Consider the following 56243-nt stretch of genomic DNA (forward strand, 5'->3'; position numbering starts at 1 on the left):
CCCGGGCGTCCACGCAGAGCAGGCCGCCGGGTCGGGCGATCAGCGGGTTGAGGTCAGCCTCGGCCAGTTGCGGGAGGTCACAGGCCAGCCGGGAGAGCCCGGTGAGCACCCGGCGCAGGGCCGCCAGGTCCACCGGGGGCGTGCCGGGGCGCCCGGTCAGCAGCGGGGCGGAGCGCAGTTCGGTGACCATGGTGGTCAGGTCGCGCTCGGTGAGCGGGGCGAGCCGGGCCGAGCGGTCGTCCAGCAGGTCGGTGGCTGTCCCGCCCAGGCCGAGCATGACCAGCGGGCCGAAGACCTGGTCCTGGACGACGCCGGCGAGCAGTTCCAGGCCGGGGGCGGCCATCGGCTGCACCACGACGCCCGCCATCGACTCGCCGAAGCGCGCCTCGAACTCGCGGTACGCGGCCCGGACCTCGTCCGACCCGCCAAGCCCGGTACGGACGGCGTCGGCCGCGCTCTTGTGGAGCTGGTCGGGCCAGTACGCCTTGAGCACCGACTCGCCGTCATGGCCGAGTTGCCCGAGCGTGCGGGCGGCCAGCAGCACGTCGTGCTCTCCGCGCGCCCAGATCGAGGTGGTCAGCGGCAGGTCGTAGCAGTCCAGCAGATCAGCCGTCTCCTTCGGGTCGAGCCAGCCGCCCTCCGGGTGCTCCGCGAGGAACGCCTGCGCCAGGTGCCGGGCCACCGCGCTGTCGGAGGTGTCGGCCACGGCCACGGGCGGCGATGACGGCTCGGCCAGCCAGCGCGCCCGGTCCCGCGCGTGCGCGAGGGCGCGCGCGGCGGCCACCGGATCCGCGTAGGCGGGCAGCAGCCCGCCGCCCGCGCGGTTCAGGTAGCGCACGGTCACGTCCTGGTCGGGCAGCACCAGCACCACCGGTACCCGGCCCCGGCCTTCGACCGGGCCGTCCAGCAGCACCCGCAGGGGATCGAGGCCGGTGGCCGCGCTCAGGGCGGTCGGCACGATCGCGACGAGTACCGCGTCGACGGCACCGCCCTTCACCAGTTCCCGCACGCAGCGGCCCAGTTCGTCGGGATCGGCGGCCGCCGTGGTGTCGATCGGATTGCCCACCGCGGCGCCGTCCGGCAGCAGGTCGAGCAACGTGGCGGTCGTGGCGGCGGAAAGCTCCGGCAGGCTCAAACCGGCTTCGGCGCAGGCGTCGGCGGCCAGGATGCCGATCCCGCCGGCGTTGGAGACCACGGCGACCGCACCCCGGCTGCCGGGCAGCGGCTGGGCGTGCAGCAGCGCGGCCGCTTCCACGAGTTCGGCGACGCTGCGGGTGGCGGTGATGCCCGCCTGGCGGAAGAGCGCCTCACGGGTCACCGTCGGGGTGGCCGCCGCCGCGGTGTGCGAGGCGGCACCCCGCCGACCGGCGGCCGAGCGCCCTGCGTCGACGGTGAGCACCGGCAGGCTCCTGGCCACCCGGCGGGCGGTGCGGGAGAAGGCGCGTGGATTGCCGAAGGACTCCAGGTGCAGCAGCGCCAGGTCGGTGCGGCCGTCGCCCTCCCACCACTGCAGCAGGTCGTTGCCACTCACGTCGTACTTGTCGCCGAGCGAGACGAAGCTGGAGACCCCGATGCCGAGGCGAGCCAACTGCCCCAGCAGCGCGATGCCGACCCCGCCGGACTGCACCGCGACCCCGGCCGTTCCGGTCCGCGCGGCGGCCCCGCCGAATTCGGCGTCCAGCCGCACGGCCGGGTCCAGCTGGGCGATGCCCAGGCTGTTCGGTCCGACCAGCCGCATGCTGTGCCGGCGGCAGGAGTACATCAACTGCCGGGCCTGGTCGGCGTCCAGGCCCGCGGTGAGGACCACCAGCGCGCGGACCCCGGCGACCCCGCACTCCTCGGCCGCGCCGGGCACCGCGCCGGCGGGCACCGCCAGCACGGCGAGATCCGGGGTGCCCGGCAGGGTGGCGAGCGACGGATGGGCAGGCTCGCCCGCGATCTCCGAAGCGTAGGGGTTGACCGCCCACAGGTCCCCGGCAAAGCCGTTGCGGCGGATCTTCACCAGCACCGTCCGCCCGACCGACCCCATCCGGCGGGAGGCGCCGATCACCGCCACCGATCGCGGGCGCAGGAGTGCCGCCAGGCTGGCCACGTCGGCGCTGCGGCCACGCTCGTCGACGGCCTCCCGGTAGTGCTCCGCCTCGTCCTCCAGCGGCACCAGCACCCTGACCTCGCCCTGTTCGAAGCGGCGGTGGACCGGCAGTCCCAGGTCGGTGAAGAGGCGGTGCACCGCACGGTTGCCGGCCAGCGTGTCGGCCTCGAACGTCGTGATGCCGTGCTCGCGGGCCGCGTGGACCAGGTGCTCGACGAGCAGCGTCCCCACGCCCCGGTGCTGCCAGGCGTCCGCGACGGCCAGGGCGAGTTCGGCGGCCTCGGGGCGGTCCTGGGCCGGCTCGCAGTCCGCCTCCCCGACCAGTTCGCCGTCCACCCAGGCGCCCAGCGCCAGCAGCCCGGTCGGGTGCGCGGTGCCGCACAGCCGGTCGGCGGCCAGTTCCGGTGCGCGGCGGCTGGCGCCGAAGAAGCGCCACCGCCGGCTGCCTTCGGACATCCGCTCGCCGTGCAGGTCCAGCACGGCGGCGTGGTCAGCCGCGGACAACGGGCGGATCACCGCGGTGGTGCCGTCGGCCAGCAACGCCTCGACGGTTCGCGGCGGGTACTCGACGGTGGACATCTCGGCTCCCTCGCTCGGCCCCGCCTCCACACTCCCGCCGGGTCGGCCGGGCGGATAGGGCCGGGTGGTCCCCGCACGCCGTCCCGACCGGCCCTCGCGGCATCCGGCGGGCCGACCGACGATAGGAGGGAGCATCCGCGAGGAGTGGGCAGGTGAGGAGATGTTCATGAGCGACGAGGGGCGCGACCCCGCCGTGCCGGACCCCGCCCACCACGGCGACGTGGGCCGCCGGGTCGTCACCGGGGCCACCGGGTCGGCCCCCGAGCCGCGGACCCACGGCCGGCGCCGCGGACGTCCTCGGGACGCCCGAGAACAGCCGGACGGCGGTCGCGAGATCCGGGTGCGGGTCAGGCCGCAGGGCAGCACGGTGGGGCTGATCCTCCCGCCCGGTTCGCTGCCGTGAACGACCTGGACCGACCGGACGCCTGGCAGCTGGTTTTCGAGGGCTTCGAGGCGGCCGAGGAGGGTGTTCGCGAGGTGCTGTGTGCGGTGGGCAACGGCTACCTGGTCAGTCGGGCCGCCGCGCCCGAGTCGCGGGCAGACGGCGTGCACTATCCGGGCACCTTACCTGGCGGGCGTCTACGACCGGGCGGCCTCGGTGGCCGGCGGACGGACCGTCGAGAACGAGGACCTGGTCAACTGCCCCAACTGGCAGGCCTTCACCTTCCGCCCCGCCGGCGGCGCCTGTCGCCCAACCTCCGGCTGGGGGGACCCCTGTGCCGACCCGCCGGCCGAACAGCGGCTCGACCTCGACCTGCGCCGGGGCGTGCTGACCCGGCACGCGCTGGTCGTCGACCGGGACGGACGCAGGACCCGCCTGGTACAGCGCCGCATCGCCAGCCAGGCCCAGCCCCACCTGGTCGCGCTGGAGACCGAGCTGACGGCGGAGAACTGGTCCGGCCCGCTCGAGGTCCGCTCCGCCCTGGACGGCACCGTCGCCAACACCGGGGTGGCCCGCTACCAGGGGCTGACCAGTCGTCACCTCACCCCCGCGGGGCAGGGAGTGGCTGAGGACGGCACGCTGTGGCTGCAGGTCGTCACCGCGGGCTCGTCCCTGCACATCGCTCTCGCCGCCCGTACCCGGAAGACCCCGCCCGCGCTCCACCGCACCACCGAGCTGCGGGACGGCTGGGCCGCCGAACTGCTCATCCTGGACCTCACCGAGGGCCGCCCCGTCACCGTCGAGAAGACGGTGGCCGTGTACACCTCCCGCGACCCCGCCATCGACGCACCCCTGCCGGCCGCCCTGCGCCTGGCGGTCCAGGCGCCCGACTTCGAGCAGCTGCTGCACGACCACGGCCTGCGCTGGGCCGAGCTGTGGCGGCGCTGCCGGATCGAGGCCGACTTCGACGGCGGCCTCGCACTCCACCTGAACCTGTTCCACCTGCTGCAGACCTACTCGGAGCACTCGGTGGACCTGGACGTCGGCGTCCCGGCCCGCGGCCTGCACGGCGAGGGCTACCGCGGCCACGTCTTCTGGGACGAACTGTTCGTGCTGCGCCTGCTCAACCTGCGCTTCCCCGAACTGGCCCGCGCCGTGATCGGCTACCGCCACCGACGCCTGGACGCCGCCCGCCAGGCGGGCCTGCGCGGCGCGATGTACCCGTGGCAGAGCGCGAGCGACGGCCGGGAGGAGTCCCAGCAACTGCACCTCAACCCGCTCTCCGGCCGCTGGCTCCCGGACCACAGCCACCTGCAGCGGCATGTCGGCTCGGCCATCGCCTACAACATCTGGCAGCACTACCAGGCCACCGGCGACCTCGACTTCCTCGCCACCACCGGCGCCGAGATGCTGCTGGAGATCGCCCGTTTCTGGTCCGCCACCGCCGCTCACGACCCGGCCCGCCGGCGGTACTCGATCCGCGGCGTCCTCGGCCCGGACGAGTACCACGACGCCTACCCGTGGGCCGAGGGTCCGGGCCTGGACGACAACGCCTACACCAACGTGCTCGCCTCCTGGGTGCTGGCCCGTGCGCTGGACACCGTCGACCTGCTGCCCGACTACCGCCGGGACGAACTGCTGGAGCGCCTGGCCATCGACCGCACCGAACTGGACCGCTGGCAGGAGGTCGGCCGCCACCTCTACGTGCCGTTCCACGACGGCGTGATCAGCCAGTTCGACGGCTACGACCGTCTGGCCGAGCTGGACTGGACGGCGTACCGACACCGCTACCCCGACCTGCGGCGCCTCGACCGGATCCTGGAAGCCGAAGGCGACACCGTCAACACCTACAAGGCGTCCAAGCAGGCCGACGTCCTGATGCTCTGCTACCTCTTCTCCCCGCGCGAACTGCGCGACCTGCTGCGCCGCCTCGGCTACCCGGCCGGACACGAACTGCTGCGCCGCACCACCGACTACTACCTGCGCCGAACCGTCCACGGCTCGACCCTCAGCGCGGTCGTGCACGCCTGGGTCCTCACCCGCGCCGACCGCCGCAGGTCCTGGCGGTTCTTCCGCGACGCGCTCAGCGGCGACCTTCCCCCGGCCTCCGGCCGCGAGGTGCCCCAGGACCTCCAGCGCGGCACCACCGCCGAGGGCATCCACCTCGGCGCGATGGCCGGCGCCGTCGACCTCCTGCAGCGCTGCTACACCGGCCTGGAGATCCGCGAAGACACCCTCTGGCTGGACCCGCACCTGCCCTCCGCACTCGGCCACCTCGAACTCGACCTGCGCTACCGGGGCCACTGGGCCGTACGGATCACCGTCGACCGGCACACCGCCACCGTCAGCCCGCCCGACAGCCACCAGCCGCCGATCCGGGTCTCCGTGCGAGGTTCGACGACGGTGATCCGACCGGGTGAGAGCCACGGCTTCACGCTCTGACCGGTACTCGCGCCGGCCGCCCGCCGGACTGCGGCCGCACCGTTCAGCGTTCACCGTTCTCCGGTCGGCGGCTGCGTCCGGACCAGAGCGGTTCAACCCGCTCCCAGTCGGGCTCCCACGCCTGCTCGGCCCGCCGGTCGAGCATCCGGCGGCCCACCGCGTAGCCGGTCCACACGATCGTTCCAGCAGCGGTGAAGGCGCCCAGGCCGTACATGCCGGCGGTCGTCGCCAGCCGACTGTCGGGCTGCGGCGGGGCCGCGGGGTTGCCGGCATCGTCGACCGAGAGCGGTACGACGGCTCCCGACGCCGTACCGACGGCCAGCCGGATCACACCGGTGCGGTGGTCGCCCCGCGGGTAGTCCCAGGAGGCCCGCACGGGCGCGGTCGTCAGCACGGAGCTGCCGCTCGCCACGGCCAGCGTGGTGGCCGTCACCTGGTGGCGGTGCAGCGCCGTCCGGTGCGCCTGGGCCCGCATGCCGGCCAGCAGCGTCAGGGCGAGCAGTACACCCATGACGACGGACAGCGCCAGCGTCACCGCGAGGGCGAGCCCAAGTCGGCTGCGGGCCCGGTCGGCCGGGCGGCACAGCGGGTTGTGGTCCCGTCCGGCGGCGCGCCGCAGCTCACGCGTGAGGGCCGTGCCCGAGCCCCGGTCCGAGGGCGAGGCGGATGCGGCGGACATGGCGTGCCTCCTCGGTGCTGAGGGATTGTGCGGCCCGGTGCTCGGTCTGTCGCGCCGCGATCCGCGATCCCTGGGGCTTACCCGGCCCGGTCCCGGGCGACTACGCCTCCTCGCCGGCACGCAGCTCCTCGCCCACCTGGTGGGCCCAGCGCTGGATCGCCCGCGTGTTGCGGAAGTCGCCGCCCTGGTCGTGCTTCACCAGGGTCCGGGCGACGAGGCCGGGTGTCTCGGCGGTGATGCTGCCGCCGAAGGTCCGGTGCTCCTTCGCGTGCAGCCGTGCCATCTCCTCGGCGACCGCCGGCACCGGCGGGATCTCGTGCCGGTCGGCCGAGCTGTCCACCGGGCCGCTGCTGAACAGCCACACCGGCCGGTGCGTCAACGCCTCGGCGTTGCGGTGAGCGCAGCGCATGGCATCCCGGTTCCAGTGGCCCGCGTAGAGCGAACCCCCCAGGATCACCGCGTCGAACGCCTCCACATCGCGCACGTCGGACGCCGGGTGGACCGCGGCTTCGAAGCCGTCCTCCTGGAGCGTGCGGCCGATCTCCTCGGCGATACCGGCCGTGGCACCGTGCTTGCTGCCGTAGGCCACCAGGACTCGCTGCCTCCTCATGGCACACCTCCTGCGGTACGCCGTCCGGCCCGTGCGGCCGACCGGTACCCCCAGCCTGGCCGCACCGGCCGCCAGGGGGAAGGGCCGCTCGGCCCCATGCTGTGGGGTCCGAGCCGCCCCTTCCCGCCCGGGGACGGACGCCTGGCACGCCCGTGGCGGGAGCGTTCAGGAACCGCTTCCACCACGCTCGACCGTGAGGTCGAGGAAGTGGGCCGAGCAGGAGATGCACGGGTCGTGGTTGCGGATCGCCCGTTCGCACAGGGCGGTCAGCTCCGCGTCTCCGGGATCGCCCGCCCGCAGGCGGTCCCGCACGATCCGGCGCAGGTCCTCCTCGATCGCCCCCTGGTTCTGAGCGGTCGGCGGGACCAGGACGGCGTCGGTGACCGCACCGTCCGAGTCGAGGGTGTAGCGGTGGTACAGCAGGCCTCGCGGCGCTTCGGTGGCGCCGTATCCGGTGCCGGCTCGCGCGGGTACCTCCACGTACGGGCGCGGTGCGGGTTCATAGGCGTCGATGATGCGCAGGGCCTCGTCGACGGCGTAGAGCACCTCGACCGCGCGGACGACGATGCTGCGGAAGGGGTTGCGGCAGACGGTGCCCCGCCGGGGGTCGCCGAGTCCGGCGTCCTGGGCGGCTTGGAGGGCGATCGGGGAGAGCCAGCGGCCGCTGATCGCGTAGCGGGCGAGCGAGCCGGTCAGGTGGCGGCGCCCGTCCAACCGGGAGTGCAGCGCGGTGGAGTGGGACACCTGGCGCTCCACGACGTGGTCACTGAACGCGGGGAGTCCGAAGCTGCGGATGGGCAGCGCCCGGTCGGAGTCGGCGGGCAGGCCGGCGGTCTCCGGGGCGGGCATGACCGCCGGCGTGCCGGACTCGATGGCGTAGCTGCCGGGCTCGGCCAGCGCGAGCAGGTCGTGGTCGCAGTCGGCGTCAGGGAACTCGAAGCCGGCCACCCAGCGCACGGTCTGCTGTGCGTCGTCCCGGGCTCGGCGCAACTGCTCGGCCAACAGCCGCAGTTCGGCCACGCTCGGGATGCGGTGGAAGCCGCCGAGCCGGACGTTGACGGGGTGGATGGCCCGGCCGCCGAGCAGTTCCACGATCGCGTTGCCGGCCTGTTTGAGCCGCAGGCCGCGCTCGACGTCCGCGCGCCGGGTACGGGCCAGCTCGACGGCACCGGCGCAGCCGAGGAAGTCCGGCGCGTGGAGCAGGTGGACGTGCAGCGTCTGGCTCTCGATCCACTCGCCGCAGTACAGCAGCCTGCGCAGCGCGGCGAGTTGACCGTCCACGACGATGCCGCAGGCGTCCTCGACGGCCCGGCAGGCGCTCAGCTGGTAGGCGACCGGGCAGATCCCGCAGATCCGGGAGGTGAGGTCGGGCGGCTCGGTGTAGGAGCGTCCGCGCAGGAACGCCTCGAAGAAACGCGGGGGTTCGTAGATCGCCAGCCGGGCCTCGGTGACCTCACCGCCGTCCACGAGCAGGTGCAGTGCCGTCTCACCCTCGACCCGGGCGAGCGAGCCGACGTGCAGTACCCGGGAGCCGCGGTGGGTCACTGGTCGAGCTCCTTCCGGGAGGCGGCCTCGAACTCCGGGGCAGCGGTGTTGAAGGTGCGCAGCACCCGGACGATGTCGAGGGTGTCCATGCCGTCGCGGCGCAGCAGGGGGATGAAAGCGGGGAAGTTGGTGGAGTCGGACGGGCCGAAGCAGCCGTAGCAGCCGCGCCCGTACGCAGGGCAGAGCGCACCGCATCCGGCGTGGGTGACCGGGCCCAGGCACGGCGTGCCGTGGGCCACCGTGACGCAGGTGGTGCCGCGCTGCTTGCACTCGAAGCAGACGCTGTGGTTGGCCACGTCCGGTCTGCGCCCGGCCAGGTAGGCGGTGATGACCTCGACGAGCTGGCCCCGGTTGATCGGGCAGCCGCGCAGTTCGAAGTCGACGGCGACGTGCGCACTGATCGGTGTGGAGGTGGCGAGCGTGTCGATGTAGTCCGGTCGGGCGTAGACGACGGCCTGGAACTCGGCGACGTCCACGTAGTTGCGCAGCGCCTGGACGCCGCCGGCGGTCGCGCAGGCGCCGATGGTCACCAGCCTCTTGGAGACGGCGCGCACGTGCTGGATCCGCTCGACGTCCTGGGGTGTGGTCACCGAGCCCTCCACCAGCGAGAGGTCGAACGGGCCGCGATCGGTCGCGCTGGAGGCCTCCAGGAAGTGGGAGATCTCGATCCGCTCGGCGATGCCGAGGAGTTCGTCCTCGCAGTCGAGCAGCGTCAGCTGGCAGCCGTCGCAGGACGCGAACTTCCAGACAGCGAGCTTCGGGCGTTCACCGAAGGTCATCTCACAGCTCCCTCACCGTGAGCAGGGGGCGGGCCACCGTCCAGTCGACGACCGGCCCGTCGCGGCAGAGCAGCAGCGGGCCGAGCTGGCAGTGACCGCAGTGGCCGGTCGCACAGTGCATGTTGCGTTCCAGCGAAGCCCTGATCCGGTGCGGGACGACCCCGCGGTGCACCAACTCACCGGCGGTGGCCCGGATCATCGGTTCGGGTCCGCAGATGAACGCCGCGGCGCGCGGCGGGTCGAAGGCGGCGCGGTCGAGCAGGGTGGTCACGACGCCGACCTCGCCCCGCCAGCGCGCGTCGGGCCGGTCGACGGTGGTCAGCGCCGCCGGCCAGCCGCGGACCTCCTCGGCGTAGAGCAGTTCGCGGGGCCCGCGCGCGCCGATCAGGACGCTCAACCGCCCGTACCGCTCAGGTGCGGCGAGCACCTCGCGCACCAGCGGGCGCAGCGGCGCGAGCCCGATGCCGCCGGCCACCACGAGCAGGTCCAGTCCGGCCGCGGCGGCCGGCTCCCAGCCGGTGCCGAACGGGCCGCGCACTGCGACGGTCGCACCGGGGCGCAGCGCGTGCAGCGCGCCGGAGACCGCCCCGACCGCGCGCACGGTGTGGGTCAGCCGCCGGCCGTCGATCGCGCAGACCGACAGCGGGATGTCGCCCGCGCCGAAGGCGTACACCATCGCGAACTGCCCAGGACTGAAAGGCCGCAGGGCCTCGCGGACCGGTTCGAGGACGACCGTGGCGGTGTCGTGGGTCTCGGCCACGCGGTCCACCACCCGGTACGGCAACGGAACGGTCATGCGGACGGCCCGTACAGGTCGAGCAGGCGGGTGCGGGTGGACTTCAGCCTCCGCGCCACCACCTGGGCCACGCCGTGGGTCACGGCCAGGCCGAACGCGGGGTCCGCCGCGCAGGCGGCGCGCACCCGCCGCGCGTCGAACTCGGACGCCGACACGGCGGCGCGGGTCAGGGCGCCCAGGTGCCACCGGTACGGCTCGAACAGCCAGGACCAGCCGAGCAGATCGCCCTCACCGAGGGTCTCCACGACGGCCGCGCGCCGGCCCGGGACATGGACGTCGAGCGCCACGAGCCCGGAGCGGATGATCCAGAACCGGTCGGCGACGCCGTCCTCCTCGAAGATCCGGGTGCCGACGGGGAAGGAGACGTCCTGGGCGAAGGCGGCCAGCTGCCTGCGGTGACCAGGTGGCAGCGCGTCCAGGAAGCCGGGGCGGATGGCGGTCACGCCGTGCCCTCCCGCTCGGCGCCGCCGCGTTCGCGGTGCAGCGCGTGGGCCTCCTCGGTGATGTCGATGCCGACCGGGCACCACACGATGCACCGCCCGCAGCCGACGCACCCCGAGCTGCCGAACTGGTCGTGCCAGGTGCCGAGTTTGTGGGTGGCCCACTGCCGGTAGCGGCTGTGCGCGGAGTCGCGGACCGGGCCGGTGGGCAGGTGGGAGAAGTCCCGGTCGAAGCAGGACTCCCAGCGCCGCCAGCGCTCGGCGTGGTCACCGGTGAGGTCGGTGACGTCCTCCACGGTGGTGCAGAAGCAGGTCGGGCAGACCATGGTGCAGTTGCCGCAGGTCAGGCAGCGGGCCGCGACGTCGTCCCAGCGCTCGGCCAGGAGACTGTCACGCATCAGTACCCGCAGGTCCACCGGCGGCATGCTGCGGCCCATCCGGTCCGCCGCCTCGGCGACCCGCTCACGTGCCGCGGTCCGGGTGGCGGCGTCGGCGTCGACGGCCGGCAGCTCGGCCAGCACCGACTCACCCTGCTCGCTGCCGGCGCGGAGCAGGAAGCGATGGCCATCGGCGTCGAGCACCTCGGTCAGCGCCAGATCGTAGCCGGGCCCGGCCGCCGGGCCGCTCCCCATGGAGACGCAGAAGCAGGTGGCACCCGGGTCGGTGCACTCCACGGCCACCAGGAAGGCCCGCTCCCGCCGGCCGAGGTAGGCCGGATCGGTGTACATCCCACCGGTCAGCACCCGGTCCTGGATCGCGATGGCCCGCAGGTCACACGGGCGCACGCCGAGGAAGGCGTACGACGCAGGCGGTGTCCGGTCCTCGGTCACCACCAGCTCGCCGTCGGCGCCGCGGTCGGTGCTCCACTGGCGCTCGCGCGGCGGGTGCAGGAAGGTCTTCCAGGACTGCGGGCCCGCGCTGTGCGCGAACACGGCGCCGTCCTCGCGGGCGCGCAGCCGGTAGCTGCCCGCCGCCAGCTCGACGCCCCAGCCGTAGGGCAGGTCGTCGCCGCCGCAGATCTCGGCCAGCACAATCGCCCCGTCCCGGACCGTGGGCCCCACGACCGTGCGGCCGCGGGCGGCGAGCACCGCGATCAGCCGGTCCAAGCCGCCCTTGTCGATCACCGCGGCGTCGTCCGCCATCCTCAGCCTCCCGTGCCCGCGCTGCTGTTCCAGGCCAGTATCGGCAGCGATCCGCCCCCGATCCGGGAGGACGGGACCGGCTCTGCTCCAGGTGGCCGCGCCATTGACCCGTGCGGAGCCTGTGACGCCCACCGACGACTGACCGGCAGGGCGGCCGGGGAGAGCGAAGCACATGAACCTCGCGACGCGGATCGTCGTCATCGGTGTCGGCAACGAGTACCGCCGCGACGACGGAGTGGGCCGGGCCGTCGTGGCCGGCCTGGCGGCGCGCACCGGGGACCGGGCGCTGCCGAGCGGCACCGCGCTGCGGGTGTGCGACGGGGAGCCTGCCCGCCTCATCACCTTGTGGGAGGGCGCCGACCTGGCCGTCGTGGTGGACGCCGCGCACGCGCACCCCGGACACCCCGGTCGCGTGCACCGCCTCGAAGTCGACGCCGCGGGCCTGCCCGGCTCCGGCGGCCCGACGAGCTCGCACGGTCTCGGCCTCGGGGAAGCCGTCGAGCTCGCCCGCGCGCTGGACCGGCTCCCGACCCGACTTGTCGTCTACGCCGTCGAAGGCGCCGACACCGCCTTCGGCCAGGGCCTGTCGACACCGGTCTCGGCCGCCGTGGAACCGCTCGCGGAACGAATCACGCGGGAGCTCACGTCCCATCGCAGGAGTCTCCACGATCGAACCGCACCCGCCTGAGCACGCGGGACCTGAGCCGACGTACCGGCTCAGGTCCCGGCGTGTTCGCGGCGGAGTCCGCCGGGCCGAGCTCGGTACGGCCACCCAGGAGGTGCCTTTCCACTCCTCGCCCGGTAGTCGAGGGCCGCGGGCCCCCCGCTACGACCTTGTCCGGTCCTCGGGCACCCGGGCCTGCGGCCTCACGGGCCCGGTGGCCACCAGGTACCGCCAGGCGATCAACGCCTCGAACACGGCACCGCGGCCGTTCCCGGACGGTCGGTTGCGTTGTCCGGAACAGCCCTGGTGGCAGGGCCGTTGGTCCCTCAGGCGCGGTCGCCGCCCTGGGCCAGATCGCGGCGGCCGAACCCCCGGATCCCGATCGCGGCGAAGCCCAGGCCGACCCCGGCCAGCAGCGCGCAGTGGGTCCACTGGACGCCGTTCACCAGCGGCTCGCCTCCCAGGTACCAGTAGAACGGGGAGCAGTACTGGGTCCAGTGCAGGCCGTTGATCTGCGGCAGGAAGGAGTCGCACAGGTAGGCGGCGACGGTCAGGTAGGCCCCGCCGACGATCGCGTACGCGCGGCGCCCCGTCCAGGCGCCGATGCCGAAGGCGATCGAGGCGAAGCAGCAGCCGAACAGCACGAGTTGGAGGGTCATGGCGGCCAGGTTCGCCATGCTCAGCGCGGTGAACCCGGCCGGCACCCGGATGGCCAGCTCGACGAGCAGGAGTACCGCTCCGGCCAGCAGGACCGCGGCCAGCACCGCGAGCCAGCGGGACACGGCGAGCCGCAGCCGGCCGACCGGGTGGGCCAGTACCAGGTCGAGCGTGCCGGCCTCCTCGTCGCCGGCGATCGCCCGGGCGCCGGCCGAGACGGCGAAGACGGCGAGCAGGATCGGGACGAGCAGGCCGAAGACCGTCGAGCCGAAGTAGCCCGCCGCGGTGCCGTAGTCCTGCAGGTGGAACGCGTCGCGCAGCGTTTTCGGGAACGAGTCGATCGCGGTGGCCAGGCCCGAGTTCCCGCCCATGACCGGCCACATCGAGGAGTACATGGCCGCGATCGCGGTGATCGACAGCGCCCAGCCCAGGAAGCCGCGCCGGTTGTCCCTCAGGTGCTTGCGCAGGACGGTGATGCTCATGACGCCAGGCCCTTCGATCCGTTCCCGTGGGACTCCTGCTCGTAGAAGGTGAAGAAGATCTCCTCCAGCTCCGGCTCCTCAGCCAGCAGGCTGGTCACCTCGAACCGGGCGGCGGCCTTCACCAGGGCGTCGGGGCTGCCGGCGAGGATCGCCCGCAGCACGCTGCCGCCGTCGGCGGTCCCGGTCACGGTGACGTTCCGCAGTCCGGGCAGCCGGTCGAAGACCTCGGTGCCGAGTTCGGCGGCGAAGGCGATCTCGACCCTGCGGTGGGCCGACTGGCGCAGCTCCTCGACGTCCGCGACGGTGACCAGTTCGCCTTCGCGGATGATGCCGACCCGCCGGCAGGTCTGCTGCACCTCGCTCAGCACGTGCGAGGACATGAAGACGGTCTGGCCGTTGCCGCCCGCCTCCTGCACCATCTCGACGAACCGCTGCTGCAGGAACGGATCCAGACCGCTGGTCGGCTCGTCCAGGATGAGCAGCTCCGGGGTGTGCATGAACGCCTGGACGACGCCGACCTTCTGCCGGTTGCCCTTCGACAGGGTGCTGATCCGGCGGCTCAGGTCCAGGTCCAGGCGCTCGGCGAGTTCGGTGATCCTCGCGGCCGGGACGCCGCCGCGCAGGTCGCCGAGGTAGGTCAGGGCCTCGTGCCCGGTCTGACGGCCGTCGATCCGGAAGTCACCGGCCAGGTAACCGATCCGGCCCCGCGTCCTGGTGTTGTCGCGCGGATCGGCGCCCAGCACGCGCAGCGACCCGGAGGTGGGCCGGATGAGGTCCAGCAGGAGGCGGATCATGGTGGTCTTCCCGGCGCCGTTGGGGCCGAGGAAGCCGAACGCCTGGCCGCGTTCGACGGTGAGGTCGAGGCCGGCCAGGGCGGTCCTGCCGGTACGCGCGTTGCCGTACCGCTTGACCAGCCCGGTGGCTTCGATCGCGGGGTCAGTCATCGCCTCGTCCCTCTTTCCTCGGTGCTGTCGCGAACCCTTGTCCCGCCTGGAACTTCGGACGATGCCGGGCACCCGGCGGCCGGGTACGCAGTCAACCAGCACGAGCGCGCGGGCGGGAGGCCCACAAGGCCCTCTCCCCCGCCCCGCAGGTCCCGACGCTCCGCCCGAGGAAGCCGCGGACGTGCGGTGCGGCGGCTCGGTGCGGGCCGTTCATCGCCTGGTGCGGAAGGCCGAGCGGACCGGGACGTTGCCGGACGGCGCCCGGGGCCTTACCCCAGTTCGACGGGCCCGCACGGGTATCCGGATGCACGCGGGTGGGAGTGGTCTATGGTCGGAAGCGGAGGGGTGTCCGGCGTCGCAAGGCCTGCTTCCCGTCGACGGCCGCGTCGGCTCCCGGCCTCTGCAGGAGATGAGCCTGATGACGACAGCATCCGAGACCCCGGTTCTCGACACTCTCGCGGCCATGACCCTCGACTCGGTGGAACGGTGCGGGCTTCCGGCGGACAACCTGGTCCTCACACGGATCGCGGCCCTGGTCGCCATGGACGCGCCGGAGATCTCGTACGTCGCCCACATCGGCGCCGGCGTGGAGTCCGGCGTGACCGCCGGTCAGGTGCAGGACGTTCTGGTGGCCATCGCGCCGATCGTGGGTACGGCCCGCGTGATGGCGGCAGCGACCCGCCTGGCCGACGCCCTCGGTTTCGCCATCGCCGTGGCCGAGGCCGAGGCGGGCACCGGAGTCGGCGCGTAGGCGGAGCGGGCCGACCGGCGCGCGGCCGCCGTCAGGTCGGCCGCGGCGCCGCGGTCCGCACAGGTGCGGGCGCCGCCCGCGTGCTTCCCACCGTGTCAACGGAGAGCCGTCCGGCTGGAATCGAGACCGCTGATGTCCTCATCCACTCAGGTCCGCGACAGGAACACCGCCGGGTTGGCCAGTGGCGTGGTCGCTGCCGCCGCCGTGCTGCTGCTGATCGCCGGCTTGCTGAACATCTTCCGCGGGATCATGGCGATCGCCGGGGACGACATCTTCGTACGGACCCCGAACTACGCCTTCAGGTTCGACCTGACGAGTTGGGGCTGGATCCATCTGGTCCTCGGCGTCCTGGCCATCGCCATGGGCGCCGCCCTGTTCCGCCTGGCGACCTGGGCCCGCGTGCTGGGCGTCGTCGTGGCGGGCCTGCTCATCGTCGCCAACTTCCTCTCCATTCCCTCCTACCCGTTCTGGTCCATCACCGTGATGGCCGTCTGCGGTTTCGTCATCTGGGGGCTCTGTGTGGTCCGCGACGACCGGACGCCGAGTGGCTGAGCGGCCTTCCTCGGAGGGCCGTTCATGCTGCTGCCGGTTCGATTCCCGTGGACAGCCGCACCATGGTGGCGAGTTGACGGTCCGGATGACGTGCCGGCCGGTTGGTGCTGCCGTTGTTCGGGTCGTGGCTGTCAGCCGGCTGCCAGGATCTCCACACCGCGCGCTCTGAGTTGCTCGACGACCGCGTCGTGGGGGTCGGCGTCGGTGATCAGTCCGCTGACTTTCTCCCAGGGCAGCACGCGGAACCGCGAAGCCGTGCCGATCTTCTCGCGGGAGGCGAGGATGTAGGTGTCCGCCGCCCGCGCGGCGAGGGCGCGCTTCATCGCGGCCTCCTCGACGTCCGCGGTGGTCAGTCCCGCTTCGGGGTGCACGCCGGTGACGCCGAGCAGGCACAGGTCGGCGGAGATGTTCTGCGCGGCCTCGACCGCGGCGGCACCGCAGGCGACCGCCGAGTGCTTGAAGACGCGGCCGCCGAGCAGGAAGAGCTCCGCCTGCGGATGGTCGAGCAGGGCCGCGGCGATCGTCGGGCTGTGGGTGATCACGGTGCAGGCCAGGTCCTGCGGGAGCGCGCGGGCGACGGCGAGGGCGGTGGTGCCGCCGTCGAGGATCACTGTGCCGCCCGGCCGCACCAGAGCGGCGGCCACCGCGGCGACCTTCCGCTTGCCGTCCGGGGCCACGCTCTGCCGCGCGGCGTAGTCCACCACCGCCGGCGACACCGGAAGCGCGCCGCCGTAGACCCGCTGGCACAGTCCCTCGGCGGCGAGGTCGCGTAGGTCGCGCCGCACGCTGTCCTCGGAGATGCCCAGTTCGGCGGCGACGTCCTTGGCGACGATCTTGCCCTGGCGGGCGAGCAGGCCGATCAGGTGGTCGCGTCGTTCAGCAGCCAGCATCCGTATTCTCTCCTGTTCTTGCACGTTTCTGCATGTATGGTAGCGCCCATGACCGACAAGCCCATGCTCATCCTGATCGCCGGCCCTTACCGCTCCGGCACCGACGGCGACCCGCAGGCCATGGCCGCCAACCTCGCCCGCCTCGAAGCCGCCGCCTGGCCGGTCTTCGCCACCGGCCACCTCCCCGTGATCGGGGAGTGGATCGCCCTGCCCGTTCTGCGCTCGGCCGGCGCGGGCCCCACCGACCCCCTCGCCGATCAGGTCCTCTACCCGACCGCCGACCGCCTGCTCGCACGCTGCGACGCCGTGTTGCGCCTGCCGGGCGACTCCACCGGGGCCGACCAGGACGTGGCAACCGCCCGCCGCCGCGGCCTGCCCGTCTACCACGACGTGGCCGAGATCCCCCGCCGCACCCCGCGGGAGACCGTGTGACGACCCGCCCCGGCATCGACGCCCCCGACCACCGCGGCCGCACCGGCCTCGACCAGGCCGGCCGCGACCTGGACCGCAACCCCGACGTCCGGATCCGCGAGGTCGAGCTCACCTCCCACGGCTGGCACGTGCTGCGACGCACCACCTTCGACTACCGCCGCCGCGACGGACGCTGGGAGACCCAGCAGCGCGAGACGTACGACCGCGGCGACGGCGCCGTCGTCCTGCCCTACGACGCCGGACGCGGCTGCGTCCTGCTCACCCGCCAGTTCCGCTACCCGGCCTACGTCAACGGCCACCCCGACGGCATGCTCGTCGAAGCAGCCGCCGGGCTGCTCGACGCGGACGACCCGCCCGCCGCCGTCAGACGCGAGTGCGCCGAGGAGCTCGGCGTCACCCTCGGCCCGCTCACCCACGTCCTCGACGCCTACATGAGCCCCGGCTCCGTCACCGAACGCGTGCACTTCTTCGCCGCCCCCTACACCCCGGCCGACCGGACCGGGACCGGGGGCGGACTCGAGGAGGACGGCGAGGACATCGAGGTCCTCGAACCGACCTTCGCCGAGGCCCTCGCCATGACCCGCGACGGACGCATCACCGACGGGAAGACCATCCTGCTCCTGCAATGGGCAGCCCTGGAGGGGCCCTTCGCCCCCGCGGCGGGCGGCTGCTGACAACAGCCCGTGGACTCCGAACGGATCGTCAGCAAGGCGCGGACCAAGGCTGATCGGACGCCCGGACCCGGCCTCGACCCCGCCCCGACCCCGCTATGACACCGCTCACACCGAATTCTGACTCTCCGTGAACATGGCTGGTCAGTAGCGGTGCGACGCCCCTCGGCCAGCTCCCATGGCCGAATTCGTCAGTAGACCGTCATTGCCGCCACCCTGCGCCGGATACAGGCTGTGACCGTGCATCAGCGACGTGTTGTGGTGGTGGTCTATCCAGGGGCGCAGGCACTGGACATAGCGGGGCCGATCGAGGTGTTCGACACCGTGAATCGCAGGCTCCCCGAGACGGGCGTCCGCTATCGGATCGAGTTCGTCTCCGCCGCTGCGCCGCTGGTGCGGACCTGTTCGGGCATGGTGGTCGCGGCAGAGCCGCTCGACACGGGAGAGGGCCCGATCGACACCCTCCTCGTCCCGGGCGGTTGGAGCCTCAAGGAGGCCTTGGCGGACCGGGAGCTGGTCGCGTGGATCCGCCAGGCGGCCACCCGGTCGCGTCGGGTCGCCTCGGTGTGCGGCGGGGCGTTCCTGCTCGCCGAGGCCGGCCTGCTCAAGGGGCGGCGCGCCACGACTCATTGGGCCTACTGCGAGGAGATGGCCCAGCGGTACCCGGACGTGACGGTGGACCGTGAGCCGATCTTCGTCTGGGACGGCCGGTTCGTCACCTCGGCCGGGGTGTCCACCGGGATAGACATGGCCTTGTCCCTGGTGGAGGCCGATCACGGTGCGGCCCTCGCGCTGGACGTGGCGCGGTTCCTGGTCCTCTTCTTCAAGCGGAACGGCGGGCAGTCGCAGTTCAGTGCCGTCCTGGAGGCCCAACTCGCCGATCGCGCACCGATTCGCGCTGCGCAGGAGTGGATCCTCGAGCACCTCGAGCAGCCGCTGCCCGTACCCGAGATCGCCGAGCGGGCCAATATGAGCGTGCGGAACTTCGCCCGGGTGTTCCGGCGCGAGGTGGGTACGCCCCCGGGCCAGTACATCGAACAGATGCGGATCGCCCGGGCCCGCAAGCTGCTGGAGACCACCGAGCTGCCGGTCGCCCAGATCGCACGCCGCTGCGGCTTCCCGGCCCCCGAGACGTTCTTCCGCTCCTTCGGCCGGGCCCTGGAACTGACCCCGAACGAATACCGGCACCGCTTCCAGACCATCTCGCCGTCCGGCCACATCGTCCGGTCCGGCCAATCCGACAGGAGCTCCGCATGACTGCCGAGGCCAGGCTCGTCGACTACCTGGCGAGGGAGCTGGCCAGGGCCGGCGTCCGGCACGTGTTCGGTGTCGGTGGCGCGAACATCGAGGACCTGTACGACGCCCTGCACGCCACCGGCGACGTGATCCGCACCGTCGTGGCCAAGCACGAGTTCTCCGCCGCCACCATGGCGGACGGGCAAGCCCGGGCCACCGGGCGGCTGGGCGTCGTCGCTGTGACCTCGGGGGGTGGAGCGGTGAACCTGGTGCCAGGGCTGGCGGAAGCGTATGCCTCGCGAGTGCCGGTGCTGGCGTTCGTGGGACAACCGCCCACCGGGTCGGAGGGGTTGGGGGCGTTCCAGGATTCCAGCGGCAAGGCGGGCTCCTTGGACGCGCGTGCGCTGTTCGCCCCCGTGACCCGGTTCTGCGCCCGGGTCGATGACGCGAACTCGATCCCCGAGCTGCTGGCCCGGGCTGTCGCGGCGGCCCAGCGCGACCCCAAGGGGCCGGCCGTGCTGCTGCTGCCCAAGGACGTGCAGCAGGCGCTGGTCGAGCTCCGGGAACCGGCACCGGCCGCGCCGCGGGCCCGTGCGGAACCCCGCATCCAGGACAGCACGGTGGCGGTGCTTCGCGGCGCGGAACGCGTCCTGGTGATCGCGGGCGAGGGCGTCGCCTCGGCCGACGCGCGGGCGGAGCTCGCCGAGGTGGCGCAGCGGCTCGGCGCCTGGGTGGCGGTCACCCCGGATGCCAAGGACGTGTTCGACAACCACGACGCCCGGTTCGCCGGAGTGGCCGGGGTGATGGGTCACCAGAACGTGGGGCAGTGCCTGCGGCGGGCCGATGTCTGCCTGCTCGTGGGCACCCGGCTGCCGGCCATGGCCCGCGGCGGCCTGGAGCAGGCCCTGGCCGGGACCCCGGTCATCTGCATCGATCCCGAGCCGCCGTTCGTGCCCGGGGTCTTCGTTCGCGGGGAACTGCGGGACACCTTGCGGGTGCTGGCCGCACGCCTCGACCCCGGTCCGTGCCCGTCGCCCGAACACGCCGGCCCCACTCCCCTGCCGACCCCGCGCACCCCGCGCACCCCGGCCACCTCCTACGCCTCGGCAGTGGCCTCGGTCGAGGCCGCGCTGCCACCGGACGCCCACGTCTTCGTGGACGCCGGAAACGCCGGGGCCAGCGCGATCCACCTGCTCCCCGCCCCTCGCCACGGCCGCTTCGTGGTGGCCGTCGGCATGGGCGGCATGGGCTACACCTTCGGTGCCGGTATCGGCGCGGCGCTGGCCACCGGGCAGCGCACCTACGTGATCGCCGGTGACGGCGCGTTCTTCATGCACGGCATGGAGGTCCACACCGCGGTCGAACACGCCGCACCCGTCACCTTCGTGATCTTCAACAACAACGCCCACGCCATGTGCGCCACGCGTGAGCAGCTGTTCCTCGGGGCGGCGCACCCCAGCAACCTGTTCCGCCCGGCCGACATCGCCGCGGGCGTGGCACACATGTTCCCCGGCCTGGACGTGACCCGGGCCGACGACAGCGCACAACTGCGCCAAGCGTTGCTGCGGACCAACGCGGGCAGCGGTCCCGCCTTCGTCACCCTGGATTTCGACCCCGCCGAGATACCACCGTTCCTGCCCTTCCTGAACACCGCCGGCCGAACGCCGGCCGAGAACGAGGAGACCGCTGATGAGCGCGGACCAGTCCGTGTTGGCTGACATTCCCGGCCTGACCAGGGTCGAGAACACCGGCCTGGAACAGCTGATGGCCCGCTGTGCGGAACTGACCCGGCCCGCCTACCCGCACGGTGAGGTCTACGGGACGTACTGCACGATCCAGGAGTACGTCGACTGTCCGCCCGAGCAGGTGTACGAGTACCTGAAGCAGGGTCACCACCTGGAGGAGTGGACGTTCAGCCTGCGGAACTTCGGACCCACCGGGACCCCCGGGCTCTGGGTCGGTGACGACCGTCTGGAGGAGCGGACCCGGATCTTCTGCAGGGTGGAGACCAACGCCGAGGCCATGACGGTGGACTTCCACTGCTCCTGGGACCAGGGTGACGAGCTCTGGATGGTCTACCTGATGCGCGTCGTGCCGGCCCAACTGGTGTTCGGCAAGCCCGGCTCCGTGATCACCTGGACCAACTGCCGACACCCGTACTACGACGCCAACCCCCATCCCGGACTGGCACCGCGGGCCGACCGACCGTGGGTGGGCGACTACTGGGACCTCTTCTACGCGGGCCACACGGTGGAGATGGGGAACCTCAAGGCGATCCTGGAACACCGCCACCGCAACGGCCTGCCGATCAGCTCCTCCCCCGCCACGGCGGTGGTGCGGTGACCACGGTCAGCCTCACCGACGTCGCCGGCTACCTGCCCGGCGAGCCGGTCCCCGCCGAGTTCTACACCGAGTACCCCGGCGCGGAGGACAAGCTCCGCGACAACCCCATGTTCAGGGTCCCCCCGATGCGGCACCACGTGGCCGCGGACGAGAGCAACGTGGACATGGTCGAGCGCGCGGTCGCACCCCTGATCGAGCGACACGGGGCGGACGAGATCCGCTCCGTGGACGTCCTGCTGATGCACAGCCAGCTTCCGGACACGCCGTTCGTGGGGGCCGGGACCGAGGTGGCACGCCGGCTGGGACTGAAGCCGCAGTGGCTGATCGACGTGGCCAACGCGGGTTGTGCGTCCTTCGTCCACATGCTCGAACTGGCCCGGCAGATCCTCACCACCACCGACGCCAGGACCGCGCTGATCTGCAACGCGCAGAGCGCCGCCGGCCAGCTGTTCACCCAGTCCAACGTACGCCGGCTCGCCCAGGCGGCGATCCCCGGAGACGGCTGCGGGGTGGGGTACGTGACCACCTCGGGAACCTCCCCGGTCCTGGACCTGGTCACCCGTCACATCAGCGACTACGGGGGCGACATGACGGCCGTTCTCGACGACGGCCGCAAGTACTGGGAGCCCGGCGAATCCCAGCTGCGGATCGGCTTCACCGAGGCCGCCATCGCGAAAGTCCTGGAGCGTGGCAACCGCCTGGTGCCGGAAGTGGTCACCGACCTGTGCCGACGCCTCGGGGTCAGCACCACCGAGATCGACCTGCTGGTGACCAACCAGCCCAACCGCACCTTCCTCCGCAACTGGCGGGAGGCACTCCAACTGTCGGAGCGCCGCCACCCCGACACCTTCGACAGCTGCGGAAACCTGTTCGGTGCGGCGATACCCATCACCCTCGACCGCGCCATCCGTTCGGGACGGCTCAAGGACGGCGACCTGGTGGTGCTGGGCGGCTTCGCGCACGCGGGCGACTACGCGGGCGCGGCCGCGATCCGCTGGAGCACCGGCCGCTCCGCCTCCTCGGCCGGCGGGACACCCCCACTGGCGTGAGCGGGAGCGTGAACGCTGTCGGCACGGGTCGCGCCGTGCCGACAGCGTGGTTCAACGCCGGTGCAGGACGAGGCGGGTGGCGAGGCCGCCGCCCACACCGGCCAGCACGGCCAGCGGCAGCCACCAGGCGGGCCAGGGCAGCAGTCCGAGCGAGGCGTCGAGCGACCAGCGGCCGGGTCCGGTGGCGGACAGCGCCGCACCGATCGTGACCAGTACCAGCGGGTACTCGAACCCGTCGTTCTGCACCCACAGCCCGTGCGGCCGCTTGACGGTCAGCGCCACCGTCATCACACCCATCGTGCCGGCGGCGGCCAGCGGCGTGAGCAGACCCGCCGCGAGCAGCAGTCCGGCCCCGATCTGGGTGCCTCCCGCGGTGAGCGCGGTGAACACGCCACCGCGGAAGCCGTCGCCGCGGAACTCCTCGGTACCGCCGGCCAGCCCCCGGCCGCCCAGGTGGAAGCTGACCTTCTGGACCCCGTGCCCCGCGACCAGCAGACCGGCGACCAGCCGGAGCAGCAGGAGACCTGTGTTCACTGGTGAACTCTCTTTCTGTGGTGACTGGTTGCCGGTCAGCCGGCCGCTTGCTCGTTGATCATGGTCTGCGCGTAGACCACGCCCAGGCCGTAGGCGCCGGCGTGCTCCTTGACCACGTCCAGCACCGGCAGGTAGGTCTCGGTGCGGGCCCAGTCACGCTGCAGCTCCAGCAGCACCTGGATCCAGGTCACCGGCACCGCGCCGGCCGCCGTCATCCGCTGCACGGCGTGCTCGTGGGCCAGCGGGCTCACGCCGCCGGAGGCGTCCGAGACCACGTACACCTCGTAGCCCTGGTCCAGGGCCGACAGGGCGGGCAGCACCAGGCACACCTCGGTCCACAGGCCGGCGAGGATGATCTTGCCGCGCCCGGTGGCCTTGACCGCCTCGACCAGCGCCGCGTCCTCCCAGGCGTTCATCGAGGTCCGGTCGACCACCTCGTGGTCGGGGAAGACCGCCTTCAACTGCGGCAGGATCGGACCGGAGAAGGACTCGGCGGCCACCGTGGAGAGCACCACCGGGACGTCGAAGACCCGGGCGGCCTTCGCCAGGCCGACGGTGGCGTTGATGATCGCCGTGCGGTCGCCGCTGCCCGTGCCGAAGAACATCTGCGGCTGGTGGTCGACGAACAGCATCATCGAGTTGTCCGGCGTCAGCAGATCGGAGCTGGGGGCGGCGTGCACGAAGTCGAAGTCGACCATGGCGGTTCTCTCTTCCGGCTGAGGGGATGTGCGGAGGGGGTGTGCTGAGGGGGTGTCACGGGGACGTCGGAACAGCCAGGACGCTATCCGGAGGCACCCGGACATCTCTTCTCCCGCCGTGCCCAGGACCGTTCCCACACTGCACGGGCTCCCGTCCGCCGCCGGTCCCGGCGCTGCCCGCCCGGTCGCTGCCCGCACAGGACAGCGCCGGTGCGTGCAGAGCAAAGTCGCGGCTCGACGTCGCCCTACGTTGACTCGTGCCAGAGCCCAACGGGCCGTGCGGCTCACGCTGTCCGGCCTGGACGACAAGGAACCGCTCGCCTTCATCGGCGACTGACCGACCGGCCTTCGAGAGCGTTCGAGAGCGAGAGACCCATGTCGAGCATGCCCGTTGCCGGGATCCGCGCCGGCCACCCCGACCAGCCCGCCGACCTGGTGGTACGCAACGCCAAGGTGTACACCGGCGACCCGGTGCGCCCGCGGGCGAGCGCGGTCGCGATCCGCGACGGCCTGATCACCGCCGTCGGGGACGACGCGGACGTCATACCGCGGATCGGCCCGCGGACCCGCGTCGTCGACGCGCTCGGGCGACGCGCCGTCCCGGGCCTCAACGACTCGCACCTGCACGTCATCCGGGGCGGCCTCAACTACGTGCTGGAGCTGCGCTGGGACGGCGTGCCGACGCTGCGCCAGGCGCTGGCCATGCTCCGGGCCCAGGCCGAGCGCACCCCGCCCGGCCAGTGGGTACGGGTGGTCGGCGGCTGGTCCGCCGACCAGTTCGCCGAGCGCCGGCTGCCCACGCTGAGCGAACTGAACGCCGCCGCGCCCGACACCCCCGTCTTCGTCCTGCACCTGTACCAGTCGGCGCTGATGAACCGCGCGGCACTGCGGGCCGCGGGCTTCGACCGCGACACCCCGGACCCGGCGGGCGGCCAGATCGTGCGCGGCCACGACGGACAGCCGACCGGCCTGCTGCTGGCCGCCCCCGGCGCCCTGCTGCTCTACTCCACCCTCGCCAAGGCGCCGACCCTGGACGAGGCGGAGAAGGCCGCCTCCACCCGGCACTTCCTGCGCGAGCTCAACCGGTTCGGGCTCACCTCGGCGATCGACGCGGCCGGCGGATTCCAGAGCTTCCCGGAGAACTACGGCACCGTCATGCAGCTCGCCCAGCAGGGCGAGTTGACGCTGCGGATCGCCTACCACCTCTTCCCGCAGACCGCCGGACAGGAGCTGGACGACCTGGCCCGCTGGGTGGCCACCGTCCGCCCGGGTGACGGGGACGAGTGGCTGCGCCTCAACGGTGCCGGGGAGAACCTCACCTGGGCGGCGGCCGACTTCGAGAACTTCACCGAACCGCGCCCCGAACTCGGCCCGTACGAGGCCGGGTTCGAGCAGGCCGTGCGGCTGCTGATGGAACACGGCTGGGGTTTTCGGCTGCACGCCAGCTACGACGAGACGATCCGCCGCGACCTGGCGGTCTTCGAGAAGCTCGCCGCCGAGGGCCTCTTCCCCGGCGGGAACCGGTGGCTCTTCGACCACGCCGAGACCGTCTCCCCCGCGAGCCTGGACCGGATCGCCGCGCTCGGCGGCGCCCTGTCGGTGCAGAACCGGATGTCCTTCCAGGGCGAGGCGTTCGTGCGCCGCTACGGCGCCGCGGCGGCCGCCCAGGCGCCGCCGGTGCGGGCGATGCTGGAGCGCGGGCTGACGGTCGGCGCGGGCACCGACGCCACCCGGGTCTCCTCCTACAACCCGTGGGTGGCGCTGCACTGGCTGGTCTCCGGACGGGCCGTCAGCGGACGCACGCTGTCGCCGTCCGCCAACCGGCTCAGCCGCGAGGAGGCGCTGGAGCTGTACACCCTGGGCGGCGCCCGGCTCACCGGCGAGCAGGAGGTCAAGGGCCGGCTGCGGGTGGGCTGCTACGCCGACCTCGCGGTGCTCAGCGCCGACTACCTGACGGTGGAGGAGGCCGACATCCCGCACATCGAGTCCGTCCTCACCGTGGTCGGCGGGCGCATCGTGCACAGCGCCCAGGAGCACGAGGGCATCGCCCCCGAGCTGCCCGCCGTGGTCCCGCTGTGGAGCCCGGTGGCGCGCTTCGGCGGCTACCAGGCCACCCCCGCGCCCAGCCTCACCGGCGTCCGGCAGGCCGAGCTGCTGATCACGGCCGCCGCGGACTCCGAGGAGCAGCGCGAGTGGCGGCAGGCTCGGGGCCGGCTCGTTCCCGGCCAGGGCGGGCCGGCCCTCGACGACCCCTGCTTCCTCTGATCCGCATCCGCCGTGCGCCACGGGGCTCCGCACTCCTGGTGGCGCACGGCGCCAGACCGCCTTGAGGGAACCCCCGATGACGACCCATCAGTCCGAGAGCGCCGTGGCCGCCGCGCAGATCCGCGACCGCCACCCGCTGGCCCTGGCGCTGTTCGCGCTGACCGCGGTGAGCGGCCTGATCGACGCGGTCAGCTACCTGGGGCTCGGCCACGTCTTCACCGCGAACATGACCGGGAACGTCGTCGTGGTCGCCTTCGCCCTCGTCGGCACGCCCGGCTTCTCGATCGCGGGCTCACTGACCTCGCTGGCGGCCTTCCTGCTGGGCTCGGTGCTGGCCGGCCGCCTGGCACTCAGGCATCGCGACCACCGCCGGGCGCACTGGCTGCGCGCCGCGCTGCTGGCCGAAACGGCACTCCAGGGCGTGGCCACCGCCATCGCGTTCACCGCGGGCGGCCAGCCGCGGCAGGAGGCGCTGATCGCGCTGCTGGCCGTGGCGATGGGCCTGCGCAACGGCACAGTCCGCAAGTTGGGCGTGCCGGACCTGACCACGACGGTGCTCACCCTCACCCTGACCGGCATCGCCGCGGACTCCTCGCTGGCCGGCGGCGCCAACCCCCGCCTGAGCCGGCGCCTCTACGCGGTCCTGGCGATGCTCGCGGGCGCCGCTCCCGGAGCCGCGCTCGTCAGCCACGGACACCTCGCCTGGGCCCTGCTGGCCGGCACGGTCCTGGTCGCCGCGATCGCGGTCGGCTACCGCGAACGCGAACGCGAACGCGAACGCGACTGAGGCGGTCGTCCGCTCTCACTCTCGCTGTCAACCCCCGATCCCGGAAGGACACTTCACATGCCCATGCGTCTGCCCATGCGTCTGCCCCTGCGCCTGCTGACGGCGGTCACCGCCGCCACCGCCCTGGCCTTCGCGACCGCTCCGTCAGCCCCTGCGGCGTCGAGCGCCGCCCGCCCCGGCACCGGCATCGCCGTCGGCCCCCAGTACGACTCGACCCACGTCTACGTGGCACCCGGCACGATGGACTCGTTCATCAGCAGTTGGGAGTCCACCTTCGGCGGCACCAACACCACGCAGGTCCTCGCCGACGTCACCCCGACCCCGAGCCAGACCAAGTCCGAGCTCGTCCTCTCCCCGGTCGGCACGCTGTCCGTCTTCGACTACCAGACGCCCATCCCTTACCCGTTCGGCGTCGAGCGCACCGGCTGGCTCGTCACGGACCTGGACCGCGGCGTGCGCAAGGCCGAGGCGGACGGGGCGAACACGGTCGTCACGCCGTTCGCCGACCCGATCGGCCGCGACGCGATCGTGCAGTTCCCCGGCGGCATCGACGCGCAGCTGTACTGGCACACCAAGGCGCCCTCGTACCCGGCACTCGCGTCCGTGCCGGAGAACCGCCTGTACCTGCCGAGCAGCGCGATCCGCTCCTTCCTGCACACGTACCTGGCCTTCACCGGTGGCACGGTGGTCTCCGACGACAAGCACGCACCGGGCGCCGAACTCGGCCTGCCCGGCACCACCTACCGACGGATCCGGATCAGCTCACCGTTCGGCGACACCTCCGTCGCGGTCACCGACGGGCACCTGCCCTACCCCTTCGGACGCGAGGCCACCGGCTACACCGTGACCGACCTCACCACGACCCTGACCAAGGCCCGGGCCGCCGGCGCGACCGTGCTGTGGGGGCCGTACACCTCGGCGCAGCGCGACAGCGCGATGGTGCAGTTCCCCGGCGGCTTCATCGCCGAGCTCCACGACGGCGGCCCGCGCCCGTGAGCCGGACCTGCGCGCGTGCTTGATCACCATCTTGTTGAATGCTAAATTAAATCCGTAGCCCGGGCCAGCAGCCCGCAGCCCGACAGCAGGAGGAACGATGGCCAGCAGCGTCATGGACAACCCCGACCGGTCGCGGTTCGAGATCACGGACGACGGCGAACTCGCCGGCTTCGCCGAGTACTTCCGGCACGAGAACGAGATCGCCTTCATCCACACCGAGATCGACCCCGCCTTCGCGGGCCGCGGCCTGGCCGGCACGCTGGCCCGCGCCGCCCTCGACTCCGCCCGGGAGCAGGGCGCGGACGTACTCCCCTACTGCCCCTTCATCCGCGGCTGGCTCGGCAAGCACCCGGACTACGTCGACCTGGTCCCCGAGGCTCAGCGCGCCCGGTTCGGCCTGTGACCGCCGCCCCGACCACGGCCACCGCCCCGGAGTTCGTCCGGGCGGCGGCCGTGGTCGCCACCAGCACCGGCGAGGACTACCGCGTCGACATCCGCTCCGGGCGCCACCGCCTGGCCGCCGACGAGCCGCAGTCCAACGGGGGTGCCGACACCGCCACCACGCCGGTCGGCCTGCTGCTGTCGGCGCTCGGCTCCTGCACCGCCATCACCCTGCGGATGTACGCGCAGCGCAAGCAGTGGCCACTGGAGAGCCTCCGAGTCCACCTCGGCTACGAGAAGGGCCCCGACCGGACGGCCCGGATCACCCGGCGCATCGACCTGGTCGGCGAGCTGGACGAGGCGCAGCGCGCCCGGCTGCTGGACATCGCCGAGCGCACTCCGGTCACCCGGGCGGTGTCCGGCGGCACACCGATCGTGGAGGAGCCCGCACGCCATGAGTGACCCCGACCAGACAGCCCCCACCCTGCGCGGCGGGCGCGAGGAGGTCCCGGCCGGCCCCGTCCGGGAGCTGCTGGCGCCGCGTGAGACCGCACTGGGCGGCAGCACCGTGGTGCGCCGGCTACTGCCCAACCTCGGGCGGCGGATGGTCGGCGCCTGGTGCTTCGTCGACCACTACGGCCCCGACGACATCGCTGACGAACCCGGCATGCAGGTCCCACCCCACCCGCACATCGGCCTGCAGACCGTCAGCTGGCTGCACCAGGGCGAAGTCCTGCACCGCGACAGCCTCGGCAGCCTGCAGACCGTCCGGCCACGCGAGTTGGGCCTGATGACCTCAGGCCGCGGCATCTCCCACTCCGAGGAGTCCCCGCGCCCGCACGCGCGCCTGCTGCACGGCGCCCAGCTCTGGGTCGCCCTGCCCGAGGCCCACCGCCACACCGCCCCCGCCTTCGAACACCACGCCCGGCTCCCCGAGATCAACGCCGCCGGCCTGCACGGCACCGTGATCCTGGGCTCGGTGGATGGCGCCGTCTCACCGGGCACGACGTACACCCCGCTGGTCGGCGTCGACCTCACCCTGCGCGAAGGCAGCTCCACCCGGCTCCCCCTGGAGCCCGACTTCGAGTACGCCGTGCTGACCATGTCCGGCCTGACCGAGGTCGACGGCGTCCGCCTGGAACCCGGCTCGATGCTCTACCTGGGCAGCGGACGGCGTGAGTTGCCGCTGCGCGCACTGGCCGACGGCTCGCTGCTGCTGCTCGGCGGCGAGCCCTTCGAGGAGAAGCTCGTCATGTGGTGGAACTTCATCGGCCGATCCAGTGAGGAGATCGCACAGGTACGATCTGACTGGATGGAAGGGTCGAGGTTCGGAGAAGTGCACGGCTACGACGGTGGCCGCCTGGCCGCACCGCCGCTGCCGTCGATGCCCCTCAAGCCGCAGGGAAGGGCACGCTGAGCTGGCGTTTTGTTCGGTGGGGCGGATGCGTTCGCCCACTGTCCGGGTGCCGGCAGGCTCGACCGCGACTGGCGGTGGAGGCCTCGCTCAGCTGGGTTCGATGACGCCCGCAGAGGCCCGTGAGCGCCGGAAGCGAGTCTCGTGTTCAGCTGCCTTTAACAGTGTCCAGTAGTACTGATGCTGACCTTTTGCTGACCTCTGAATGAAGTGAGGTCTATACCATTTGGTCTAGACCTCACCTGCAACAAGGCTGATGCTCGCAACCGCTGACGTGTAGTCAGATCGTCATCGCTTTCACCCTCTGGCACTCGATCGCCGACCTGGTCGACGCGCCCCAGACTCACGCCGCCCTCAAGGAGACCTACGGGCAACCGGGTTCGAGGATCCTGCGCCGCGACTACCGGCCGCTGGCCAAGCTGTGGGCCGGCATGGACGAGTCCAGCCCGCTGGACCTCGGCTGGGCGGTGGAGAGCCTCACGGGGGCCGTCACCGAACGGCCTTGACCCCCTCCGGCGGCAGGATCCGGAGCTCCGTCCCCGTGACCAGTGCAGACCCGGGTCCTCGGGAACTCGCAGAACGCGCTGCCGCACTGTACGTCCCGGTCCGCACCGGTCGAGCCGGCCACACGCTCCGGCTCTTCCGGCGGCGCGACGGCCGCCGCTGCGCCATCGCCTTCAGCTGCCCCGAACAACTGACCGCGCTGCTCGGGCCGGCCCACCAGTTCGTGCGGCTCTCCGAGCCGGCGCTTCGGGCCCTGACGGAGCCGCTCCGCGCCGCCCTCGTCCTGGACCCGCGACTGATCTCCCAGCCGATCACCGCCCCACCCCCCGCCCACCCGGCCCCCGTTCCCTCTCAGCGGTGAATCCGGTCCGAGGCGGCCGGACTCCATTGGCCGGCGGAGGTGGTCCCGAGGCAGCCGGGGGCGTCGTAGGCGTGGTGGAAGCCGGGCGGAGCAGCTCGGCGATCGGGAGGTCGGCGGCTCGGAAGTACGGCACGGTGACCCTCGGCGGGAAGCAACCTGGGTAGCGAAGCCGGACTCCTCGACCTGCCTCCCGGCCGCGTTGCGGTACCGGATCTTGTACTCGTGCGGGCACTTGGACCACCTCGCCCGAGGGTGCTCGCACTCCTTGAAGAAGGTGCCCATACCCCGGGCCAGGGTCCTGGTTGCCATGGTCGTTCGACTCCCCGCTTACCGATGCTGACGGTTTGGCGACGGGGATGGTCCACCAGGTCCCTGACCTGCGCGAAAACGGCAAGGCCGTGATATGTGGCGGAACTTCATCGGCCGCACCGGCGAGGAGATCAACCAAGCCCGCGAGGACTGGCTGACCGGCACCCGCTTCGGCACCGTGCACGGCTACGACGGCGACCGGCTGGCCGCCCCCGCGCTTCCCCAACTGCCCCTGAAACCACGGGGACGAGTGCGCTGAGCTGGGGATTGCTCGCCGGCGTCTCCGGATGCCGGTTCCACTGGTCGGCCAAGAGCCTCTTGTCCGGTCGTCTGCAACCGGGTTCGGTCAGACCGAAGCGCCGCACGGTCAGCCCTGAGTACAGCGGCTCTTCACAGACGAGGGTGTAGCGGTCGGGAACCGTGAACCGGTACCCGTGCTGACCGGTCAGCGACCCAAACGGGCCGCGAGACCGTCGAGCACGCAGTCCAGGCCGAACGTGAACTCGACGTCAGGGTCGAGTTCCTCGCCTTCGAGGACGCGGCGGGCGAGCATCGGGTGCTCGCCCGCCGCGAGGACCTCGCTGATATAGGGGCCGACGCTGCGCTGCCACTGCTCCTCGGTCAGGCCGGTGCGCTGCTCGGCGCGCCGAGCGGCCTGCTGTGTGGCCACCGAGCCGAGCACGTACGCGCGCACGGCGCCGAGCGCCCGCGAGGCCAGGGTGATGTCGGGCGTGAGCGCGACGGCGGCGCGCAGCGCGGATTCGGACCGCCGCAACGAGTTGGGGCCGAGTGCGGGCCGGCCCGCCAGCTCTCCCGCCAACCATGGGTGCCGCAGCAGGGTCGTGCGCAGCGAGTGCGCGACCGCGGCCAGGTCGGCGCGCCAGTCCCGCGTGGGCTCGGGGAGCGGGTCCTCGCCCTGGGCCGCGTCGACCATCAGGTCCACCAGTTCGTCGCGGTTGGTGATGTAGCGGTAGAGGGTGGCCGTCCCGGAACCGAGGTCGCCCGCGACCCGGCGCATCGACACCGCGGCCAAGCCCTCCGCGTCGGCGACGGCCAGCGCGGCGGCCACGTACTGGTCCACCCCCGGCGCGCGTCGGCGCGGTTCGGGGCGGGGCCTGGCCCACACCGTCGAAGGAGCGGGTTCGGTCATCGGGTGGTTCCTTTCCTCATTGCCCGGCATTCTATCTTCTGGCTACGATGTAGCCATGACGGAAACGGTGTATCCAGAAGTGCCGCTGCTCGTGGTCGGTGGCGGCAGTGTCGGGCTGCTCACCGCGGCGCTGCTCGCCCACCACGGCGTCCCCGCAGTGCTCGTCGAACGCCGCTCGGGGCCGTCGGTCCACCCGCGCGCCACCGGTATCGGGCCCCGGACGGTCGAGATCCTGCGTGAACTCGGGCTGGACACCGCCGTCGACGCTGTCGCGGTCGACCTGCGGGGCGCCACGGCGAAGGCGGTGGCGCGGACCGTCGTCGAGATGGGCGCGGGCGATGTCATGACCGTGCCCATGCCGATCCCGTCCGCCACCGAGCCGGACACGACGCCGTTCAGGCTGCGCGGCGTCTGCGCACAGGACCGCCTCGACGCCGCGGTGGCGGCCGACCTGGCGCGCCGCGGGGCGGATCTGCGCTGGTCGACCCGCCTGGTCGGCATCGCGCAGGACGCCGACGGAGTCGACGTCGAACTGGAGGGGCCCGACGGCCGCTACTCACTGCGCTGCGCGCACGTGGTGGCCGCGGACGGCACGCACAGCGCCGTGCGGACCGCGCTCGGCGTGGGCACCTCCGGGGCGGGCGACCTGGGCAAGTCGAAGATCAACATCCTGTTCCGTGCCGACCTCCGACCCCATCTGCGGGGGATGTCCTTCGGCACCTGCACGATCACCACGCCGGAGGCACCCGGCCTGCTGGTGACCGTGGACGGAGCGACCACCTGGGTCTTCCACGTCACCTGCGACGTGGACGGGGGCGAGCGGCCCGAGGACTTCACGGACGAACGCTGCGTCGCGGTCGTCCGCGCGGCGGTCGGCGATCCCGACCTCGACGTCGAGGTGCGCAGCGTGCTCCCGTGGCGGCCCCGGAGCGCTCTGGCCGACCGCTTCGCCGTCGGCCGCGTGTTCCTGGTCGGCGACGCCGCGCACACCGTGGCGCCCCTGGGTGCGTTCGGCCTCAACACCGGCGTCGCCGACGCCCACAACCTGGCGTGGAAACTGGCCGCCGTCCACCACGGCGAGGCGGGCGCCGGTCTGCTCGACACCTACGCGCGGGAGCGCGAGCCGGTCGCCGCGGCGACGCTGGACCAGGCGATGCGCAGGTTCGCCGACCCGGCGCTGCACTGGGGGCGTGGACCCGAGGCCGACGCCGCCAGGGCGGCGGCGGGGGTGTGGGCGGCGCCGGTCGTGCACCTCGGCCAGCGGTACGACTCGGCCGCCGTCGTCGATCCGCGGCCGGAACTCCCGTCCACGGTCGACCTGGTGGCGGCGCTGGACGGGTCGCCGGGTTCACGGGTGCCCCACGCGTGGGTCGACGGGGTCTCCACGCTCGACCTGGTCGCGTCCCGGTGGACCCTGCTGGTGGGCGCCGCGGGCGACCGGTGGCTCGCCGCCGCGGCGGGCGTCGGCCTGCCGGCCTACCGGGTCTCCGCGCCGTGGCTGTCCGACGACGGGGCCCTGCTCGTGCGACCGGACGCGATCGTCGCGATGCGGGTCACGGCGCCGGTCCCGGATCCGGCGCGGTTCCTCGCCGACGTCCTGGACCAGGTGCTGGCCAGCGTGCCGAGCCCACAGTCGGCGGCGGGGAGCATCAGCGGATCCGCACGGTGGTCCGAGTCATCGTGCGGATCCGCCCGCCTGATCGACCACGTCGCCCGACCCGAGTCGTGCGACTTCTCGGCGCGGGGGGAGTCAGTCGCGGGTGCCCAGGGTGTCGCGTGAGACCTGCCAGAGCAGGGCGGCCGCCGCTGGGTCGAGGGCGAATTCGGCGACGCCGGTACGAGCGCCGAGTTCGCCGCGGACGGCTTCGTTGCAGTCCTCGAAGTAGCGGCCGCTGACGCCCTCCAGCAGTGGCGAGGCCGCCAGCAGGACGGAGGTCGCCGCCCCCTGCTCCGTCGTCTTCCACTTCAGCTCCGCGCCGCCGGCGGCCTGGGTGCGCAGTCGGGCGAGTTCCTCGTCGGAGACGTAGCGCTGGAGGTTGGTGCGGATGCCGCCGGGCATCAGGGCGTTGACGGTGATGCCGTCCGCCGCCCAGCGCTTGGCGGCCTCGACCGCGAACAGGACGTTGGCGGTCTTGGACTGGCCGTAGGCGGACCAGGGCTCGTAAGGGCGCGAGCGGAAGTGGATGTCCTCGAAGACGACCGGGGAGCGGTGGTGGGCGCTGGAGCTGACGGCCACGACGCGCGCGCCACCGTCCCGCGCCAGCGCCGCGTGCAGACCGGTGGCCAGCGCGAAGTGCCCGAGGTGGTTGGTGGCGAACTGGAGTTCCCAGCCTTCCGGCGTGCGGAGCTCGGGCGAGGCCATCACGCCGGCGTTGTTGACCAGGATGTGCAGCGGCCCGTCCCACCCGGTGACGAACGCGGCGACGGATGCCTGATCGGCCAGGTCCAGTGCCGCGACGTGGATGTCCTTGTTGCCGGTGGTCGCGCCGATGTCCTCGGCGGCGCGGGCGCCTGCGGCGAGGTCCCGTACGGCCAGGGTGACCTGGGCGCCGGCCGAGGCGAGGGCGCGTGCGGTCTCGACGCCGATGCCGGAGGCTCCGCCGGTGACGACGACGCGGCGGCCGGTCAGGTCGATGCCGGAGATGACCTCGGCGGCCGTGGACTCGGCGCCGAAGGGGGTGGTGAGGCGCGGGGTGGGGATGTTGGCGTTCATCGTCGTTCCCGTCTGGCTGGAGGTCTGGAGCTGGGGTGCGCGGGGCAGGCAGCCGGTAGAGTGAGAACCGGAGGACCCTCCGCATATCTCAGACTAAGCGGAGGAACCTCCGCTTGCAACCGACCGCGCCCCCGAATGGAGCAGCCGGCCGACCGCCCGCGGACCAGAAGGAGAACCGCCGTGACCACCGCCGACCCCCGGCCGCTGCGCGCCGACGCGCGCCGCAACCGCGACCGACTGATCGAGGTGGCCGCGCGGGCCTTCACCCAGGACGGGCCCGAGGTGACGCTGGAAGCGATCGCCAAGGAGGCAGGCGTGGGCATTGGCACCCTCTACCGCCATTTCGCCACCCGCGAGGAGCTCGTGGAGGCGGCGTATCGCAGCGAGCTCGCCAAACTCTGCGGCTCCGCCATGGAGCTCCTGGCAACCATGGAACCTGACGCCGCGTTGCGCGCTTGGATGGACGGTTTCGTCCACTACATGACGACCAAGCGCGGGATGTCCGACGCGCTGCGTGCCCTCATCGCCTCCGGCGGCGACCCGTTCTCGCACAGCCGCGCGATGCTGACCACCGCGATCACCGAACTCCTGCAAGCCGGCACCGCGACGGGTGTGCTGCGCGCCGACGTCGAACCGGCCGACGTACTGTTCAGCCTCAGCGGCCTGTCCCTGGCCGCGACGACCCCGGAGCACCGCGCCCGGATGGCACGCCTCCTCGACCTCCTGATGGACGGCCTCCGCTACCGCGCCGTATCCGACTGACCGACCCGTCGCGGCCGGACCCCGAAGAGCCGATCGCCCGCGTCGCCGCACGCTTCCCGGGAGCACCTCGGGGCCACCGAAGCCTTACTGGACCACCACGCGCATCGTGGATGTGGACACGCGCCATCTCCCCGCACGAACCGATCAGACGGAATGGGCGACGCGAGGCCGGGGGACTTCGGGCGTTAGGCCGCGTATGGATGCAGCCCTGGTTGCCGGTCAAGGACCCGCTACGGGCGTTGCGGGTCAGATCGCCCGCATCCTGCGCGAGAAGCTCCCCCACCGAAGCCGCCAAGGTGCCCACCCGCACCATGCCCGACACCGTCGTCAAGCTGCTCGCGCGGCGCAACCCGCAGATGGCGATGCTGCGCGCCGAACTCGGCCGCACCAGGCTCGTCGACAGCGGCAAGGCACGCACCCAGCTCGGCTGGCAGCCCCGCCCCACCGAACAGACGATCACCGACACCGCCGCCACGCTCATCGCCGCAGCACGAAAGGACCGGGCAGCATGATGCTCCCACCAGTGCGGCGCACTTCCGTTCCCGCCTACTCACTGGCCGAGCGGGGCAGGCGCTGGAACCTGGCTCGCAGCTTCATGGAAGCAGAGGGCCTCGACGGATTGGTCGTGTTCGGCGAAGGAGACGCAGGACACCCGCACCCCTCGCCTTCGACAGCTGGTTCACCAATGATCGACCGGGCGTCCTTCTCCTCTTCCCCCGCGAACAGACACCGATGGCGCTCGTGCCGATCCCGACGCCGGTACCAGCACGAGGGTCTCCGCCGAGAGCCACGAACTGCTCACCCTGGCCCAGTTCGGATGGCCTGTCCGGGGTGGCAGGTATCCTCCCGCCACGGTGGCCAGCACCGCACCCGATCGTCGGGGCGGCACCCGGACAGGGCCGCCGTCCCGACCATCGTCGGGACGTTCAGTAGATCTTGATCCCGTCCACCTCGATCCCGTCCGGGTAGTGCGGCCAGGTGTAGACGGTCCACTTAGCGATCGGCGAGTCCGGCTGCCACCTGCCGTCGCCGTGCCACTGGACGACGTTGTTGCCGGTCGAGAGTTGGATCATCCACCCGAGGAAGTACTGGCCGCCGCCCCACTCGTCCGTCCCGGCGTTGGCCCAGCAGTAGTCATGGTTGTCGTTGTTGTCGGCGCCGGCGTCGTGCCCGTAGGCGTCCACGAAGTCCGAATTCGGGGAGCACGTGACGCGGCCGATCGCGGAAGCCGGCGACGTGGTGGCGAAGGTGAGTGAGGCCGCCGTCACGAGGGCCGTCAGGGCGGACAGGAACACTCGTGCAACTCTTCGGTTCATGGCAGTTCTCCTTGTTCTCGTCGTGCCGAGGGGGGTGGATGGTGAGGAGTTCGGTTCAGGGCGAGGGAGACAGGGCCAGCAGGTGTGCCACCTGGTCGATCTGCTCCCGGACCTGTCTCTGGTAGCCGGTCAGGGCTTCGGCGTTGGCGGACACGAGCTGCTGCTGGTATCCGGTGAGGACGGCGAAGTAGACGGCGGCGAGTCCCGCTGACCGCGTGCAGGACTCGTCGGCCGTGGCTTCCGCGATCTCCGTCGCGGTCGGACTCTCCGTCTTCCAGGGGCCGTTGGCCAGTCTCTCGGGAGCGTCGGTCGGATGCCCCGCTGTGCTCATGCAGGCCGACCAGCGATCCCGCGCGGCGCCGACCCGGCTGTCCTCGGCCGCCTGCCGGAACGACCGGTTGAACAGGTCGTGGGTGAGTCTCCAGCCCTTGGTCCCGGCGAGAGAGGGCAGTTGCTTGTCCGCCTTGTCGTAGCAGGTGTTGTAGTCCTGCAACGCCTGGCCGCTCGGGCCTTCGGTGGCCGGGAGCGGCACGGCGACGTGGAATCCGATGCGCTCGGCGGTCGTGGTGCCGATGTAGCCCCAGGCGCCGGCCGGGTGGATCGCTTCTTTTTCCTCGTGCGTCTTGGTGATGGTCCGAGTCGTGTTCCGGCTTGAATAGTCCGCGTGTCCCAGGCTTTTCATACAATGGGTGATCAGCACCTCGTTCGCCTGGTACAGCAGGACGTCATCCTGCTCGGAAGTTCCGTAGGCGGAAAGCGGCAGCTGCATCAGCCCGTCGTATCCGGTGGCGGGCACTGTAGGCGTGGCCGCGATGGTCGGCCGGGCCATGTCCGCGGCGCTACCGGTGAGATCAGAGGAGCAGCCGGAGGTCAGAAGGCCGGCAGCGATCACGGCGGCACCGGCCACGCCGGCCACAGGCCGGATCAGGAAATCTTCATGGCGTCGAGTCCGCCCCTCCGGGATGGTGGGGAAAGTAATAGGCATACGTCCCAACCTGACAGACCGTCGGCGAACGACGCGTACGACCGGGCAGGCGCCCATCGCCGACTGCGTGAGAACCTCCCTCCATACTGTGCGTCCACGGAGGGCATTGTGTCTATTCCCGCGCGTACTTGACGTGTCATCAGAACCCGAAAGAGGGACTCGACCGAAATCATGTCCGAATTACCGTGCGTCGACAGCAGCCTCGTTGAGGATGTTGATGCGTGCAAGTGGCCTGTGGACCTCCCACTCGGCGACCTGGCCGAGGACTCCGAGGCGGGTGAGCGCCACCTGAGCGTCGGCGACGCGAGTCTCCAGCGGGCGCACCGAGTTGATGGGTGCGTCCGCAGCCGAGACTGCCGGCTCCTGCGGGGGCCAGGGCAGGTGCGTCCGCAGGTATGCCGCCATGATCGCGAGACCGCCTCGTAGTCACGGACGGAATGGTCGGCGACCCGCCACAGTGCGTAGATGCCTCCGATCCGCCCGTCCGGCCTCTCGCTGCCCGGCTGTTCCACGGCCCAGCTGAAGCGGTCGGTGACTTGGCCCTCCCGGGTGGCGTTCAGCCCGTCCTGACTCACGTGCGGCTGCCGCCAGGTGGCATAGGCGCCGAACAGGACGACGGCACCACCGATCACTTGAAGCAGCGTGGTGCGCTCGTGTTCACGGCAGTCAACCGGTCTGCGGCGGCGAGCCGGGCACCAGCGAGGTCGTGGTCGACGACCAGTCCTGGAAGCACCAGGAGCGCAACCGACAGCACAGCCAGACCGGCCACCACGACCGAGACCACGACAACGGCCCGACCCAGCCGCTGACGGCCATGAACAGATCCCCCCATAGCCACCGGTTCCTGGGGCAGGACCGGACCCGTGAGCCCATGTGGTCAGAGCCTTAGCTGAGGTCTGCGACCGCCGCGCGGAGTTCGTCGAACGTCGCTCGCGTGAGGGCTGCCAGCTCGCCGGGGTTGTCGTGGCGGGCAGGGTCCGCCCACCGTGCGTATCCCAGCCTGAACGCGAGCACGCCCAGTTCGGCGGCCACCTGGGCCGTGGCTTCCGCAACGCCCCGCCGCTTCAGCGCGTCGACCATCGCCGCGGCCATGCCGGCGCTCTTCAGCGCCTCGCGACTGCGCAGTTCCTCGTTCGCCTCGATCGCCGCGTGCAGCAGCGGACCGAGCGAGCGGTTGAACGCCGTCATCTCCCCCGACGCGCGCTCCAGGCCGGCCGCGACGGCCGTCATCGGCGTCGCCTCGCCGGGAGCGGCGTCGATGCCTTCCGCCAGCAGTCGGCTCAGGGCCTGCTGCCCCGCGGTGAGGATCTCGCGCTTGTCCGCGAAGTGGCGAAAGAACGTGCTGCGCGTCAGTTCGGCGCGCTCGGCGATCTGCGCGACCGTCGTCTCGTCGTAGCCCTGCTCGGCGAACAGCCCGAGCGCCGCCACGACCAGACGCTGACGCGCATCCGGCTTCCATCTAGGCATGTGGCCATCCTAGACGACGGGACATGTGTCGCATCATGCGGTACGGTGATGGGACACCAGTCGCATCACTGCTTGGAGCTCGTCATGCGCGTCTTCATCACCGGCGGAACCGGCCTCATCGGCTCGGCCGTCGTCGCCGAACTGCTCTCCGCGGGACACTCGGTCACCGCCCTCGCCCGCTCCGACGCCTCCGCGGCGCACGCCAAGGCCGCCGGCGCCGAGGTGCTCAGCGGCGCACTCGCCGACCTCGCCGTGCTGCGAGCCGGCGCGCAGCGGGCCGACGGCGTCATCCACCTCGCCTTCAGCAACGACTTCAGCTCGCCCGAGGCCCTGGCCCAGGGCGTCGCCGAGGAGGCCGCCGCGCTCGCCACGCTCGGCGACACCCTCGTCGGCACGGACCGCCCGCTCGTCACCGTGGCCGGCACGCCCTACCTGCCGGGGCGCGCATCCACCGAGGACGACGCCCTGCCGACCGAGGGGCCGGTCGCCGGCCGCAGCCGGTCGGTGACCCGCGCGCTCGGACTCGCCTCGCAGGGCGTGCGCAGCTCGGCGGTACGGCTCCCGCGCACGGTCCACAACGAGGGCCGGGGCGGGTTCGCCGGGCTGCTCACCGACATCGCCCGCCGTACCGGCGTCGCCGGCTACCCCTCGGACGGCGCGCAGCGCTGGCCGGCCGTCCACGCGCGGGACGCCGCCGTGCTGTTCCGGCTCGCCCTGGAGCAGGCTCCGGCCGGAAGCTCCTGGCACGCCGTCGCCGACGAGGGCGACGCGGTCCACGACATCGCCGCGGTCATCGGCCGACGGCTCGGCCTGCCCGTCGAGTCGGTACCGCAGGAGAACTTCGGTCCCCTCGGCCCGATCTTCGCGGCCGACCAGCCCGCGTCCAGCGCCCGCACCCGCGCCGCCCTCGGCTGGCAGCCGACCCACCCGAGCCTGCTCGCCGACCTGGAGAACATCGAACCCTGAGACGCGCCCGGACGGCCCTGACGAGAGGAACGAGTTCCCATGACCTACGGAACCTACGGACCGCACAACCCCGAGGCGACCTACGTCGCTCACGACTACCCCGAGCACGCCTTCGACACCGGCGAGGTCAGCCTCAACTACGCCACGACCGGATCGCCCGACAACCCCGCCCTGCTGCTCATCCCCGCGCAGGGCGAGTCCTGGTGGGGCTACGAGGCGGCGATGAAGCTGCTCGAGGACGACTTCGAGGTCTTCGCCGTCGACCTGCGCGGCCAGGGCCGTTCCACCCGCACCCCCGGCCGCTACACCCTCGACAACATGGGCAACGACCTGGTCCGGTTCGTCTCCGGACGCATCGCACGCCCGGTCATCGCCTGCGGCCTGTCCTCCGGCGGCGTCATCGCCGCATGGCTCTCCGCCTACGCGCCGCCCGGCGTGCTGCGCGGCGCGTACTACGAGGACGCACCGCTGTTCTCCTCGGAGATCCAGCCCGCCTACGGCCAGGGCATGAACCAGGTCATCGGCCCCTGGTTCGAGCTGATGCACAAGTACCTCGGCGATCAGTGGTCGGTCGGCGACTGGCCGGGCCTGAAACGAGCCATGGCCACCGACCTGCCGCCGGCACTCGCACGAGGCCTGGCGGCGATGGGCGACTTCCTGGGCGGGGACGAACCACCCCAGACGTTCAAGGAGTACGACCCCGAGTGGGCCCGCGCCTTCGCCAGCGGCTCGGCCAGCGCCTCGGTCGACCACGCCCGGATGCTCGCGGCCGTGAAGGTCCCGGTGCTCTTCACCCACCACTTCCACCACGTCGACGAGGAGTCAGGCCGACTCCAAGGCGCCATCTCGGACCTGCAGCTGCGGCACGCACGCGAGCTGATCACCGGCGCCGGCCAGCGGTTCGACTACCGGACGTTCCCGAAGGCCGGCCACGTCATGCACGGCAGCGATCCACAGCTCTACAGCCGGACTCTGCGTGAGTGGAGCCGCACACTCGACACCTGACATCAACACGGCAGAACAGCGCGTCAGCGGTCCCCCGCCACCGACGGCAGCGTGGCGCGGGTACGGGTGGCGGCCCGGTCAGCCGGTCGTGGCGCGTACGGCTTCGCCGATCGGCTCGGCCACCTTCTCGGGATGGACCGGCATCACCTGGTGCGAGGAGTGGACCTCGACCGGGGTCATGTGGTCGGCCGGGGCCGCCACGTTGGCAGGTGGGCTCCTCGGGTCGGTGCGAAGCGGACGATGTTCTCAGGCGGCGTGCAGCGCGTCGCGCAGGGTCTGGATCGCCAGGGTGATGGCGGCCTGCGCGGCGTAGGTCTCGCGCAAGGCGTTGAGCATCACGAAGTCGTGGATGACGCCCTGGTAGCGGACGGCGGTGACGGGGACGCCGGCCTGGCGGAGCTTGTTGGCGTAGGCCTCGCCCTCGTCGCGCAGCACGTCGGCCTCACCGGTGATCACCAGCGCGGCGGGCAGGCCGGTCAGCTGCTCGGTGGTGGCGCGCAGCGGGGAGGCGGTGATCTCGGCGCGCTGGGCGGGGTCGGTCGTGTACTGGTCCCAGAACCACTGCATGCCGTCGCGGCGCAGGAAGTAGCCTTCGGCGAACTGGTGGTAGGACGGGGTGTCGAAGGACGCGTCGGTCACCGGGTAGAAGAGCACCTGGTGACGGAGCGACACGTCGCCGCGCTCCTTGGCCATCAGCGTCAGCGCGGCGCTCATGTTCCCGCCGACCGAGTCACCCGCGACGGCGAGGCGCGCACTGTCCAGACCCTTGCCCGCGCCCTCCCGCACGATCCACCGCGCGACCGCGTAGTTCTGCTCGATGGCGACCGGGTAGCGGGCCTCGGGCGACAGGTCGTACTCGGGGAACACCACGGCCGCCCCCGTGCCGACCGCCAGCTCGCGGACCAGCCGGTCGTGGGTGTGGGCGTTGCCGAAGACCCAGCCGGCGCCGTGGAGGTAGAGGATCACCGGCACGGTCCCGGTGGCACCGGCGGGCCGCACGATCCGGGCCCGGACGCTGCCGGTAGGGCCGCCCGTCACGGTGATCCACTCCTCGTCGATCGCCGGCAGCTCGACCGGGCCCGACTGGACCTCGTCCACAGCCTTGCGGCCCTGCGCGGGCGCGAGTTCGAACAGGTACGGGGGCTCCGCCGTGGCCTGTGCGAACGCCGCGGCCGCCGTCTCCAGGACGGGCTGGACCGGCTCGAGGTCGTGCGTCATTTCCGTCTCCTCCATGGTGCGGGGTGGTCCGCCTCGCCGGGGCCGGCCGCGACGTTGCCCGGCCGGCCCCGGAACCCCGAGGCGCGATCGCCACCGTATGACCGCTCGACCGGGCCGCGTTGCCCGCCGGCGCCCGGCCTCTGATCCCTGCGCGCACTCGACGCGCGGGCAGCGGTCACCGCGCGGGCCCGCGGTCAGTCCACGGCCCGCACATCACCCAGCGCGTCGCGCAGTTGGGCCCGGGTGGTGATGCCGAGCTTGGGAAATATCTTGTGCAGGTGGAAGCCGACGGTGCGCGGGGAGAGCAGCAGCTTGGCGCCGATCTCCCGGTTGGTCAGACCGGCGGCGGCCGCGCGGGCGATCTCCAGTTGCTGCGGAGTCAGGTCGGCCGTGCGGCTGACGGATTCCGTGCGGGCGGTCGGCACACCGGCGGCCCGCAGCTCCGACGCGGCCCGCTCGGTCCAGGGACGGGCGTCGAGCCGCTCGAAGACACCGAGGGCGGCGCCCAGTTCGGCGCGTGCCTCGGTGACCCGGCGGTGGCGGCGCAGCCACTCCCCGAACTCCAGCCGCACCAGCGCCCGTTCGAAGGGCCACTGGTCCCCGGCCGGGTCGGCGAGGGCGGCCCGGAAGTGCTGCTCCGCCTCGTCCAGCTCCGTCAGCAGCGCGCGGGCCCGGTGCACCACCACGTCCAGGCGGGCGGAGCGGTGCTCGCCGAGCGTGCCGACGGCGGCCTCCAGGACAGCGCGGGCGTCCTGCGCCTGGCCGGCGCGCACGGCTGCCGCGGCGAGGTCGGCGAGGTAGTAGTACGACGCGTGGTAGTGCACGGGGGCGGGGTGGAAGTCACGGGAGAAGAGCCCTCGCAGGTGCTGGTACGCCGTGTTGTGGTCCGCCTCGGCGAGGGCCGCCAGGGCGAGCGCGTGGCAGGCGCGTACGTGCAGGCTCGGCGAACAGGACAGGTCTACCCCTGCGACGGCCGTCTCGATGAGCCGGCGCGCCCCGGCCGCGTCCCCGTGCAACGCCAGCAGCGTGCCCTGCAGGATCGGCGATCCCACCGCGGAGTTGTCCGCCCCGACCTCGACGGCCATCCGGTACGCCTCCTGCGCGGTGGAGCGGGCCGCGGACCACGCGCCGCTCTCGAAGAGCGCCAGCGCGAGCGCCTGCGCGACGACTGCGTTGCCGCCGGCGGTGGGCGTGCGGCGCAGGTGGTCCATCGCCTGGCCGAGGAGCCGCACGGCCAGCTCGGTCTCGTCGAGGACCCAGGCGGCGGCGCCGAGTTGGGCCAGGTGGGAGAGCGAGTCCTCGGGCGCTTCGGCCAGTGACCGGGACAGGGCCCGCAGCGCCCACGCACGGTCCGCGAACGGCTCGGTGCAGGCCCGCAGCCAGACCCGGTCCACCTCGTCGGGCTGTTCCGGCACCAGGTCCGCGATACGGCGCAGCTCCGCGCGGTAGAAGGGGGACCCGGAGTTGTACGCCGGGGTGGCCGCCGTGCCCAGGGCGTCCATGGCGAGTCCTGGTGCCTGCTCGGCCATGGACTGCGCGACGGGCACCAGGAATCCCAGCGACTCCTCGTGCCGGGTGGTCACCGCCAGGGACCAGCCGGCCCGCATGGACGCCTGGGCGAGCAGTTCCGGGTCGTCCGCGATGGCGCAGACCTTGACCGCCAGCTCGCCCACCCACTGGGGGCAGCCGCCGTACATCGCCATGGTGGCGGCTCGCAGCAGACGCCTCGCCCGCTCGTCCCGGTCGGGGGTCAGCGCCGCCGCGCGTTCGAGGGTGGCCGCCGCGGCCGCGTAGCCGCCCCGGCCGCGCGCCCGGTCCGCACTCTCGGCCAGCGTCCGGGCCACCTCCTCGTCCGGTCCGAGCGTGGCGGCGGCGAGGTGCCAGGCGCGGCGGTCCGGGTGGTCCGGCAGGGCGGCGGCGAGCGCCTGGTGGGCGGCCCGCCGCTCCTCGAAGGAGGCGGCCTGGTAGACGGCGGAGCGCACCAGCGGGTGGCGCAGCCGGACCTGACCGGCCGACAGCCGCGCCAGGCCCGCCTGTTCGGCGGGCAGCCACACCTGCGGGTCCCCCGCGTCGGGGGTGGCCCGCAGCACCTCGGAGAACTGCGCGGTGCCGGCCGCGGCCGCCAGCAGCAGCACCTGGCGGGTCCGCTGCGGAAGGCCGACGAGATCTGCCGCGAAGATGCGTTCCAGGCGGGCGGTGAGCGGAAGCGATTCGGCGGCGTCCGCCCCCTGCGCTCCCCCGGGCTCCAGGGCGACCGCTCGGGCCAGCTCGATCAGTGCCAGCGGATTGCCGCCCGCCTGCTCGAAGATCCGCAGCCGGGCCCGGCCGCGCGGCGGCTGCGGCTGGCGGTCGAGCAGCAGGCCTGCGGCCGCGCGGTCCAGCGGTGTGACGGCCAGGACGGCGAACTCCCGGTCGAACTGGCTGGGAAGGCCCTCCTCCCGCGCGGCCAGCAGGACGGCTATCGCCTCACCGTCCAGCCGGCGGGCGACGAAGGCGAGGACCTCCGCGCTGCCCTGGTCCAGCCACTGGACGTCGTCGACGAGCAGGAGCAGCCGCCGGTCGGTGGCCGCGTCGGACAGCAGGCTCAGGGCGGCGTAGCGGATCAGCAGCGGGTCGAGCGGCCGGTCGCCGGTCGCCGCCGGCCGGCCGAAGGCGGCCAGCAGCGCTTCGCGTTGCGGGGCGGGCAACCGATCGGCCTCCCCCAGCAGCGGCCGCAGGAGCTGGTGCAACCCGGCGAATCCGAACCCCTCCTCACCCTCGCCGGCACGAGCCCGCAGCACCTGGAAGCCCCGGCTCGCCGCTCGGGCGGCGGCCCAGTCGACCAGCGTGCTCTTTCCCGCGCCCGGTTCGGCGGTCAGCACGAGCACCTGGACGCCGACCCCGCCACGGCTGTCCACCGCGTCGAGCACCCCCGCGATCCGCGCCAGTTCCCGCCCCCTGCCGACGATCTCCGGGACCGGCCCCGACTCGCGGACGCTCTCCATCTCCACCCCTGCTGTTGGTCCTTGTTCGCCGCTGCTCGAGGTGTTCCGCCGCCGAGACCGGTCATCTGACAGAAGCGCCGCCGCGCGGGCCGCCTGCAAGATAGTGCCAGGTCAGCGGTGGTGACTCCAGGCCCGACGCTCACCGGCCGTACGCCGTTCCCGCTCCGGAGGTCCTCCGCCAGCGGCCTCGCGGGGCGTTCGAGCACCGACGACGAGGGGAGCCCCTGTGCCAACCGCCGTATCCACCGAACCGCTGTCCCCCGCGGAGCGTGCCGAGTTCTGGCACGAGGCCATCGAACAGGCGTTCATCCCGCTGGAGCTCAGACTCCTCGAACGGGAGCCCTCCTCCGGAGTCCTCAGCAGTGACCACCTGGGACTCGTGCAGATCTCCGGCGTGGCAGCCGGGCCGCAGGTGGTCACCCGCAGCCGCCGCACGATCGAGGCCGGCGGCGAGGGCTGGGTCGCGCTCACGCTGCAACACCAGGGCCAGGCGAGGATCTCCCAGGATGGTCGGGAGATCATCTGCGGCCCGGGCGAGTTGGCACTCTGCGACTCCAGCCGCCCGTTCAGCAAGGAGTTCCCGACCACCTTCGGGTTCACCGCGTTCCGGCTGCCGCGGCACGCCCTGCACGTGCGGGACCAGGAGCTCAGAGCGGCCACCGCCGCGCCGTTCGAGTCCGCGTCCGGATCCGTCGAGCTGGTCACCACGTACCTGCGGAAACTGGCCTCCGGGGCGGCGAAGCTCGACCCCCGCACGGGCAGCCGGCTCGCCGACACCGCCGTCGATCTGCTCGCCCTGCTCATCCAGGAGCGCAGCGGCACCCTGGACCCGGCGGCACCGCAGACGGCTCCGGCCATGCTCGCGCGGATCAAGGACTACGCGATGTGCCACCTTGGCGACCCGTCGCTCTCACCCGAGCGGATCGCCACCGCACACCACGTCTCGGTCCGCTACCTCCACAAGCTCTTCCAGGGCGAGGAGACCACGGTGGCCCGCTGGATCCAGCGCCGCCGACTGGAGATGTGCGCGCACGATCTGTCCCGGCGCGCCTTCGCCGCGCCGACCGTGTCATCCGTGGCCCGGCGCTGGGGATTCGTCAGCCCGACCCACTTCAGCCGCGTCTTCCGCGCCGCCTACGGCGTCACGCCCCGCGAATGGCGCGCCCGGGCAGGGAGCGGCGATCATCCGCGCACTCCGGCTCGGTGACGGTGTGCGCCCTGGTCGGCCCGGGCATCGGCGAACTTCGGAATAGTTGAACAGTGAACTATGTTCTGTGGTGCAGGGCGCCACGAAGGCGCCACCGGGGCCTCGCGAGAGCCCCCGGACCCCCGAAGGGAGCACCAGGTGAACACCACCGCGACCCAGCCGCGGATCGACGTCCGCCGTGCCGGCGAGCGTTCCGCCACGAAGATCGACTGGCTGGACTCCAAGCACTCCTTCTCCTTCGGCGGACACTACGACCCGGCCAACACCCACCACGGACTGCTGCTCGTCAACAACGACGACCTCGTCAAGCCGGGCAGCGGCTTCGAGACCCATCCGCACCGCGACATGGAGATCGTCACCTGGGTGCTGCAGGGCTCGCTGGTCCACCAGGACTCCACCGGTCACTCCGGCGTGATCTACCCCGGACTCGCCCAGCGGATGAGCGCCGGATCCGGCATCCTGCACTCGGAGAAGAACGACTCCTGGCGCCTGCGCGGTACCGACGCCCACACCGACCCCGTCCACTTCGTCCAGATGTGGGTCGTCCCCGACGAGGGCGGCATCACGCCGGGCTACGAACAGCTCGAAATCGACAACGAGCTGCTGTCCGGCGCCCTGATCCCGGTCGCCTCGGGGATGGACAGGCACGACGGCGCGTCCGCGATCCGGATCAGGAACCGCCACGCGGCGCTGCACGTGGCCCGCCTGCGGCCCGGCCAGCGCGTCGAGCTGCCCGACGCCCCCTTCGTGCACCTGTTCATCCCCCGGGGCAGCGTCACCCTGGAGGGTGTCGGCCCGCTGGCCGCCGGCGACGCCGTGCGCTTCACCGCGGTCGGCGGGCAGCGGGTCACCGCGGTCGAGCCGGCGGAGATCCTGGTGTGGGAGATGCACGCCACCCTCGCCCACTGACCGCCCGGACAGCGCAAGGCGCGGCGCGCGGTGGAGGAGATCCACCGCGCGCCGCCGAGGTGTGATGCATCGTCAGATTCCGGGAATGTTGCGCAGGTTGGCACGGGCCAGCTGCACCATCCGGCCGACGCCGCCGTTCAGGACGGTGCGGCCGGCGGAGAGGGCGAAGCCGGTCACCTGCTCGGGCGTGATCCTGGGCGGGATGGACAGGGCGTTGGGGTCGGTGACCACGTCGACCAGAGCCGGGCCGGGGTGCCGCAGGGCCTCGCGCAGCGCCTCGCGCACCTCTCCCGGCTGCTCCACCCGGATCCCCCGCGCGCCCGCTGCCCTGGCGATCGCCGCGTAGTCGGTGTGCGGATAGGAGGTCCCGTGCGGCGGCAGGCCGTCGACCATCATCTCCAGGTCGACCATGCCGAGCGAGGAGTTGTTGAACACCACGACCTTGACCGGCAGTTCGTACTGCACCAGGGTCAGGAAGTCACCCATCAGCATCGAGAACCCGCCGTCGCCGGACATCGAGACCACCTGACGGCCGCGGTCCAGGAACTGCGCGCCGATCGCCTGCGGCAGTGCGTTGGCCATCGAGCCGTGGACGAAGGAGCCGAGCACCCGGCGCCTTCCGTTGGGCGTCAGATAGCGGGCCGCCCACACGCAGCACATTCCGGTGTCGACGGTGAACACCGCGTCCTCGGCCGCCTCCTCGTCCAGCACCGAGGCCACGTACTCGGGGTGGACGGGCGTGTGTGTGTCGACATTGCGGGTGTAGGCGCTGACCGCCCCGTCCAGGGCCCGGGCATGGCGCCGCAGCATGGAGTCCAGGAAGCGCCGGGAGGCCTTCGCCCGGACCTGGGGCGTCAGGCAGGCCAGGGTCTCCCGCACGTCCCCCCACACCGCCAGGTCCAGCCGGGTGCGCCGGCCGAGCCGCTCGGGCTGGTTGTCCACCTGCACGGTGCGCACGTTCCGGGGCAGGAAGTCGGTGTAGGGGAAGTCGGTGCCGAGCAGGATCAGCAGGTCGCACTCGTGCATCGCCTCATAGGCGGCGCCGTAGCCGAGCAGCCCGGACATCCCCACGTCGTAGGGGTTGTCGTACTGGATGTGCTCCTTGCCGCGCAGGGCGTGGCCCACCGGAGCGTTGACCCGCTCCGCGAAGGCCATCACCTCGGCATGCGCGCCCGCGACGCCGCGCCCGCAGAACAGGGTCACCCGCTCTGCGGCGTCGACGAGTTCGACCAGTCGCGCCAGCTCCGCGTCCCCGGGACGCACGGCCGGGCGGTCCAGCGGAACGGCCAACTGGGCCGATCCCTCGGGCGCGTGCCTGCCCGCGATGTCCCCGGGCAGGGCTACCACCGACACGCCGCGCCGGCCGACGGCGTGCTGGATCGCCGTCTGGACCACGCGCGGCATCTGCGCGGGGTCGGCGATCAGCTCCGAGTAGTGGCTGCACTCCGCGAAGAGCCGGTCCGGGTGGGTCTCCTGGAAGTAGCCGGTGCCGATCTCGCTGCTGGGGATCTGCGCCGCCAGGGCGAGTACCGGCGCCATCGAGCGGTGCGCGTCGTACAGGCCGTTGATCAGGTGCAGGTTCCCGGGGCCGCAGGAGCCCGCGCAGGCGGCCAGACGACCCGTCAGCTGCGCCTCGGCGCCGGCCGCGAAGGCGGCGACCTCCTCGTGCCGGACCTGGATCCACTCCACCCCGTCGTGCCGGCGCACCGCGTCCACGACCGGATTGAGGCTGTCACCCACCACGCCGTACATCCGCCGCACGCCGGCGCGGGCGATCAGGTCGACGTACTGCTCGGCCACGGTCTGCTTGGCCACGTCACGCTCCTTCCGGATGGCAACTCAAAGCACCCACGGTAGTTCGGCTCGGCCCTCGCCCTGGTCCCGACGCGCACCGGGAACTGTCCGCCAGCGCACGGCGCCTGCCGGGGATGGACGGGATCATCGATCGCCGAGAGGGCCCGTCCGCGTCCTTGCCGCCACTTCCTGTCCCGCCCGTGCACTGCGCCTGCTCCGAGAGCGCACGACCGTCCCCGCTGCGCGCACCGGCAGCCGAATGGCCTGGACCAGCTGCCGGCCGGCGGACCAGGCTGGCTGCGCAGAGCATCGGCCGAAAGGGGCAGTCAGGTGAGCTTGCTGGTGACGACCGCTTCCGTCCCGGACGGGAGGAAGGCGGCGTTCTGGGGAGAAGCGGTGTCCCGGACACTGGTGCCGGTGGAGGTGGTGCCACCGGCCGACCGGCCGTTCGAGGGCCGCCTGGTGTCGCACCGGCTCGGATACCTGCGGGTGTCCACGATGGAGGCGGACGCGACGCGGGTGTCCCGCACGGCCGGCCTGATCGCACGGTCCCCGCGAGCCGAGCCGCAGGTGGGGGTGGGAGTACAGGTGTCCGGCCGCGCCGTGTTGCGGCAGGACGGGCGTCGGGCCGAGGTGGCGGCGGGCGGCCTCGTGCTGTACGACACCGCGCGACCGTACTCGTTCGACTACCCGGAGCGCTTCCGCTCCCATGTGTTCCAGGTACCGCGCAGGCTGCTGGGGGTGCCGGAGTGCGACATCCGGCAGGCGGCGGGGACGGCCGTCACCTCCACCGAGGGGTTCGGGGCCGTCCTGCTGCCCTTCCTCGGCACACTGGCGGCCTCCGCGCACTCCTACCCCGCCGCCGTCGGCGATCGGCTGGCCGGCAGTGTCGCCGATCTGCTCATCATGCTCGTCGCCCAGCTCACCGGGCCGACGGCCACCGACCCCCGGACGACCTCGAACGGCGGTCTCGTGCAGCGGGTGCGGGACCACATCAACCGCCACCTGGGCGACCCGGAGCTGTCACCGGAGATCATCGCGCAGGCCCACCACATCTCGGTGCGATACCTGCACCGGCTCTTCGAAGGCGAAGGGGTCACGGTGGGCCGGCTCATCCAGCAGTGCCGACTGGCTGCCTGCGCCCAGGAGTTGGCCCGGCGCAGCCGCACTGCGCCGACCGTGTCGGCGGTCGCCCAGCGGTGGGGGTTCGTCAACCCGGCGCACTTCAGCCGGGCCTTCCGCGCCGCCTACGGGGTGTCCCCGCGCGAGTGGCGCGCGTCCCGTACCGCCGAAGGGACTGACAGCGCGCCGAGCCCCGCGGCGCCCGCCGGCCCGCAACCGTGCGCGGTGGAGCCCATGGCGATACCGCCTCTACCACCTGCCCGCGAGGCCCCGTGCGAGTGACGGCCACGGTGGCTGGCAGACTGGCCGGTCATGGGGAGGAGATCATGAAGACAATACAACCGCTCGACCAACAATCCGGGTCCACAAGAAGCGGCACTGGCACCGAGAGCGGGACGAACGGCGTAGCGACCGACGCGGGGACGAGCGCGAAACGCGGATTCCGGAGGATCGGCCCGATCCTGCCGGCCCGGCTGCGACCGGTGAACCGCCCCACCATGTGGATCGAGATCGCGCTCATCGGTATCAGCTACTACTGCTACCGGGTGACGCAGAACGCGGCGAGAACCGGCGGCGAGGCCCCGTACCACCGGGGCCGGGACATCCTGAGTCTGGAGCACGCGCTCCACATCGACATCGAGCACTGGCTCAACCACACGATCGCCAGGATCGACTGGCTGATCGTGGGCATGAACTACTACTACGCGACGCTCCACTTCATCGTGACGATAGCGGTCTTCATCTGGGTCTACATCAAGTTCCCTGACCGCTACCGCGCGATCCGCACCGTGATGTTCGCGATGAACGGCGTGGCCCTGATCGGCTTCTACCTCTATGCCGTCGCCCCGCCGCGCTTGCTCGACCCGACCCGGTTCATCGACACGTTCTGCGTCCACCACACCTGGGGCGAGCAGACCTGCAGCGGAGTGGCGGGCCTGTCCGGCTCGATGACGAACGAGTTCGCCGCGATGCCGTCCCTCCACATCGGCTGGGCGGTCTGGTGCGCCCTGGCGATCGCCCACCTGGCCAGACGCAGGTGGGTGAAGATCCTGGGCATCCTGTACCCGGTGGCGACCTTCACGGTCATCATCTCGACGGCCAACCACTACGTCCTGGACGCGGTCGGCGGCCTGGTCACCCTGGGTGCCGCCTTCCTGGTCCAGCGCATCCTGCAAGGACGGCCCGTGTACGGCGCGGCGCCGCCAGCGAGACCTGTCCGGACGCCACAGCAGGGCGCGGCGGAGGACGACGTCGCCAAGACCGTGGACTTCCCCTCGGACCGTACGGCCGAGGATCAGCCTCGGGTATTCAGCGGCTGAGGTGAGCTGAGGTGAGGCGAGGTCGAGCCAACAGAAGGTGCCCGCAGCGTGGGCGGTTTCGTGACCGCCCGCCGGGTCGGTGACCCGCGCGCTCGAACTCGCCTCGCAGGGCGTGCGCAGCTCGGTGGTACGGCTTCCGCGCACGGTCCCCAACAAGGGCCGGCGCGGGCGTACCGCAGCCGTGCCAGCGGAGGCCGGCACCGCAGAGAAGCCAACGGCAGTGCGGCGGGATGCCGGATGCACCCGTCAGAGACTCATCCCTGACCTGAGGGTCCCCGAGCCTGGCTGACCGCCGCGGCGGCACCGGCCAGTGCTCAGGGCTTGAGCGCCACTCCGCCGTACATCCCGATCCGGTCGTCCCCGGCGAGGACCTGCGCGTCCGGCCGCCACCGCGACAGCATCACCAGGCCGGGGTCGACCGGCCGCAGGCCGTCGAAGAACGCGGCGATCTCCTTGCCGCTTCGCGCGGCGGTCTTCACCGACGATCGGTCGTAGGCCTTCGCCGTCGCGCGCACCCCTTCCGGCACGTCGTTCCCAACCCGTCGACATTCGTACGATGACCTGAGCATAGCGCGGGGTCGTCAACGCCGCTTGACAGAGGGGCGTGATCGCCAGGATTGATCGGCCGTCACATCGCCTCGGGTGGTTCGCTGTTGTGCGTACACCTACCAAGTCGGACCTCCCCTCCAGCGGAACGACAGCCCCGGTCGGCTGCTGCGGGGCATCCAACTCCGCACAGGCGAAAGTGCGTTGGCAAGGCCCCTCGGCGGCGCTTCCTGATGTAGTCGACTTCGAGCAGCCGCCGTTAGCGTCGCCGGGAGTCGAACCGGAGGCAAAGATGACCAGCGCCGCTGACCTGCTCACCGCCCCGACGGCACCCGAAGTACCAGGCGCAGTGCGGGAGTTCTTCCCTTCCGAGCTGCCCGGGCTGCTCCCGTACGCCTATCATCCGCACGCCGCCGAGATCGAGTTCGCCTCCAACGGCTGGATCCGCGCCCGGCTGGGTGACTGCTTTGCGGGCGAGGCGGAGCTGCTGCACTTCCTGCGCCAGCGCAACGGGCTCTACGGCCCGCTGACCGTTCCCCGGGCCGACCGGCGCCGGGCCCGCGACATCGCGGACTTCTACCAGTTCGTCACGGTGGTCGACAGCTTCGTCTCGGACCGCGCGGAGCTGGGCGCCAGCGTCGAGGGGGCGCGCGAGGTCTTCGCCGCCATGGGCTGAACAGCTTCGGCTGCGAGTTCATCGAGCTGCTGACCGAGTACGGCGCCGGGGTCGACATGAGCGACCTGCCGCCCGAGCCAACCCGCGGACCGCGGCGGCGGGACTGCCGCTGGCCGATCCCAGCGAACTGACCCTGGGCAGCATGTCCTTCTCGGACGGGGAGCGCCACACCAGGCGCCGCAGGCTGGTCGCCAAGGCCTTCACCCGCCGCCGGGTCGAGGAGCTGAGCGCGCTGATCGCGGACAACGCCAACCGGCTGCTGGACGCGATGGCGGCCGGTGGCGAGGCGGAGCTGATCTCCGGGTTCACCACCCCGCTGCCGCTCAACGTGATGACGACCTTCCTCGGCGTGCCCTTCGCCGACCAGGGCGCCTTCCAGCGCTGGCTCGACCTGATGGTCTCGGTGGACCCCGCGGACGTGGCGGACATCCCGGTCGGGGTGACGGCCATGATCGAGTACATCGCCGCCCTGATCGCCGAGAAGCGCGCGCAGCTGGGCGACGACCTGATCTCCGCGCTGATCCAACTCTCCGACGAGGACGGCGGACTCGGCGGCTCGGAGGTGCTGGCGATGGTCTTCGAGCTGATGACCGGCGCCTACGAGACCACCAAGAACCTGCTGTCCAACGGCATACTCGCGCTGATCGAGCACCCCGGCCAACTCGCCGCCCTGCGCGCGGACCCCGGGCTGACCGGCCCCGCGGTGGAGGAGATGCTCCGCTTCGAGAGCCCCACCACCTCCACCCTGTGGCGCTTCCCGCGCGAGGACGTGGTGATCGGCGGCCGGCGCATCCCGGCCGGCGATCCGGTGCTTCCGCTGCTCGGCGCCGCCAACCGCGACCCGCGGGTCTTCGCGGACCCGAACCGCTTCGACCTGTTCCGGCCGAACCTCAAGCACGTCGCCTTCGGCAGCGGTCCGCACACCTGCCCGGGGGCCGCGATCCCGCGTCTCGAGGCGAGGATCGCGCTGCCGTTGCTGCTGGCCCGGCTCGGCGACCTGCGCCTGGCCGTCGACCGCGGCCAGGTCCGGTACCGGCGGACCTTCATGGCCCGGGCGCTGAACGCGGTGCCGATCGCCTTCCGCGCGGCGACTCAGGACATCGCCGGCACACCTGCGGCGTCGAGGGAGGCGGCGAAGTCGGCGGCGGCGGTCTCGTCGCCGAAGTGGTGAATCACGTGCTCGCGGACGTGGTCCTGCTGGGCGCGGGTGAAGGCCGCGCAGGCGTCATGGATCACATGGCCGGTGTAGCCGCGGTCGTGGGCCTCGCGCAGGGTGGACTCCACGCACACGTGGGTGGCGAAGCCCGCCAGGTACAGGTCGGTGACACCGAGTCGACGCAGGATCAGGTCGAAGTCGGAGGAGCCGGCGAACGCGCTGGCGCCGGTGCGGCCGCGCACGATCGGTTCGCCCGAGGCGGGCTGGAACGCCTCGGCGAACGCGACGCCGGTGCCGCCCTCGATCCAGGTGCCGGCCTTGGGGATCGCGGCGCGCAGGCCGAGCCGCGCCGGGGTCCAGCCCGCCAGCTCCGGTGCGCCGGGGGTCAGGACGAACGGCACGTGCACGACCGGAACGCCGTGCGCGCGGGCGGCGGCCAGCGCGGTGGCCGCGCCGCGCACAGCCGTATCGAGCAGGTCGCGGTCCTCGACCAGGTGGTGGAGGCGACCGTGCTCAGGGTCGAGCCACTCGCGCTGGAACTCGATCAGGACGAGTGCGGCGTTCGGGCGTGCGGACATGGCCGTCATGGTCGGGCTCCTGGGGTGCGAGGGTATTTCCAACTGACTAGTTGGACGCTATCGCGAGCGGGCCGCATTTCCAACCCTCTGGTTGGAAATGCGGCCGGCGTGGGCTTCCGGTCACCTCGGGCCTACCCGTTGCCCACCGCCAGTACGGCGGCCACCGCCTGCCCCGCCGGGCGCGACCTGGGCCAGGAACGCCTTACAGCTGCTGGACGTTGCCCCCACTGCCGTCAGTGACCACCACCGCCTGGCCGTTCGCGCTCGCCTGCCCGTTGGCGCTCGCCGGGTCGGCAGGGCCGCCGCCGGCACCCGGCGGCCGGAGCGCGGCGAGCAGCGGAACGAGCGAGGGGAAGCCGTCCAGCGACCGCCCCTTGCGGTCGACCGGCGCCGCCGGCTGCGCGGCGGCCGCGCGCAGCTCGATCGAGTCGCTCGCGGTCAGCAGCGGATTGATGACGCTGGGGTCCCAGTGCACCAGCGCCTTCCCGCCGCCCGCCTGCCGCACGCCCAGCCCGCTCTGGTACGTCCACGGGTTCCCGCTCGCGGCCGCGAAGCTGACGGTGACCTTGAACCCGACCGTCGCGTCACCGGCGGTGGCCTTCGCGTCGACGGCCTGGCCGCCGGCTGCCAGCGCCAGCGAGGTGTACGCCAGCTTCTGTTTGAACTCGGCCAGTTGGGCGGTCGCCGCGTCCGGCTGGTCGGTCAACGCGCCCGCCGCCGACAGGTCGCCGCCGGCCCAGGCAGCCAGGAACGCCTGGGCGGTGGCCGAGGCCTGGGCCGCGTCCGGTGGCGAGGTCGACACCGCGTCGTGCGAGGGATCGGAGGACCCGCCCAGCACCGCGGAGACGAGGTTGTCGGCCGCGAAGCCGCCGACGGCGAGCAGCCCGGCGAAGAGCACTCCGCTGGCGATCAGTACCACCCGACGTGCCCCCGGACGCCGGGCGCCGAGCTCGTCCCCGGCTTCCTCGTCCAGCTCAGCGCCGAACAACCCGTCCTGGCCTACCTCCTGGTCGACGTCCGGGTCGACGTCCGGGTCGACGTCCGGCTCCTCGTGCTCGGCCGACTGCCGCCACCACGGCCATCCGCCCGGCTGCTCGTCCTCGGCATCCATTCCCTCTTCTCCCCCTGCTCATAGGTCACTTGTCCCATTGCGGACTCACCGCCGCCGCCCGCACCTCATCAGGGCTGAGCGCCAGCGGGTGCCCCCCGTCGGCGGTGGCATCGATCACCTCGACCACGGTCACGTCACGGCCGTCCGGGTGAAACACCGCAGCCGACCAGCGCAACTGCCCCTTGCCGTCCGGCCCGTCCCGCTCGACCCGCACGACGGTGCCGTCCCGAAGCTTCTGGCAGACCTCGGCGGGATAGCCCGCGCAGGTGAGGTTGATGGCTTCCGGAGTCGTGTCCTGAACCATCAGCAGCACGCCGGCCGTGCCCTGGCTGTCGGTGTAGTGCAACAAGGCGCCGATCTCGGTCTGGCCAGGGTGCGGCGCCAGCCGCCGGTCGGCGGCGATGCCACCGGCGCCCTGCGCCTCGGTCACCGTCCCGCGCTTGGGCAGCAGCGCGGCGAGCTGGTCCTGGGCCGACACGTAGCCCGCCGGCAGGCTCGACGAGAGCGAAGGCGAAGGCGAGGACGAGGGCGAAGGTGTCGGTGAGCCCGACGACGAGGGCGAAGGCACCGCGTCAGCCGCCGGGGCCGGCCGGACCACGACGTCCCCGCCCCCGGCCACCCCCCGGGCCGCCAGCAGGCTCCCGCCGATGACCAGCAGCGCGGCCGCTCCCCCGACCCGCGCCCGCCGCACCCACCGCAGGCGCCGTCCGCGCACCGCCGCCCGCCGCACCAGATCCGGGCTGTGCGCCGGGAAGAGCCCGACGACCTGCTCCAACGCACCCGGCAACGCCCGCTCGGTGCGTTCACGCCATGCGGGCAGCTGGTCCTGATCGTCCGTCACATGCCTCACCAC

General features: G+C 72.4%; 55 protein-coding genes and 2 pseudogenes (2 of these 57 running past the window's edge). 30 read left to right on the plus strand and 27 right to left on the minus strand.

Annotation, left to right across the window (positions count from 1 at the left end; all coding sequences use genetic code 11):
* A protein-coding gene (locus tag OG403_RS00805; RefSeq protein ID WP_329560520.1) for a bifunctional acetate--CoA ligase family protein/GNAT family N-acetyltransferase crosses the window boundary here: on the minus strand, positions 1–2671 show its 5' portion. The gene continues 83 nt to the left of window position 1, outside the view; the window shows 2671 of its 2754 coding nt (coding positions 1–2671); it begins with the start codon at positions 2669–2671; the stop codon falls past the left edge of the window.
* Between the two features lie 166 nt (positions 2672–2837).
* Here OG403_RS00805 and OG403_RS00810 point away from each other — a divergent pair, with 166 nt between their 5' ends.
* Together OG403_RS00810 and OG403_RS00815 are read left to right on the plus strand one after the other, a co-directional pair.
* On the plus strand, positions 2838–3074 hold the full coding sequence (locus OG403_RS00810) for a hypothetical protein (RefSeq protein WP_329560521.1): 237 nt from the start codon (positions 2838–2840) through the stop codon (positions 3072–3074).
* A pseudogene (locus tag OG403_RS00815) lies at positions 3071–5495 on the plus strand (glycoside hydrolase family 65 protein). Before OG403_RS00810 ends, OG403_RS00815 begins: the two are co-directional and overlap by 4 nt.
* A 43-nt stretch (positions 5496–5538) precedes the next feature.
* Here OG403_RS00815 and OG403_RS00820 read toward each other — a convergent pair.
* From OG403_RS00820 to OG403_RS00850, 7 genes are all read right to left on the minus strand, one after another.
* The gene (locus tag OG403_RS00820) at positions 5539–6174 is read right to left on the minus strand and encodes an Rv1733c family protein (protein ID WP_329560523.1); all 636 of its coding nucleotides are present in this window, start codon (positions 6172–6174) and stop codon (positions 5539–5541) included.
* A 100-nt stretch (positions 6175–6274) separates the two neighbouring features.
* On the minus strand, positions 6275–6784 hold the full coding sequence (locus OG403_RS00825) for a flavodoxin domain-containing protein (protein ID WP_329560524.1): 510 nt from the start codon (positions 6782–6784) through the stop codon (positions 6275–6277).
* A gap of 165 nt (positions 6785–6949) precedes the next feature.
* Entirely contained in the window at positions 6950–8329 is a 1380-nt protein-coding gene (locus OG403_RS00830) for a Ni/Fe hydrogenase subunit alpha (RefSeq protein ID WP_329560525.1), read from the minus strand.
* Positions 8326–9108 carry an oxidoreductase gene (locus OG403_RS00835; RefSeq protein ID WP_329560526.1) on the minus strand — a complete coding sequence of 261 codons (783 nt, stop codon included), beginning with the start codon at positions 9106–9108 and terminating at the stop codon, positions 8326–8328. Before OG403_RS00835 ends, OG403_RS00830 begins: the two co-directional genes overlap by 4 nt.
* 1 nt (position 9109) lies before the next feature.
* Positions 9110–9904, minus strand: a complete 795-nt coding sequence (locus tag OG403_RS00840; protein ID WP_329560527.1) for an FAD/NAD(P)-binding protein — start codon at positions 9902–9904, stop codon at positions 9110–9112.
* Positions 9901–10347: a cyclic nucleotide-binding domain-containing protein gene (locus OG403_RS00845; protein ID WP_329560528.1), complete on the minus strand. Its 447-nt coding sequence runs from the start codon at positions 10345–10347 to the stop codon at positions 9901–9903. The genes OG403_RS00840 and OG403_RS00845 overlap by 4 nt, the downstream gene beginning before the upstream one ends.
* On the minus strand, positions 10344–11486 hold the full coding sequence (locus OG403_RS00850) for a 4Fe-4S dicluster domain-containing protein (protein ID WP_329560530.1): 1143 nt from the start codon (positions 11484–11486) through the stop codon (positions 10344–10346). Before OG403_RS00850 ends, OG403_RS00845 begins: the two co-directional genes overlap by 4 nt.
* Positions 11487–11658: 172 nt before the next feature.
* Between OG403_RS00850 and OG403_RS00855 the strand changes: the two genes are divergently transcribed.
* Positions 11659–12174, plus strand: a complete 516-nt coding sequence (locus tag OG403_RS00855; RefSeq protein WP_329560531.1) for a hydrogenase maturation protease — start codon at positions 11659–11661, stop codon at positions 12172–12174.
* Positions 12175–12476: 302 nt separating this feature from the next.
* On the opposite strand, the gene OG403_RS00860 is transcribed toward OG403_RS00855, so the two are convergent.
* Both OG403_RS00860 and OG403_RS00865 read right to left on the minus strand, forming a co-directional pair.
* Positions 12477–13289, minus strand: a complete 813-nt coding sequence (locus tag OG403_RS00860; RefSeq protein WP_329560533.1) for an ABC transporter permease — start codon at positions 13287–13289, stop codon at positions 12477–12479.
* The gene (locus OG403_RS00865) at positions 13286–14233 is read right to left on the minus strand and encodes an ABC transporter ATP-binding protein (protein WP_329560535.1); all 948 of its coding nucleotides are present in this window, start codon (positions 14231–14233) and stop codon (positions 13286–13288) included. The genes OG403_RS00860 and OG403_RS00865 overlap by 4 nt, the downstream gene beginning before the upstream one ends.
* Before the next feature lie 418 nt (positions 14234–14651).
* On the opposite strand from OG403_RS00865, the gene OG403_RS00870 reads away from it, so the two are divergent.
* Positions 14652–14984, plus strand: a complete 333-nt coding sequence (locus OG403_RS00870) for a carboxymuconolactone decarboxylase family protein (RefSeq protein WP_329560537.1) — start codon at positions 14652–14654, stop codon at positions 14982–14984.
* 132 nt (positions 14985–15116) lie between these two features.
* Positions 15117–15536 carry a DUF7144 family membrane protein gene (locus OG403_RS00875; RefSeq protein WP_329560539.1) on the plus strand — a complete coding sequence of 140 codons (420 nt, stop codon included), beginning with the start codon at positions 15117–15119 and terminating at the stop codon, positions 15534–15536.
* A gap of 131 nt (positions 15537–15667) precedes the next feature.
* On the opposite strand, the gene OG403_RS00880 is transcribed toward OG403_RS00875, so the two are convergent.
* Positions 15668–16426 (minus strand): DeoR/GlpR family DNA-binding transcription regulator, encoded by a 759-nt coding sequence (locus OG403_RS00880; RefSeq protein WP_329560541.1) that lies wholly within the window; start codon positions 16424–16426, stop codon positions 15668–15670.
* 48 nt (positions 16427–16474) lie between these two features.
* On the opposite strand from OG403_RS00880, the gene OG403_RS00885 reads away from it, so the two are divergent.
* The 6 genes from OG403_RS00885 (at position 16475) to OG403_RS00910 (ending at position 22157) form a co-directional block, all read left to right on the plus strand.
* Entirely contained in the window at positions 16475–16858 is a 384-nt protein-coding gene (locus OG403_RS00885) for a DUF4406 domain-containing protein (protein ID WP_329560543.1), read from the plus strand.
* Complete coding sequence (locus OG403_RS00890) at positions 16855–17532, plus strand: NUDIX domain-containing protein (protein ID WP_329560544.1); 678 nt, start codon at positions 16855–16857, stop codon at positions 17530–17532. Before OG403_RS00885 ends, OG403_RS00890 begins: the two co-directional genes overlap by 4 nt.
* A 237-nt stretch (positions 17533–17769) precedes the next feature.
* Positions 17770–18786 carry a GlxA family transcriptional regulator gene (locus tag OG403_RS00895; protein ID WP_329560545.1) on the plus strand — a complete coding sequence of 339 codons (1017 nt, stop codon included), beginning with the start codon at positions 17770–17772 and terminating at the stop codon, positions 18784–18786.
* A complete protein-coding gene (locus OG403_RS00900; protein ID WP_329560547.1) occupies positions 18783–20483 on the plus strand; it encodes a thiamine pyrophosphate-binding protein in 1701 nt (566 codons plus the stop codon). Before OG403_RS00895 ends, OG403_RS00900 begins: the two co-directional genes overlap by 4 nt.
* Positions 20455–21108 (plus strand): SRPBCC family protein, encoded by a 654-nt coding sequence (locus tag OG403_RS00905; RefSeq protein WP_329560548.1) that lies wholly within the window; start codon positions 20455–20457, stop codon positions 21106–21108. Before OG403_RS00900 ends, OG403_RS00905 begins: the two co-directional genes overlap by 29 nt.
* A complete protein-coding gene (locus tag OG403_RS00910; RefSeq protein ID WP_329560549.1) occupies positions 21105–22157 on the plus strand; it encodes a ketoacyl-ACP synthase III family protein in 1053 nt (350 codons plus the stop codon). Before OG403_RS00905 ends, OG403_RS00910 begins: the two co-directional genes overlap by 4 nt.
* Positions 22158–22208: 51 nt before the next feature.
* Here OG403_RS00910 and OG403_RS00915 read toward each other — a convergent pair whose 3' ends face one another.
* On the minus strand, positions 22209–22691 hold the full coding sequence (locus OG403_RS00915) for a DoxX family membrane protein (RefSeq protein WP_329560550.1): 483 nt from the start codon (positions 22689–22691) through the stop codon (positions 22209–22211).
* A 35-nt stretch (positions 22692–22726) separates the two neighbouring features.
* A complete protein-coding gene (locus OG403_RS00920; RefSeq protein WP_329560551.1) occupies positions 22727–23389 on the minus strand; it encodes a hydrolase in 663 nt (220 codons plus the stop codon).
* A gap of 375 nt (positions 23390–23764) precedes the next feature.
* On the opposite strand from OG403_RS00920, the gene OG403_RS00925 reads away from it, so the two are divergent.
* From OG403_RS00925 to OG403_RS00960, 8 genes and pseudogenes are all read left to right on the plus strand, one after another.
* Entirely contained in the window at positions 23765–25654 is a 1890-nt protein-coding gene (locus OG403_RS00925) for an amidohydrolase (protein WP_329560552.1), read from the plus strand.
* A gap of 76 nt (positions 25655–25730) precedes the next feature.
* Positions 25731–26441: a YoaK family protein gene (locus tag OG403_RS00930; RefSeq protein WP_329560554.1), complete on the plus strand. Its 711-nt coding sequence runs from the start codon at positions 25731–25733 to the stop codon at positions 26439–26441.
* Between the two features lie 57 nt (positions 26442–26498).
* Positions 26499–27437: a glyoxalase gene (locus tag OG403_RS00935; protein WP_329560555.1), complete on the plus strand. Its 939-nt coding sequence runs from the start codon at positions 26499–26501 to the stop codon at positions 27435–27437.
* A 97-nt stretch (positions 27438–27534) separates the two neighbouring features.
* Positions 27535–27840: a GNAT family N-acetyltransferase gene (locus OG403_RS00940; RefSeq protein ID WP_329560556.1), complete on the plus strand. Its 306-nt coding sequence runs from the start codon at positions 27535–27537 to the stop codon at positions 27838–27840.
* Positions 27837–28280, plus strand: coding sequence for an OsmC family protein (locus OG403_RS00945; RefSeq protein WP_329560557.1), 444 nt, complete (start codon positions 27837–27839; stop codon positions 28278–28280). Before OG403_RS00940 ends, OG403_RS00945 begins: the two co-directional genes overlap by 4 nt.
* Complete coding sequence (locus OG403_RS00950; RefSeq protein ID WP_329560559.1) at positions 28273–29235, plus strand: pirin family protein; 963 nt, start codon at positions 28273–28275, stop codon at positions 29233–29235. Before OG403_RS00945 ends, OG403_RS00950 begins: the two co-directional genes overlap by 8 nt.
* 538 nt (positions 29236–29773) lie before the next feature.
* A complete protein-coding gene (locus OG403_RS00955; protein ID WP_329560561.1) occupies positions 29774–30097 on the plus strand; it encodes an SAV_915 family protein in 324 nt (107 codons plus the stop codon).
* Between the two features lie 403 nt (positions 30098–30500).
* Positions 30501–30665, plus strand: a pseudogene (locus OG403_RS00960) (pirin family protein); the annotation flags it as partial.
* Positions 30666–30851: 186 nt separating this feature from the next.
* On the opposite strand, the gene OG403_RS00965 reads toward OG403_RS00960, so the two are convergent.
* Positions 30852–31556, minus strand: a complete 705-nt coding sequence (locus tag OG403_RS00965; protein WP_329560562.1) for a TetR/AcrR family transcriptional regulator C-terminal domain-containing protein — start codon at positions 31554–31556, stop codon at positions 30852–30854.
* Positions 31557–31611: 55 nt separating this feature from the next.
* Between OG403_RS00965 and OG403_RS00970 the strand changes: the two genes are divergently transcribed.
* A complete protein-coding gene (locus tag OG403_RS00970; RefSeq protein ID WP_329560563.1) occupies positions 31612–33336 on the plus strand; it encodes an FAD-dependent monooxygenase in 1725 nt (574 codons plus the stop codon).
* Here OG403_RS00970 and OG403_RS00975 read toward each other — a convergent pair.
* Positions 33307–34269 (minus strand): SDR family NAD(P)-dependent oxidoreductase, encoded by a 963-nt coding sequence (locus OG403_RS00975; protein WP_329560565.1) that lies wholly within the window; start codon positions 34267–34269, stop codon positions 33307–33309. The genes OG403_RS00970 and OG403_RS00975 overlap by 30 nt on opposite strands.
* A 180-nt stretch (positions 34270–34449) precedes the next feature.
* Between OG403_RS00975 and OG403_RS00980 the strand changes: the two genes are divergently transcribed.
* Positions 34450–35031: a TetR/AcrR family transcriptional regulator gene (locus OG403_RS00980; protein WP_329560567.1), complete on the plus strand. Its 582-nt coding sequence runs from the start codon at positions 34450–34452 to the stop codon at positions 35029–35031.
* 311 nt (positions 35032–35342) lie between these two features.
* Positions 35343–35543 (plus strand): hypothetical protein, encoded by a 201-nt coding sequence (locus OG403_RS00985; protein WP_329560568.1) that lies wholly within the window; start codon positions 35343–35345, stop codon positions 35541–35543.
* Positions 35544–35957: 414 nt separating this feature from the next.
* On the opposite strand, the gene OG403_RS00990 is transcribed toward OG403_RS00985, so the two are convergent.
* The 3 genes from OG403_RS00990 to OG403_RS01000 form a co-directional block, all read right to left on the minus strand.
* Positions 35958–36347 carry a hypothetical protein gene (locus tag OG403_RS00990; protein WP_329560569.1) on the minus strand — a complete coding sequence of 130 codons (390 nt, stop codon included), beginning with the start codon at positions 36345–36347 and terminating at the stop codon, positions 35958–35960.
* 55 nt (positions 36348–36402) lie between these two features.
* Positions 36403–37332 carry a hypothetical protein gene (locus OG403_RS00995; RefSeq protein WP_329560570.1) on the minus strand — a complete coding sequence of 310 codons (930 nt, stop codon included), beginning with the start codon at positions 37330–37332 and terminating at the stop codon, positions 36403–36405.
* A gap of 885 nt (positions 37333–38217) precedes the next feature.
* Positions 38218–38799 carry a TetR/AcrR family transcriptional regulator gene (locus OG403_RS01000; protein WP_329560571.1) on the minus strand — a complete coding sequence of 194 codons (582 nt, stop codon included), beginning with the start codon at positions 38797–38799 and terminating at the stop codon, positions 38218–38220.
* Positions 38800–38883: 84 nt separating this feature from the next.
* Here OG403_RS01000 and OG403_RS01005 point away from each other — a divergent pair, with 84 nt between their 5' ends.
* Both OG403_RS01005 and OG403_RS01010 read left to right on the plus strand, forming a co-directional pair.
* Complete coding sequence (locus tag OG403_RS01005) at positions 38884–39765, plus strand: SDR family oxidoreductase (protein WP_329560572.1); 882 nt, start codon at positions 38884–38886, stop codon at positions 39763–39765.
* Positions 39766–39804: 39 nt separating this feature from the next.
* Positions 39805–40770, plus strand: coding sequence for an alpha/beta fold hydrolase (locus tag OG403_RS01010; protein WP_329560573.1), 966 nt, complete (start codon positions 39805–39807; stop codon positions 40768–40770).
* Positions 40771–40848: 78 nt separating this feature from the next.
* Here the strand turns inward: OG403_RS01010 and OG403_RS01015 are convergent, their stop codons facing one another.
* The 3 genes from OG403_RS01015 to OG403_RS01025 all read right to left on the minus strand — a co-directional run bounded on the left by OG403_RS01015 (position 40849) and on the right by OG403_RS01025 (position 44972).
* On the minus strand, positions 40849–40971 hold the full coding sequence (locus OG403_RS01015; protein WP_329560574.1) for a hypothetical protein: 123 nt from the start codon (positions 40969–40971) through the stop codon (positions 40849–40851).
* A gap of 45 nt (positions 40972–41016) precedes the next feature.
* Positions 41017–41988, minus strand: coding sequence for an alpha/beta hydrolase (locus tag OG403_RS01020; protein WP_329560575.1), 972 nt, complete (start codon positions 41986–41988; stop codon positions 41017–41019).
* Positions 41989–42182: 194 nt separating this feature from the next.
* Complete coding sequence (locus tag OG403_RS01025; protein WP_329572039.1) at positions 42183–44972, minus strand: LuxR family transcriptional regulator; 2790 nt, start codon at positions 44970–44972, stop codon at positions 42183–42185.
* Positions 44973–45198: 226 nt separating this feature from the next.
* Here OG403_RS01025 and OG403_RS01030 point away from each other — a divergent pair, with 226 nt between their 5' ends.
* Positions 45199–46179, plus strand: a complete 981-nt coding sequence (locus OG403_RS01030) for a helix-turn-helix domain-containing protein (protein ID WP_329560576.1) — start codon at positions 45199–45201, stop codon at positions 46177–46179.
* 138 nt (positions 46180–46317) lie between these two features.
* Complete coding sequence (locus OG403_RS01035) at positions 46318–47088, plus strand: pirin family protein (protein WP_329560577.1); 771 nt, start codon at positions 46318–46320, stop codon at positions 47086–47088.
* Between the two features lie 72 nt (positions 47089–47160).
* Here OG403_RS01035 and OG403_RS01040 read toward each other — a convergent pair whose 3' ends face one another.
* Positions 47161–48903, minus strand: a complete 1743-nt coding sequence (locus OG403_RS01040; RefSeq protein WP_329560578.1) for a pyruvate dehydrogenase — start codon at positions 48901–48903, stop codon at positions 47161–47163.
* 309 nt (positions 48904–49212) lie between these two features.
* Between OG403_RS01040 and OG403_RS01045 the strand changes: the two genes are divergently transcribed.
* Together OG403_RS01045 and OG403_RS01050 are read left to right on the plus strand one after the other, a co-directional pair.
* Entirely contained in the window at positions 49213–50286 is a 1074-nt protein-coding gene (locus tag OG403_RS01045; RefSeq protein WP_442910845.1) for a helix-turn-helix domain-containing protein, read from the plus strand.
* A gap of 200 nt (positions 50287–50486) precedes the next feature.
* Positions 50487–51323 carry a phosphatase PAP2 family protein gene (locus OG403_RS01050; protein WP_329560582.1) on the plus strand — a complete coding sequence of 279 codons (837 nt, stop codon included), beginning with the start codon at positions 50487–50489 and terminating at the stop codon, positions 51321–51323.
* Positions 51324–51637: 314 nt separating this feature from the next.
* On the opposite strand, the gene OG403_RS01055 is transcribed toward OG403_RS01050, so the two are convergent.
* Entirely contained in the window at positions 51638–51850 is a 213-nt protein-coding gene (locus OG403_RS01055) for an SAM-dependent methyltransferase (protein ID WP_329560584.1), read from the minus strand.
* A gap of 311 nt (positions 51851–52161) precedes the next feature.
* Here OG403_RS01055 and OG403_RS01060 point away from each other — a divergent pair, with 311 nt between their 5' ends.
* Positions 52162–52545, plus strand: a complete 384-nt coding sequence (locus OG403_RS01060; RefSeq protein WP_329560586.1) for a hypothetical protein — start codon at positions 52162–52164, stop codon at positions 52543–52545.
* A gap of 142 nt (positions 52546–52687) precedes the next feature.
* On the plus strand, positions 52688–53716 hold the full coding sequence (locus OG403_RS01065) for a cytochrome P450 (RefSeq protein ID WP_329560587.1): 1029 nt from the start codon (positions 52688–52690) through the stop codon (positions 53714–53716).
* On the opposite strand, the gene OG403_RS01070 is transcribed toward OG403_RS01065, so the two are convergent.
* From OG403_RS01070 to OG403_RS01085, 4 genes are all read right to left on the minus strand, one after another.
* Entirely contained in the window at positions 53638–54279 is a 642-nt protein-coding gene (locus OG403_RS01070; protein WP_329560588.1) for a cysteine hydrolase, read from the minus strand. The two genes, OG403_RS01065 and OG403_RS01070, sit on opposite strands and share 79 nt — an antisense overlap.
* A 202-nt stretch (positions 54280–54481) precedes the next feature.
* On the minus strand, positions 54482–55390 hold the full coding sequence (locus OG403_RS01075) for an NTF2-like N-terminal transpeptidase domain-containing protein (RefSeq protein ID WP_329560590.1): 909 nt from the start codon (positions 55388–55390) through the stop codon (positions 54482–54484).
* A gap of 25 nt (positions 55391–55415) precedes the next feature.
* A complete protein-coding gene (locus OG403_RS01080) occupies positions 55416–56231 on the minus strand; it encodes a hypothetical protein (protein ID WP_329560591.1) in 816 nt (271 codons plus the stop codon).
* A 5-nt stretch (positions 56232–56236) separates the two neighbouring features.
* A protein-coding gene (locus OG403_RS01085) for a SigE family RNA polymerase sigma factor (protein ID WP_329560593.1) crosses the window boundary here: on the minus strand, positions 56237–56243 show its 3' end. Its footprint extends 497 nt past the window's final position; 7 of the gene's 504 nt are visible here — the last part of the coding sequence; the start codon falls outside the window, past its right edge — the gene reads right to left on this strand; its stop codon occupies positions 56237–56239.

It is taken from the genome of Kitasatospora sp. NBC_01266, assembly GCF_036242395.1.
Lineage (GTDB): Bacteria > Actinomycetota > Actinomycetes > Streptomycetales > Streptomycetaceae > Kitasatospora.

Coding starts and splice junctions, on each gene's coding strand:
- OG403_RS00810 (WP_329560521.1), top strand. CDS start 2,838: ATGAGCGACGAGGGGCGCGACCCCGCCGTGCCGGACCCCGCCCACCAC.
- OG403_RS00820 (WP_329560523.1), bottom strand. CDS start 6,174: ATGTCCGCCGCATCCGCCTCGCCCTCGGACCGGGGCTCGGGCACGGCC.
- OG403_RS00825 (WP_329560524.1), bottom strand. CDS start 6,784: ATGAGGAGGCAGCGAGTCCTGGTGGCCTACGGCAGCAAGCACGGTGCC.
- OG403_RS00835 (WP_329560526.1), bottom strand. CDS start 9,108: ATGACCTTCGGTGAACGCCCGAAGCTCGCTGTCTGGAAGTTCGCGTCC.
- OG403_RS00840 (WP_329560527.1), bottom strand. CDS start 9,904: ATGACCGTTCCGTTGCCGTACCGGGTGGTGGACCGCGTGGCCGAGACC.
- OG403_RS00850 (WP_329560530.1), bottom strand. CDS start 11,486: ATGGCGGACGACGCCGCGGTGATCGACAAGGGCGGCTTGGACCGGCTG.
- OG403_RS00855 (WP_329560531.1), top strand. CDS start 11,659: ATGAACCTCGCGACGCGGATCGTCGTCATCGGTGTCGGCAACGAGTAC.
- OG403_RS00860 (WP_329560533.1), bottom strand. CDS start 13,289: ATGAGCATCACCGTCCTGCGCAAGCACCTGAGGGACAACCGGCGCGGC.
- OG403_RS00865 (WP_329560535.1), bottom strand. CDS start 14,233: ATGACTGACCCCGCGATCGAAGCCACCGGGCTGGTCAAGCGGTACGGC.
- OG403_RS00870 (WP_329560537.1), top strand. CDS start 14,652: ATGACGACAGCATCCGAGACCCCGGTTCTCGACACTCTCGCGGCCATG.
- OG403_RS00875 (WP_329560539.1), top strand. CDS start 15,117: ATGTCCTCATCCACTCAGGTCCGCGACAGGAACACCGCCGGGTTGGCC.
- OG403_RS00880 (WP_329560541.1), bottom strand. CDS start 16,426: ATGCTGGCTGCTGAACGACGCGACCACCTGATCGGCCTGCTCGCCCGC.
- OG403_RS00885 (WP_329560543.1), top strand. CDS start 16,475: ATGACCGACAAGCCCATGCTCATCCTGATCGCCGGCCCTTACCGCTCC.
- OG403_RS00900 (WP_329560547.1), top strand. CDS start 18,783: ATGACTGCCGAGGCCAGGCTCGTCGACTACCTGGCGAGGGAGCTGGCC.
- OG403_RS00905 (WP_329560548.1), top strand. CDS start 20,455: ATGAGCGCGGACCAGTCCGTGTTGGCTGACATTCCCGGCCTGACCAGG.
- OG403_RS00920 (WP_329560551.1), bottom strand. CDS start 23,389: ATGGTCGACTTCGACTTCGTGCACGCCGCCCCCAGCTCCGATCTGCTG.
- OG403_RS00925 (WP_329560552.1), top strand. CDS start 23,765: ATGTCGAGCATGCCCGTTGCCGGGATCCGCGCCGGCCACCCCGACCAG.
- OG403_RS00930 (WP_329560554.1), top strand. CDS start 25,731: ATGACGACCCATCAGTCCGAGAGCGCCGTGGCCGCCGCGCAGATCCGC.
- OG403_RS00935 (WP_329560555.1), top strand. CDS start 26,499: ATGCCCATGCGTCTGCCCATGCGTCTGCCCCTGCGCCTGCTGACGGCG.
- OG403_RS00940 (WP_329560556.1), top strand. CDS start 27,535: ATGGCCAGCAGCGTCATGGACAACCCCGACCGGTCGCGGTTCGAGATC.
- OG403_RS00950 (WP_329560559.1), top strand. CDS start 28,273: ATGAGTGACCCCGACCAGACAGCCCCCACCCTGCGCGGCGGGCGCGAG.
- OG403_RS00965 (WP_329560562.1), bottom strand. CDS start 31,556: ATGACCGAACCCGCTCCTTCGACGGTGTGGGCCAGGCCCCGCCCCGAA.
- OG403_RS00970 (WP_329560563.1), top strand. CDS start 31,612: ATGACGGAAACGGTGTATCCAGAAGTGCCGCTGCTCGTGGTCGGTGGC.
- OG403_RS00975 (WP_329560565.1), bottom strand. CDS start 34,269: ATGAACGCCAACATCCCCACCCCGCGCCTCACCACCCCCTTCGGCGCC.
- OG403_RS00985 (WP_329560568.1), top strand. CDS start 35,343: ATGCCCGACACCGTCGTCAAGCTGCTCGCGCGGCGCAACCCGCAGATG.
- OG403_RS00990 (WP_329560569.1), bottom strand. CDS start 36,347: ATGAACCGAAGAGTTGCACGAGTGTTCCTGTCCGCCCTGACGGCCCTC.
- OG403_RS00995 (WP_329560570.1), bottom strand. CDS start 37,332: ATGCCTATTACTTTCCCCACCATCCCGGAGGGGCGGACTCGACGCCAT.
- OG403_RS01000 (WP_329560571.1), bottom strand. CDS start 38,799: ATGCCTAGATGGAAGCCGGATGCGCGTCAGCGTCTGGTCGTGGCGGCG.
- OG403_RS01005 (WP_329560572.1), top strand. CDS start 38,884: ATGCGCGTCTTCATCACCGGCGGAACCGGCCTCATCGGCTCGGCCGTC.
- OG403_RS01010 (WP_329560573.1), top strand. CDS start 39,805: ATGACCTACGGAACCTACGGACCGCACAACCCCGAGGCGACCTACGTC.
- OG403_RS01020 (WP_329560575.1), bottom strand. CDS start 41,988: ATGACGCACGACCTCGAGCCGGTCCAGCCCGTCCTGGAGACGGCGGCC.
- OG403_RS01025 (WP_329572039.1), bottom strand. CDS start 44,972: ATGGAGAGCGTCCGCGAGTCGGGGCCGGTCCCGGAGATCGTCGGCAGG.
- OG403_RS01060 (WP_329560586.1), top strand. CDS start 52,162: ATGACCAGCGCCGCTGACCTGCTCACCGCCCCGACGGCACCCGAAGTA.
- OG403_RS01065 (WP_329560587.1), top strand. CDS start 52,688: ATGTCCTTCTCGGACGGGGAGCGCCACACCAGGCGCCGCAGGCTGGTC.
- OG403_RS01070 (WP_329560588.1), bottom strand. CDS start 54,279: ATGTCCGCACGCCCGAACGCCGCACTCGTCCTGATCGAGTTCCAGCGC.
- OG403_RS01075 (WP_329560590.1), bottom strand. CDS start 55,390: ATGGATGCCGAGGACGAGCAGCCGGGCGGATGGCCGTGGTGGCGGCAG.